The 57,671-nt window shown below is 58.6% G+C and carries 52 protein-coding genes, 1 other RNA gene and 1 riboswitch (2 of these 54 only partly in view); of the genes, 28 read left to right on the top strand and 25 right to left on the bottom strand.

Going from position 1 to position 57,671, the window contains the following annotated elements; translation table 11 throughout:
- Positions 1–382: the 5' portion of an ROK family transcriptional regulator gene (locus J5276_RS14775; RefSeq protein ID WP_038489293.1), read on the bottom strand. It extends 851 nt beyond the left edge of the window; 382 of the gene's 1,233 nt are visible here — the first part of the coding sequence; it begins with the start codon at positions 380–382; the stop codon falls past the left edge of the window.
- A gap of 266 nt (positions 383–648) precedes the next feature.
- Here J5276_RS14775 and J5276_RS14770 point away from each other — a divergent pair, with 266 nt between their 5' ends.
- The 8 genes from J5276_RS14770 to nrdF all read left to right on the top strand — a co-directional run bounded on the left by J5276_RS14770 (position 649) and on the right by nrdF (position 8,796).
- Positions 649–1,671, top strand: a complete 1,023-nt coding sequence (locus J5276_RS14770; protein WP_003514241.1) for a sugar ABC transporter substrate-binding protein — start codon at positions 649–651, stop codon at positions 1,669–1,671.
- Between the two features lie 222 nt (positions 1,672–1,893).
- Positions 1,894–2,976: an ABC transporter permease gene (locus J5276_RS14765; RefSeq protein WP_112154847.1), complete on the top strand. Its 1,083-nt coding sequence runs from the start codon at positions 1,894–1,896 to the stop codon at positions 2,974–2,976.
- Positions 2,976–3,758: an ATP-binding cassette domain-containing protein gene (locus tag J5276_RS14760; protein WP_013635211.1), complete on the top strand. Its 783-nt coding sequence runs from the start codon at positions 2,976–2,978 to the stop codon at positions 3,756–3,758. Before J5276_RS14765 ends, J5276_RS14760 begins: the two co-directional genes overlap by 1 nt.
- The gene (locus tag J5276_RS14755; RefSeq protein WP_112154846.1) at positions 3,755–4,384 is read left to right on the top strand and encodes a nucleoside triphosphate hydrolase; all 630 of its coding nucleotides are present in this window, start codon (positions 3,755–3,757) and stop codon (positions 4,382–4,384) included. The genes J5276_RS14760 and J5276_RS14755 overlap by 4 nt, the downstream gene beginning before the upstream one ends.
- Positions 4,385–4,515: 131 nt before the next feature.
- A riboswitch (cobalamin riboswitch) is annotated at positions 4,516–4,740 on the top strand.
- A gap of 255 nt (positions 4,741–4,995) precedes the next feature.
- The gene (gene nrdH / locus J5276_RS14750) at positions 4,996–5,217 is read left to right on the top strand and encodes a glutaredoxin-like protein NrdH (protein WP_013635213.1); all 222 of its coding nucleotides are present in this window, start codon (positions 4,996–4,998) and stop codon (positions 5,215–5,217) included.
- Between the two features lie 12 nt (positions 5,218–5,229).
- Complete coding sequence (gene nrdI / locus J5276_RS14745) at positions 5,230–5,628, top strand: class Ib ribonucleoside-diphosphate reductase assembly flavoprotein NrdI (protein WP_003514252.1); 399 nt, start codon at positions 5,230–5,232, stop codon at positions 5,626–5,628.
- Positions 5,616–7,805 carry a class 1b ribonucleoside-diphosphate reductase subunit alpha gene (nrdE, locus tag J5276_RS14740; protein ID WP_013635215.1) on the top strand — a complete coding sequence of 730 codons (2,190 nt, stop codon included), beginning with the start codon at positions 5,616–5,618 and terminating at the stop codon, positions 7,803–7,805. The genes nrdI and nrdE overlap by 13 nt, the downstream gene beginning before the upstream one ends.
- Before the next feature lie 16 nt (positions 7,806–7,821).
- Positions 7,822–8,796: a class 1b ribonucleoside-diphosphate reductase subunit beta gene (nrdF, locus tag J5276_RS14735; RefSeq protein WP_003514262.1), complete on the top strand. Its 975-nt coding sequence runs from the start codon at positions 7,822–7,824 to the stop codon at positions 8,794–8,796.
- Between the two features lie 28 nt (positions 8,797–8,824).
- Here the strand turns inward: nrdF and J5276_RS14730 are convergent, their stop codons facing one another.
- Positions 8,825–9,937, bottom strand: coding sequence for an alpha/beta hydrolase (locus J5276_RS14730; RefSeq protein ID WP_003514263.1), 1,113 nt, complete (start codon positions 9,935–9,937; stop codon positions 8,825–8,827).
- A 156-nt stretch (positions 9,938–10,093) separates the two neighbouring features.
- On the opposite strand from J5276_RS14730, the gene recF reads away from it, so the two are divergent.
- Genes recF through J5276_RS14715 form a run of 3 tightly spaced genes read left to right on the top strand, consistent with a single transcriptional unit; the run spans position 10,094 to position 12,484 of the window.
- A complete protein-coding gene (gene recF / locus J5276_RS14725; RefSeq protein ID WP_013635217.1) occupies positions 10,094–11,221 on the top strand; it encodes a DNA replication/repair protein RecF in 1,128 nt (375 codons plus the stop codon).
- 22 nt (positions 11,222–11,243) lie between these two features.
- Positions 11,244–12,011, top strand: coding sequence for a molybdopterin-synthase adenylyltransferase MoeB (locus J5276_RS14720; protein WP_038489312.1), 768 nt, complete (start codon positions 11,244–11,246; stop codon positions 12,009–12,011).
- The gene (locus J5276_RS14715) at positions 12,008–12,484 is read left to right on the top strand and encodes a GNAT family N-acetyltransferase (RefSeq protein WP_111782921.1); all 477 of its coding nucleotides are present in this window, start codon (positions 12,008–12,010) and stop codon (positions 12,482–12,484) included. Before J5276_RS14720 ends, J5276_RS14715 begins: the two co-directional genes overlap by 4 nt.
- Before the next feature lie 79 nt (positions 12,485–12,563).
- Here J5276_RS14715 and J5276_RS14710 read toward each other — a convergent pair whose 3' ends face one another.
- On the bottom strand, positions 12,564–13,568 hold the full coding sequence (locus J5276_RS14710) for a D-glycerate dehydrogenase (protein WP_003514267.1): 1,005 nt from the start codon (positions 13,566–13,568) through the stop codon (positions 12,564–12,566).
- Positions 13,569–13,748: 180 nt separating this feature from the next.
- On the opposite strand from J5276_RS14710, the gene J5276_RS14705 reads away from it, so the two are divergent.
- Positions 13,749–14,282 (top strand): SH3 domain-containing protein, encoded by a 534-nt coding sequence (locus tag J5276_RS14705; protein WP_003514268.1) that lies wholly within the window; start codon positions 13,749–13,751, stop codon positions 14,280–14,282.
- On the opposite strand, the gene J5276_RS14700 is transcribed toward J5276_RS14705, so the two are convergent.
- A complete protein-coding gene (locus J5276_RS14700; RefSeq protein WP_112154845.1) occupies positions 14,275–15,267 on the bottom strand; it encodes an adenosine kinase in 993 nt (330 codons plus the stop codon). The two genes, J5276_RS14705 and J5276_RS14700, sit on opposite strands and share 8 nt — an antisense overlap.
- A gap of 535 nt (positions 15,268–15,802) precedes the next feature.
- On the opposite strand from J5276_RS14700, the gene J5276_RS14695 reads away from it, so the two are divergent.
- On the top strand, positions 15,803–16,747 hold the full coding sequence (locus tag J5276_RS14695; protein ID WP_013635221.1) for an AEC family transporter: 945 nt from the start codon (positions 15,803–15,805) through the stop codon (positions 16,745–16,747).
- A 15-nt stretch (positions 16,748–16,762) separates the two neighbouring features.
- On the opposite strand, the gene J5276_RS14690 is transcribed toward J5276_RS14695, so the two are convergent.
- The 9 genes from J5276_RS14690 to rimP form a co-directional block, all read right to left on the bottom strand.
- Complete coding sequence (locus J5276_RS14690) at positions 16,763–17,779, bottom strand: class I SAM-dependent methyltransferase (protein ID WP_003514275.1); 1,017 nt, start codon at positions 17,777–17,779, stop codon at positions 16,763–16,765.
- Between the two features lie 75 nt (positions 17,780–17,854).
- Positions 17,855–20,002, bottom strand: a complete 2,148-nt coding sequence (gene pnp, locus J5276_RS14685) for a polyribonucleotide nucleotidyltransferase (protein WP_003514278.1) — start codon at positions 20,000–20,002, stop codon at positions 17,855–17,857.
- Positions 20,003–20,271: 269 nt separating this feature from the next.
- Complete coding sequence (gene rpsO / locus J5276_RS14680) at positions 20,272–20,541, bottom strand: 30S ribosomal protein S15 (RefSeq protein ID WP_003514294.1); 270 nt, start codon at positions 20,539–20,541, stop codon at positions 20,272–20,274.
- A gap of 163 nt (positions 20,542–20,704) precedes the next feature.
- Positions 20,705–21,652 (bottom strand): tRNA pseudouridine(55) synthase TruB, encoded by a 948-nt coding sequence (gene truB / locus J5276_RS14675; RefSeq protein ID WP_038489324.1) that lies wholly within the window; start codon positions 21,650–21,652, stop codon positions 20,705–20,707.
- A 3-nt stretch (positions 21,653–21,655) separates the two neighbouring features.
- Entirely contained in the window at positions 21,656–22,072 is a 417-nt protein-coding gene (gene rbfA / locus J5276_RS14670; RefSeq protein ID WP_003507167.1) for a 30S ribosome-binding factor RbfA, read from the bottom strand.
- 75 nt (positions 22,073–22,147) lie between these two features.
- The gene (infB, locus tag J5276_RS14665) at positions 22,148–24,895 is read right to left on the bottom strand and encodes a translation initiation factor IF-2 (RefSeq protein WP_003514296.1); all 2,748 of its coding nucleotides are present in this window, start codon (positions 24,893–24,895) and stop codon (positions 22,148–22,150) included.
- Between the two features lie 102 nt (positions 24,896–24,997).
- Positions 24,998–25,699, bottom strand: a complete 702-nt coding sequence (locus J5276_RS14660) for an RNA-binding protein (RefSeq protein WP_003514297.1) — start codon at positions 25,697–25,699, stop codon at positions 24,998–25,000.
- Complete coding sequence (gene nusA / locus J5276_RS14655) at positions 25,696–27,312, bottom strand: transcription termination factor NusA (protein WP_003514298.1); 1,617 nt, start codon at positions 27,310–27,312, stop codon at positions 25,696–25,698. Before nusA ends, J5276_RS14660 begins: the two co-directional genes overlap by 4 nt.
- A 64-nt stretch (positions 27,313–27,376) precedes the next feature.
- Positions 27,377–27,973: a ribosome maturation factor RimP gene (gene rimP / locus J5276_RS14650; RefSeq protein ID WP_003514299.1), complete on the bottom strand. Its 597-nt coding sequence runs from the start codon at positions 27,971–27,973 to the stop codon at positions 27,377–27,379.
- A 287-nt stretch (positions 27,974–28,260) separates the two neighbouring features.
- Here rimP and J5276_RS14645 point away from each other — a divergent pair, with 287 nt between their 5' ends.
- Complete coding sequence (locus J5276_RS14645; RefSeq protein WP_076843882.1) at positions 28,261–29,889, top strand: MFS transporter; 1,629 nt, start codon at positions 28,261–28,263, stop codon at positions 29,887–29,889.
- 90 nt (positions 29,890–29,979) lie between these two features.
- On the opposite strand, the gene J5276_RS14640 is transcribed toward J5276_RS14645, so the two are convergent.
- Together J5276_RS14640 and recR are read right to left on the bottom strand one after the other, a co-directional pair.
- Positions 29,980–31,218, bottom strand: coding sequence for a lytic murein transglycosylase (locus tag J5276_RS14640; RefSeq protein WP_370647620.1), 1,239 nt, complete (start codon positions 31,216–31,218; stop codon positions 29,980–29,982).
- 123 nt (positions 31,219–31,341) lie between these two features.
- Positions 31,342–31,947, bottom strand: a complete 606-nt coding sequence (gene recR, locus J5276_RS14635; protein WP_003514308.1) for a recombination mediator RecR — start codon at positions 31,945–31,947, stop codon at positions 31,342–31,344.
- Between the two features lie 37 nt (positions 31,948–31,984).
- On the opposite strand from recR, the gene J5276_RS14630 reads away from it, so the two are divergent.
- Positions 31,985–32,620, top strand: coding sequence for an MOSC domain-containing protein (locus tag J5276_RS14630; RefSeq protein WP_065688453.1), 636 nt, complete (start codon positions 31,985–31,987; stop codon positions 32,618–32,620).
- 13 nt (positions 32,621–32,633) lie between these two features.
- On the opposite strand, the gene J5276_RS14625 is transcribed toward J5276_RS14630, so the two are convergent.
- From J5276_RS14625 to ffs, 3 genes are all read right to left on the bottom strand, one after another.
- The gene (locus J5276_RS14625; RefSeq protein ID WP_003514318.1) at positions 32,634–32,957 is read right to left on the bottom strand and encodes a YbaB/EbfC family nucleoid-associated protein; all 324 of its coding nucleotides are present in this window, start codon (positions 32,955–32,957) and stop codon (positions 32,634–32,636) included.
- 27 nt (positions 32,958–32,984) lie between these two features.
- Positions 32,985–34,862 (bottom strand): DNA polymerase III subunit gamma/tau, encoded by a 1,878-nt coding sequence (locus J5276_RS14620; protein ID WP_065688452.1) that lies wholly within the window; start codon positions 34,860–34,862, stop codon positions 32,985–32,987.
- A gap of 162 nt (positions 34,863–35,024) precedes the next feature.
- An RNA gene (ffs, locus tag J5276_RS14615) (signal recognition particle sRNA small type) lies at positions 35,025–35,121 on the bottom strand.
- A gap of 65 nt (positions 35,122–35,186) precedes the next feature.
- On the opposite strand from ffs, the gene J5276_RS14610 reads away from it, so the two are divergent.
- Both J5276_RS14610 and nudC read left to right on the top strand, forming a co-directional pair.
- Entirely contained in the window at positions 35,187–35,615 is a 429-nt protein-coding gene (locus J5276_RS14610) for an HIT family protein (RefSeq protein WP_161986907.1), read from the top strand.
- Positions 35,615–36,577 carry an NAD(+) diphosphatase gene (nudC, locus tag J5276_RS14605; RefSeq protein WP_112154843.1) on the top strand — a complete coding sequence of 321 codons (963 nt, stop codon included), beginning with the start codon at positions 35,615–35,617 and terminating at the stop codon, positions 36,575–36,577. The genes J5276_RS14610 and nudC overlap by 1 nt, the downstream gene beginning before the upstream one ends.
- Before the next feature lie 15 nt (positions 36,578–36,592).
- On the opposite strand, the gene J5276_RS14600 is transcribed toward nudC, so the two are convergent.
- Entirely contained in the window at positions 36,593–37,468 is an 876-nt protein-coding gene (locus tag J5276_RS14600) for a prephenate dehydratase (protein WP_112154873.1), read from the bottom strand.
- Positions 37,469–37,479: 11 nt separating this feature from the next.
- A complete protein-coding gene (locus J5276_RS14595) occupies positions 37,480–38,235 on the bottom strand; it encodes a 3-deoxy-manno-octulosonate cytidylyltransferase (protein ID WP_003514327.1) in 756 nt (251 codons plus the stop codon).
- A gap of 150 nt (positions 38,236–38,385) precedes the next feature.
- Between J5276_RS14595 and J5276_RS14590 the strand changes: the two genes are divergently transcribed.
- Positions 38,386–38,958 (top strand): cytochrome c family protein, encoded by a 573-nt coding sequence (locus tag J5276_RS14590; RefSeq protein WP_003514328.1) that lies wholly within the window; start codon positions 38,386–38,388, stop codon positions 38,956–38,958.
- A gap of 79 nt (positions 38,959–39,037) precedes the next feature.
- Here J5276_RS14590 and J5276_RS14585 read toward each other — a convergent pair whose 3' ends face one another.
- From J5276_RS14585 to J5276_RS14575, 3 genes are all read right to left on the bottom strand, one after another.
- Positions 39,038–39,766: a sugar transferase gene (locus J5276_RS14585; RefSeq protein ID WP_003514330.1), complete on the bottom strand. Its 729-nt coding sequence runs from the start codon at positions 39,764–39,766 to the stop codon at positions 39,038–39,040.
- A gap of 302 nt (positions 39,767–40,068) precedes the next feature.
- A complete protein-coding gene (locus J5276_RS14580) occupies positions 40,069–42,372 on the bottom strand; it encodes a transglycosylase domain-containing protein (protein ID WP_112154842.1) in 2,304 nt (767 codons plus the stop codon).
- 138 nt (positions 42,373–42,510) lie between these two features.
- Positions 42,511–42,969, bottom strand: coding sequence for a YbaK/EbsC family protein (locus J5276_RS14575; RefSeq protein ID WP_019564557.1), 459 nt, complete (start codon positions 42,967–42,969; stop codon positions 42,511–42,513).
- Positions 42,970–43,450: 481 nt separating this feature from the next.
- Between J5276_RS14575 and J5276_RS14570 the strand changes: the two genes are divergently transcribed.
- The gene (locus J5276_RS14570) at positions 43,451–43,660 is read left to right on the top strand and encodes a cold-shock protein (protein ID WP_003514335.1); all 210 of its coding nucleotides are present in this window, start codon (positions 43,451–43,453) and stop codon (positions 43,658–43,660) included.
- Positions 43,661–44,075: 415 nt separating this feature from the next.
- Here the strand turns inward: J5276_RS14570 and J5276_RS14565 are convergent, their stop codons facing one another.
- Positions 44,076–45,467, bottom strand: coding sequence for a dipeptidase (locus J5276_RS14565; protein WP_112154841.1), 1,392 nt, complete (start codon positions 45,465–45,467; stop codon positions 44,076–44,078).
- A gap of 239 nt (positions 45,468–45,706) precedes the next feature.
- A complete protein-coding gene (locus tag J5276_RS14560) occupies positions 45,707–46,141 on the bottom strand; it encodes a MarR family winged helix-turn-helix transcriptional regulator (RefSeq protein ID WP_003514340.1) in 435 nt (144 codons plus the stop codon).
- A 414-nt stretch (positions 46,142–46,555) separates the two neighbouring features.
- Between J5276_RS14560 and polA the strand changes: the two genes are divergently transcribed.
- The 9 genes from polA to J5276_RS14515 form a co-directional block, all read left to right on the top strand.
- The gene (polA, locus tag J5276_RS14555; RefSeq protein WP_112154840.1) at positions 46,556–49,543 is read left to right on the top strand and encodes a DNA polymerase I; all 2,988 of its coding nucleotides are present in this window, start codon (positions 46,556–46,558) and stop codon (positions 49,541–49,543) included.
- 85 nt (positions 49,544–49,628) lie between these two features.
- Positions 49,629–50,348, top strand: a complete 720-nt coding sequence (locus J5276_RS14550; protein WP_174005444.1) for a DUF1868 domain-containing protein — start codon at positions 49,629–49,631, stop codon at positions 50,346–50,348.
- A 193-nt stretch (positions 50,349–50,541) separates the two neighbouring features.
- Entirely contained in the window at positions 50,542–50,727 is a 186-nt protein-coding gene (gene rpmF, locus J5276_RS14545; protein WP_003514347.1) for a 50S ribosomal protein L32, read from the top strand.
- A gap of 134 nt (positions 50,728–50,861) precedes the next feature.
- Positions 50,862–52,715, top strand: coding sequence for a sensor histidine kinase (locus tag J5276_RS14540; RefSeq protein ID WP_083211587.1), 1,854 nt, complete (start codon positions 50,862–50,864; stop codon positions 52,713–52,715).
- Positions 52,712–54,058: a sigma-54 dependent transcriptional regulator gene (locus J5276_RS14535; protein ID WP_019564551.1), complete on the top strand. Its 1,347-nt coding sequence runs from the start codon at positions 52,712–52,714 to the stop codon at positions 54,056–54,058. Before J5276_RS14540 ends, J5276_RS14535 begins: the two co-directional genes overlap by 4 nt.
- Before the next feature lie 197 nt (positions 54,059–54,255).
- Positions 54,256–55,239 carry a tripartite tricarboxylate transporter substrate-binding protein gene (locus J5276_RS14530; protein ID WP_026330668.1) on the top strand — a complete coding sequence of 328 codons (984 nt, stop codon included), beginning with the start codon at positions 54,256–54,258 and terminating at the stop codon, positions 55,237–55,239.
- Between the two features lie 100 nt (positions 55,240–55,339).
- Positions 55,340–55,801 carry a tripartite tricarboxylate transporter TctB family protein gene (locus tag J5276_RS14525; RefSeq protein WP_013635240.1) on the top strand — a complete coding sequence of 154 codons (462 nt, stop codon included), beginning with the start codon at positions 55,340–55,342 and terminating at the stop codon, positions 55,799–55,801.
- Between the two features lie 9 nt (positions 55,802–55,810).
- Positions 55,811–57,316 (top strand): tripartite tricarboxylate transporter permease, encoded by a 1,506-nt coding sequence (locus J5276_RS14520; RefSeq protein ID WP_013635241.1) that lies wholly within the window; start codon positions 55,811–55,813, stop codon positions 57,314–57,316.
- Between the two features lie 153 nt (positions 57,317–57,469).
- On the top strand, positions 57,470–57,671 hold the 5' portion of the coding sequence (locus J5276_RS14515) for a SlyX family protein (RefSeq protein ID WP_013635242.1). 11 nt of this gene lie beyond the right edge of the window; 202 of the gene's 213 nt are visible here — the first part of the coding sequence; its start codon is at positions 57,470–57,472; the stop codon falls past the right edge of the window.

Raw genomic sequence — 57,671 nt, 5'->3', positions numbered from 1 at the left:
TTCTGCGGAGCTTCAGCTTGATCCGGCCGACGAAATCCATCAGCACCAGATCGACGCTGCGACGGCCGATTTTCACGCCAAACGAGAAGACGGCATCGGGATTGAGGCGCATCGGCGTCGAAGGCTGCCCGACTTTGCCGCGCAGTCTTTCGCCACGGATAAGAAGACCGTCACTTTCGAGCGAGCGCATGATGACCGAGACAGTCTGCGCCGAGAGACCGCAAAGCCTGGATATTTCGGCTTTCGACAAGCCGCCGTGGCGGCGCACCAGCGACAGCACAAGCCGCTCGTTATAGGCACGCACCCCGATCTGGTTGGCGCCGCCGCTCATATCCATGTTGGTGGACGGCGCGGGCGGCGCCGTCTCGACAGATTGTCTCATAGTTTCATCCTCCCGCCCGCCATATCCGCCGCGACCGATACATGCAGGCTTTATGGCAATCTTGCTATCGCAACGTTAAACGACGCGGCGATATTCCTCCCTGCCGCTTGTTAGAATGCCATACGGAATTAATAATTCAATCGGATTTATTTATTGACAGCCGTTTCCTTTGGTGGTTCCATCTGTGTCAACGGTCGCTGTTCTCGGAGGAGACGAGATCGTCGGGTAACCGTCACGGTACTCAAACATTCAATGGGAGGATTACAATGAAGACGACTGTTTCCGCTCTTCTGGGCGCGCTTGCGCTCGGCGTTTCTTTCGCGTCCGTCGCGTCCGCCGCCGATACTTCGGTTTGCCTGATTACCAAAACCGACACCAATCCCTTTTTCGTCAAGATGAAGGAAGGCGCAACCGCCAAGGCTAAAGAACTTGGCGTGACGCTGAAGTCCTATGCCGGCAAGATCGATGGCGATTCCGAAAGCCAGGTTGCCGCGATCGAGACATGCATTGCCGATGGCTCCAAGGGTATCCTGATTACCGCATCGGACACCAAGGGCATCGTTCCGGCCGTGCAGAAGGCGCGCGATGCCGGTCTTCTGGTCATCGCCCTCGATACACCTCTCGAACCCGTTGATGCCGCTGACTCCACTTTCGCTACCGACAATCTTCTGGCCGGCGAGCTGATCGGCAAATGGGCTGCTGGCACCCTCGGCGACAAGGCCAAGGACGCGAAAATCGCCTTCCTCAACCTCACGCCTTCCCAGCCAACCGTTGATGTTTTGCGCAACCAAGGCTTCATGAAGGGCTTCGGCATCGACGTGAAGGACATCAATAAGATTGGTGATGAAGACGACAAGCGTATCGTTGGTCATGATGTTACCAACGGTAACGAAGAAGGCGGCCGCTCTGCGATGGAAAATCTGCTGCAGAAGGATCCGACCATCAACGTCGTTCACACCATCAACGAACCTGCAGCTGCCGGTGCTTACGAAGCGCTGAAAGCCGTCGGCCGCGAAAAGGATGTTCTGATCGTTTCCGTCGATGGCGGTTGCCCTGGTGTCAAGAACGTTGCGGAAGGCGTGATCGGCGCAACGTCTCAGCAATACCCGCTGCTGATGGCGGCACTCGGCGTGGAAGCCGTCAAGAAGTTTGCCGATACCGGTGAAAAGCCGAAGCCGACCGCAGGCAAGAACTTCTTCGACACCGGCGTAACGCTGGTAACCGACAAGCCGGTCAAGGGTCTCGATTCGATCGACACCAAGGAAGGCCTGAAGAAGTGCTGGGGCTGATACTTCACCGTTGAAATCGGCGGGGGGCAATTTGCCCCCGCCCTTGAACCGGAATGGTTAAAAGAACGATCTGGGTGATCGGACAGGAACAAACGAGCGCGCCCGGCGTCCGTGGACGCAACTGAGGCACGCTTCTCAACAGTTTGAATCTACGCATTGTCCCCTCTGGAAAATAATCCCGGGTTCGGGGCTGATGCGATGGAGCGATCGGGAGGAAAATCCATGAGCGATCAGCCAGTGCGGGCTCAACCGCATAATGAATTTGAAAAAGTGCTGTCGGGAAGTTCGACCCAGGTCGCTGCTTTCGATACGCACAACAAGAGTTTGCTTGAAAAATTCCAGCACTTTCTGCATTCCAGCCCGGCGGCCGTACCGCTGATCGTTCTGGTGTTGTCGCTGGCTGTCTTCGGCATTACCTTGGGCGGCAAGTTTTTCTCGGCCTTTTCGCTGACCCTTATCCTTCAGCAGGTGGCAATCGTCGGCATCGTCGGCGCGGCACAGTCGCTGGTCATTCTGACTGCGGGTATCGATCTTTCGGTCGGTGCGATCATGGTCCTGTCCTCCGTCGTCATGGGACAGTTTACGTTCCGCTATGGTTTGCCTGCCGAACTCTCGATTATCTGCGGTCTCGCAGTTGGCGCATTTTGTGGCTTTATCAACGGCGTGCTGGTTTCGCGCATGCGGCTTCCGCCCTTCATCGTTACACTGGGCATGTGGCAGATCGTGTTGGCCACCAATTTCCTCTATTCGGCCAACGAAACGATCCGCTCACAGGATATCGTCCAACAGGCGCCCATTCTCCAGTTTTTCGGCAACAATATCCGCATCGGCAGCGCCGTCTTCACCTATGGCGTCATTGCGATGGTTCTGCTGGTTGCCCTGCTCTGGTATGTGCTGAACCGCACCGCCTGGGGTCGACATCTCTATGCAGTGGGTGATGATCCTGACGCAGCCGAACTGGCCGGCGTTAACGTCAAGCGCATGCTGACGACCGTCTACACACTTTCCGGGCTTATCTGTGCCTTCGCGGGCTGGGCTCTCATCGGCCGCATCGGCTCGGTATCGCCGACCGCCGGTCAGTTCGCCAATATCGAATCCATCACCGCAGTGGTCATCGGCGGCATATCGCTGTTTGGCGGACGCGGCTCGATCATGGGCATGATCTTCGGCGCGCTGATCGTCGGTGTCTTCTCTCTCGGCCTGCGACTTATCGGAACAGACCCACAATGGACCTATCTGTTGATCGGCGTCCTTATCATCTTGGCTGTCGCAATCGACCAGTGGATCAGAAAGGTAGCAGGCTGATGGCAAAAGAACCTATCCTCACAGCACGCAATCTCGTTAAACGCTACGGTCGTGTGACTGCGCTCGACAATGCCGATTTTGACCTTTATCCGGGCGAAATCCTCGCTGTCATCGGTGATAACGGTGCTGGAAAATCCTCTCTCATCAAGGCGATTTCCGGTGCGGTGACACCCGATGAAGGGGAGATCAGGCTGGAAGGCAAGCCGGTACAGTTCCGCTCGCCGATCGAGGCGCGCAAGGCTGGTATCGAAACCGTTTATCAGAACCTTGCGCTGTCTCCCGCATTGTCCATAGCCGACAATATGTTTCTCGGCCGTGAAATCCGCAAACCCGGTATTCAGGGAAGCCTGTTCAGGGCACTGGACCGTCCGGCGATGGAAAAGTTTGCCCGTGAGAAACTCTCTGAACTCGGCCTGATGACGATCCAGAACATCAATCAGGCGGTGGAAACCCTCTCCGGCGGCCAGCGCCAGGGTGTTGCGGTGGCGCGTGCAGCCGCCTTCGGCTCCAAGGTCGTCATCCTTGACGAACCGACGGCGGCGCTCGGCGTCAAGGAAAGCCGCCGCGTTCTCGAGCTTATTCTGGATGTGCGCGCGCGAGGGCTACCGATCGTTCTCATCTCGCACAACATGCCGCATGTTTTCGAGGTTGCTGACCGGATTCATATTCATCGGCTGGGCAAGCGTTTGTGCGTCATCAATCCGAAGGACTATACCATGTCCGACGCCGTCGCCTTCATGACGGGCGCCAAGGAAGCGCCAAAGGAAACGCTGGCCGCATGACGCTGAAGCTTGAAACGATCGTCGAAGACGTTCTTCGGCGGGCAGAGGGTAAATCTCGTTTTATCATTGCCATTGCCGGTCCCCCTGGGGCCGGCAAATCCACGCTGGCGGATGCCCTGTGCGGTGCCCTCTTGGCGCGCGGCGAGGCTGCGGCTGTCCTGCCCATGGACGGCTTCCATATGGATAACGGTATTCTCGAAGAACGGGGGCTCTTGCCGCGAAAAGGCGCACCGGAGACCTTCGACGTGCGCGGCTTTCTTGATATCGTCTCCGCAGTTCGTCAGGGCGGGCAGGAAGTTCTTGTCCCGGTTTTTGACCGCTCCCGCGAAATAGCCATTGCCTCCGCTCGCGCCATCGCGCCAGAAACACGCTTCATCCTTGCCGAAGGCAACTATCTGCTGTTGAACGAGGCGCCGTGGACGAAGCTTTCCGGCAGCTTCGATCTTGCCGTCTTCGTAGGCCCATCCGTTGCGGTGCTCGAGGAACGCCTGCGGGATAGATGGCAGGGCTATGGTCTCGATACGACCGAGATTCACGCCAAACTGTTCGAAAATGATCTTCCCAACGGAAAGCGGGTGATTGAGAACTCCCGCCCCGCCGATATTCGCATCGATATCTGGGAATAACCTGCCGCTTCCGTCCGTAGGCGGCATCGAGCATTCACCGTTAAGCCTTTGTTGACCATGTGTTGAATCTTTTTGATCCACAGGGTGGGGCTTTCGCATGTCTAATTATTGACGAAAAAAATTCCTCATATACTATATGTGGTGTTCAAGGTTCTTTCGATTCGCAAGCGTCGGGAGCTAAGACGGGAATTCGGTGCGCGACACCATTATGGTGAAGCAATGCCGAAACTGCCCCCGCAACTGTAAGCGGTGAGCATCGTTCCGATTTGAGCCACTGGCGCTAAAAGCTCCGGGAAGGTGGGAATGGATGTTTTGACCCGCAAGTCAGGAGACCTGCCTTGAGCGAAAACGTCCACGGGCGGGGTGTCCGGAAGGAAGGTGTATGACGCAAATGAATTGCGTGCGCCCTTTTCTGCCCCCTCCAGAACAAGCTTCGGGGTGAAGTCATGCCAGTGCATTTTTATGAGTTTCTACGCTCGTCGGCGTAGACAGAGATCTTACGCGGCCTCACCCGCGCGCCTTGCCAGAATGACAGAACCATCGCCACCCGCTTGTGATTGCAGGCGGGCAATGTTGAGCCGTGCGTAAAAGCGGCTTCGAAAGAGGAAACAATGACCGTCACCGTTTACAGCAAACCCGCCTGCGTCCAGTGCACTGCCACCTATCGTGCGCTTGACCGCATCGGTGTCAGCTACGAGATCGTCGATATCTCCGAAGATGCGGATGCCCTCGATCGCGTTCGCGGCCTTGGTTACATGCAGGTTCCCGTGGTCGTTGCCGGCGAACGCCATTGGGCGGGTTTCCGTCCGGACATGATTGGCTCGATCAGCTGAGGAGGCGATGCGATGGGGCTGATCGTCTATTATTCCAGCCGGTCTGAGAACACTCATCGCTTCCTTCAAAAACTGGGGCGACGATTGCTTCGCCTGCCGCTCGGCGCCGAGGAAGACGTTCCTCACGTGTCGGAGCCCTATGTTCTCGTCACCCCCACCTATGGGGGCGGCGGCATGAAAGGAGCGGTACCGAAACCGGTTATCCGGTTTTTGAACGAGCCCTCAAACCGAAATCTCATTCGCGGCGTCATCGCGGCGGGAAATACGAATTTTGGCGCAGCTTTCGCATCCGCCGGAGATATCGTGTCGCGTAAATGCGCGGTGCCGTTTCTCTACCGCTTCGAGCTTCTTGGCACGGAGGAAGATGTCGCCAACGTCAATCATGGATTGGAACGATTTTGGACACGCTGACCTCGAGCGCGTTGCGCAACACGGATGCCAAACAACAAGTAACCGCTGCGCAGAAACACCTGGACGCGGGACTGGACTATCACGCGCTGAACGCGATGCTGAACCTCTACGATGAAAACGGGAAGATCCAGCTCGACAAGGACCGCCTTGCGGCACGGCAATATTTCCTTCAGCACGTCAACCAGAACACGGTGTTTTTCCATAATCTCAGGGAAAAGCTCGATTATCTCGTGACCGAGGGATATTACGAACAGGAGGTGCTGGACCAGTATTCCTTCAATTTCGTCCGTGACCTCTACGACGAGGCCTATGCCAGAAAGTTCCGTTTTCCGACATTTCTCGGCGCCTTCAAATATTATACGTCCTATACGCTGAAGACCTTCGACGGAAAGCGTTACCTGGAGCGTTATGAGGACCGCGTCTGTATGGTGGCGCTGGCTCTGGCGCGTGGCGACGAGCAACTTGCCCGCGATCTGATGGATGAAATCATTTCCGGCCGCTTCCAGCCGGCAACCCCGACCTTTCTCAACGCCGGCAAGAAAAGCCGCGGTGAGCTGGTTTCGTGTTTTCTGCTGCGTGTGGAAGACAATATGGAAAGCATCGGCCGGTCCATCAATTCAGCATTGCAGCTTTCCAAGCGTGGCGGTGGCGTAGCACTGTCCCTGACCAATATTCGCGAAGCCGGCGCGCCGATCAAACAGATCGAAAACCAGTCCTCCGGCGTGATTCCTGTCATGAAGCTGCTGGAAGATTCGTTCTCCTACGCCAACCAGCTTGGCGCGCGCCAGGGCGCTGGCGCGGTCTATCTGCATGCCCATCACCCCGACATCATGCGTTTCCTCGATACCAAGCGCGAAAACGCCGACGAAAAAATCCGGATCAAAACCCTTTCGCTCGGCGTGGTGATCCCTGATATCACCTTCGAACTCGCGAGAAACAACGAGGATATGTACCTGTTCTCGCCGTATGATGTTGAGCGGGTTTATGGCGTGCCGTTTACCGAGATTTCCGTCAGCGAAAAATATCAGGAAATGGTCGCCGACAGCCGCATCCGCAAGAAGAAGATCAAGGCACGCGAGTTCTTCCAAGTCATCGCAGAAATCCAGTTCGAAAGCGGTTACCCCTATATCATGTTCGAGGATACGGTTAACCGCGCCAATCCGATCGCCGGCCGTATCAGCATGAGCAATCTCTGCTCGGAAATTCTACAGGTCAGCGAGGCGAGCGAATTCAACGACGATCTCTCTTACAGCCATATGGGCAAGGATATTTCCTGCAATCTCGGCTCGCTCAACATTGCTTCAGCAATGGATTCGGCTGATTTCGGCAAGACGATCGAAACCTCCATCCGGGCGCTGACGGCCGTTTCTGACATGAGCCACATCTCGTCTGTCCCTTCCGTGGAAAAGGGCAATGATGCGAGCCACGCCATCGGGCTTGGTCAGATGAACCTGCATGGCTATCTGGCGCGCGAGCGCATCTTCTACGGCTCCGAAGAGGGCATCGATTTCACCAATATCTATTTCTACACGGTGACCTATCACGCCATCCGCGCCAGCAATCGCCTTGCCACGGAAAGGGGCCAGAGCTTCAAGGGCTTTGAAAACTCCAAATATGCCTCGGGCGACTACTTCGATAAATATACCGACCGGGAATGGCTGCCCGCGACGGAAAAGGTCCGCGACCTTTTTGAGAAAGCCGGAATTTCCATTCCGACACAGGAGGACTGGAAAGCGTTGAAGCAGGCCGTCATGGAGACCGGCCTCTATAACCAGAACCTTCAGGCCGTGCCGCCCACAGGCTCGATCTCCTATATCAATCACTCGACCTCCTCGATCCATCCCATCGTCTCGAAGATTGAAATTCGCAAGGAAGGCAAGATCGGCCGTGTTTATTATCCGGCTTCCTACCTTTCGAACGACAATCTCGAATATTATCAGGATGCCTACGAAATCGGTCCGGAAAAGATCATAGATACCTATGCGGCGGCCACCCAGCATGTCGATCAGGGCCTGTCGCTGACACTGTTCTTCCGCGATACGGCAACGACGCGCGATATCAACCGGGCGCAGATCTACGCCTGGAAAAAAGGCATCAAGACCATCTACTACATCCGTTTGCGCCAGATGGCGCTGGAAGGCACGCAGGTTCAGGGCTGCGTATCCTGCACGCTCTGAATTGAGGGACAAGACAATGAACATTGCCGTAAAACCCGCGTCCCGTATTCGCGCGGTCAACTGGAACCGCATCGAGGATGACAAGGATCTCGAAGTCTGGAATCGCCTGACATCGAATTTCTGGCTACCGGAAAAGGTGCCGCTCTCCAACGATATCCCGTCCTGGGGAACGCTGAAGCCGGAAGAGCAGACCCTGACGATCCGCGTCTTCACCGGGCTGACATTGCTGGACACGATCCAGAACGGCGTCGGTTCCGTGCGCCTGATGGCGGATTCGGCGACGCCGCACGAGGAGGCGGTGCTTTCCAACATCTCCTTCATGGAGGCGGTCCACGCCCGCTCCTATTCCTCGATCTTCTCGACGCTCTGCTCCACGCCTGACGTCGATGACGCCTATCGCTGGTCGGAGGAGAACGAATTCCTGCAACGCAAATCCGCGCTCATCATGCGCGAATATGATAGCGGAAATCCGTTGAAAATGAAGGTCGCCAGCGTGTTTCTGGAGAGCTTCCTGTTCTATTCCGGCTTCTACCTGCCAATGTTCTGGTCAAGTCGCGCCAAGCTTACCAACACGGCCGATTTGATCCGTCTCATCATTCGCGATGAGGCCGTGCATGGCTATTACATCGGCTACAAGTTCCAGCGCGCGCTCGAACGTCTGGGCGAAGCGGAAAAACAGGAGATCAAGGATTTCGCCTTCGATCTTTTGCTCGAGCTTTACGACAACGAAGCCAAATATACCCAAGACCTCTATGACGGCGTTGGCCTGACGGAAGACGTCAAGCAGTTCCTGCACTACAACGCCAACAAGGCCTTGATGAATCTGGGTTACGAGGCGCTGTTTCCGCCCGAGGCTTGCCGGGTCAATCCTGCGATCCTCTCGGCGCTGTCTCCCAATGCCGACGAGAACCACGACTTCTTCTCCGGCTCCGGCTCTTCCTATGTCATCGGCAAGGCGGTCGCCACAGAAGACGAAGACTGGGATTTCTGAACCGGTTGTCGCCAAGAACCCGCAAAAGTTATTGCGGGTTCACGACCTGGCTCGCAAGCCGGAAGGGGCTGGATACTGTTGCCCCGATAGCATCGAACACAAAGGCACCCGCGCGACCTATGCCGTTTTCGCCGTTGCCGTTCCGGCTCGCCTCCAGTTGTGGCACCAGCGACGCGAGTGCCGCATAGCGGTCGTGGTTGAGCGGATCCGATGCCTTGAGCTTGGAGATGTCAACGAACTGAACGCCCTCTTTCAGGGCGGCTTCCTGCACTTGAGGATCGGTCACATCCAGCGCGCCGATGCGGGTGACATCGGCTCCCAGGATGGAGGAAGCCTTCAGGGCGCGGTCGTCCTTGGAGACGAGAATGGTGAGCGGCGGATTGAGCCTTCCCACCACCTCGATCTGCTTGCGGAAAACATCGGCGTCGATATCCGGCGCGGCCAGCACTACCTGTAGTTTGGAAAGCACATCGTTCCTGCCTTCGAAGCGCAATTGTCGCAGCGCTTCCATGACCAGCCAGCCGCCCATGCTGTGACCGAACACGACAATGCTTTTTTTCGGTGTTTGCCTGGTAAGGTCGGTCAGCACCGTGGCCAGCGCGTCTCGCGAATAGGTCGCTGATTCCTTGTCGGCCACGTAACCGGTGACGCTCGCCTGGGACGGCCAGGAAAAGACCAGCGGCACACCATCCATATTGGCATCGGCTGCCATTTGTGCCGCACGGAACAAGGCTTCCTGATAGCTGTAATTATAGCCATGCACAAAAAGCGCAATCTGCTTGCCGGAGCGGGTGACGTCGCCAAGATCGGAATTGAAACGCGTTTTCGTCAGCATATCGGCTTTGGTGACGACAAAATCCTTGCTCGGGTTCGGCTTACCTTTGGACCATTCGATATTTCCGCTTTTATGGCTGGGAGGAATGGAAATGTCGAAGCGCGCATAATTCAGCTCAGCCGCCCGCCCAGCGCTAAAGCCCTTTTTGGCCTCGTTGTTTTTCTCCCGCGTGCTCGCCACATAGGCTGTCACGATTTTCGTATCGGTGGTCTTGGTGTTTATGGCCTGCAACACATCCGCCCCCGGCCTGCCCGCGCAGGATGAAAGAAGGCTGAGAGCGAGGAGGAGCGAAAAAATCAGGCGCATGGATGGGGTTACCGATAATGAGGGACCACGCATAAATAACCGGCCGCTCAAAAAGTTGCTACTGGAGACTGGATTGCGGTGTGGTTGCATTATGTTCAATGCGGACGACGCATTCCCCACCTTGCTATCCAGCTATGTTCGTTTTAGGCCGTACAGATGACGAATAAGGTGTCGCTTTTACGGCTGAAACTCACGGACTTCCGCAACTATGCGGCGGCGTCGCTCGCGCTGGATGACCGCCACGTGGTGCTGACGGGTGACAACGGTTCCGGCAAGACCAATCTCCTGGAGGCCGTTTCGTTTTTGTCGCCCGGAAGGGGCCTGCGCCGCGCCACCCTGTCCGATGTCACGCGAGTGGGGGCGGAGGCCGCCGGTTTTTCGATTTTTGCGGATGTCGACGGCATGGACGGCGAGGTCGCCATCGGAACCGGGATCGAGGGTGACGGCGAGGTAGTGTCGCGCCGCCTGAGGCTGAACGGGACATCGGTGAAGTCTGTCGATGAATTGACGGATCATCTGCGGGTGCTGTGGCTGACGCCTGCCATGGATGGGCTTTTTACCGGTTCATCCTCGGATCGCCGGCGTTTTCTCGATCGGTTGGTGCTCTCGCTCGATCCCGCGCATGGGCGGCGGGCAAGCGACTTCGAAAAGGCCATGCGCGGCCGCAACCGTCTGCTTTCGGAAGGCCGTTTCGATCCGGTCTGGCTGGACGGTATTGAGAAGCAGATGGCGGAACTCGGCATTTCGATGGCGCTCGCGCGCTATGAAATGTTGGGTCTTTTGAAGAGCCTCATCGAAGGCCGTTCCGGCAATGCTGCCTTCCCCTCTGCAGCGCTGGCGCTCTCGGGTTTCATGGACGACACGCTCAACCGGCCGGCTGTCGATCTGGAAGACGAGTATAGGCTTACGCTGCGCGAAGGCCGGTATCGAGACGCGGCGGCAGGCCGCACGCTTGATGGACCGCACCGTGTCGATCTGTTCGTGCGCCATGCGGAAAAGAACATGGAGGCAGAGCGTTGCTCGACTGGAGAACAGAAGGCGCTGCTGGTGGGATTGGTGCTTGCGCATGCCCAGCTCACCGCCAACATGACCGGCCATGCGCCGGTTCTGCTGCTCGACGAAATTGCCGCGCATCTGGATGAGGGCAGGCGGGCGGCTCTGTTCGATCTCATTCACGCGCTCGGTGGTCAGAGTTTCATGACCGGAACGGATGCGGCAATGTTCTCCGCCCTTGGCGACAGGGCGCAATTCTTCAATGTCTCCCACGGGGGCATCACGGCATGACGGCGAAAAAATGGAGTGCGACATGGACCCGCTGAGCCCGGACGAAATCGAACGCTACAAGCGCCATATTCTCTTGCCGGAAATCGGCGGTGCCGGGCAGCAGCGTCTGAAGGCCGCGCGGGTGCTGGTAATCGGGGCTGGTGGCCTCGGCGCGCCTGTCCTTCATTATCTTGCTGCAGCCGGTGTTGGCACGCTTGGCCTGATCGATGACGACGTGGTCTCCCTTTCCAATCTCCAGCGGCAGGTGATCCACGATACCGGCACGATCGGTGAGCTGAAAACGGCAAGCGCCCGCGCAGCCATCGCCCGGCTCAACCCGCATGTGCGTACCCTTGTTTTTGAGGAGCGTTTTTCGCAGGTCTGGGCGCACACCCATCTGCCATCCTTCGATCTCCTTATCGACGGTTCTGATAATTTCGACACACGTTATGCCGCTGCCGATGCCGCAGAGGCTGCTAAAAGGCCGCTGGTAACGGGCGCTGTCGGCCGTTTCGATGGTTCGGTAACGGTGCTCAAACCCTATGAGGCGGGTGCCGATGGTAATCTGCTGCCGGGGTATCGCGATCTGTTTCCCGAGCCACCGCCGCAGGGGCTTATTCCGAATTGCGCGGAAACGGGCATCGTCGGCGCTTTGACCGGCGTGATCGGCACGATCATGGCCATGGAGGCCATCAAGGTGATCACCGCTGCCGGCGAGCCATTGGTCGGCCGCCTGCTTCTCTATGACGCCCTGTCGGCCCGCTTCGAAACCGTGCGTTACAAGCGCCGCCATGCTGGAAAAAAAACATGACCGAGATCACAAGGATTAGCGAAGAATTCGAGCGCTGGCAGGAGCTGCTTGCGCTTATCATGTCGTCCTTCGCCTATATGGACGGCGTCATCGACCCACCATCGTCCGCTCACCGTTTGACGCTCGAAAATCTCGCGGAGAAGGCGAGGGCGGAGACCGCTTTCGTGGCGCTGGATGGTGATGAGATTGTTGGCTGCCTGTTTTGCCGGCAGGAACCACCGGCCTACCTTTACGTCGGCAAGCTGTGCGTCTCCCTGAAAGCGCAGGGCAAAGGCATCGGCAAAATGCTTCTGGAACGGGCCGAAGCATTGGCCCGCGAATTGGCGTTACCGGCGCTGCGGCTGGAAACGCGCATCGAGCTTGTCGGCAATCACGCGAAATTCGCCGCCTGGGGTTTCATCAAGACCGCTGAAAACGCCCATCCGGGTTACGACCGCACGACTTCGATTGAAATGACGAAATTCCTCGGCTGAGACGGCCCAATTTTTGATCCGCTTAAAGGCCTGCTTCTCCGTCCCATGTCACGAGCAGACACGGCTTGTCTGAACCGGTTCAGTTCCGCCCCGGCAGCACCCGGTTCGGCGGTCGATGTCCGTCGAAAAGCGTGCGGATGTTGATGATGACCTTGTCACCCATCTCGATGCGTCCCTCGATCGTCGCCGAGCCCATATGCGGAAGCAGCACGACCTTGCCTTCTCTCGCGAGCTTGATGAGCTTGGGATTGATTGCGGGCTCGTTCTCGTAGACATCGAGACCGGCTCCGGCGATCTTTCCGTCGCGCAGGCACTGGATCATTGCCGCCTCATCGATGATATCGCCGCGCGCCGTGTTGACGATGTAGCTTGTCGGCTGCATCAGCGCGAGCCGTCGTGCCGAGATCAGGTGATAGGTCGCAGGTGTGGAGGGGCAATTGACGGAAACAATATCCACCCGCGCCAGCATCTGGTCGAGGCTGTCCCAATAGGTTGCCTCAAGCTCCGCTTCCGTCGCCGGGTTGACGCGTTTGCGGTTGTGATAGTGTATGGAGAGGCCGAAAGCCTTGGCGCGCCGCGCAACTGCCGTACCGATGCGGCCCATGCCGACAATGCCGATGCGTTTGCCGGAAATGCGCCGTCCCAGCATCCAGGTCGGCGACCAGCCCAGCCATTCGTCGGCGCCATTGGCAAGTACGCGCGTGCCTTCGATCAGGCGGCGCGGCACGGCCAGCACCAGCGCCATGGTGATATCGGCGCTGTCTTCGGTCAGCACGTTGGGCGTGTTGGTCACTGTGATGCCCTTTCGGGCGGCCGCGTCCACATCCACATGGTCTATGCCGTTGGAGAAGCTTGCGATCAGCTTCAGTTGCGGCCCTGCTTTCTCGATCATGGCAGCGGTGATGCGGTCAGTGACCGTCGGCACCAGAACGTCGACCCGCTGCATGGCGGCCACAAGCTCTTCCTCGCGGCGCTGCGTATCGTCGATATTCAGTTCGGCATCGAAGAGTTCCCGCATTCTGGTTTCGACGACGTCAGGCAATTTGCGGGTGATATAGACTGTCGGTCTCTTCTTGTGGGTCATCGTTTGCCGCTGCCTTGTTCAGAAGTCATTAACCAGAAAGAGCGATAATTTCTTTCAATCAGGGCGTTTCTACCAGACCCACCGGCGAAGACAAATAAAACTCGCCGAAGCTTGAGGCGTGTGGAAACGAGCCTCCTCGAATTTAATCCGGTTTGCAGAAGGCAGGAAACGGAAATGGGCATGCGCAGTGTGGTTTCTATGGTTTGCATTGCATTGTCTCTGGGCCTCTTTGGTGTGGCGAACGAGGCCATGGCGCAAGGCGCTGCCAAAGGCGCAAGCGGCCTGCCTTTGCCGCGTTTTGTCAGCCTGAAATCCAAGCGCGTCAACATGCGCATCGGACCCAGCACGGATTATGCCGTTTCCTGGATGTATATGAAATCGGGAATGCCGGTTGAAATCATTCAGGAATATGAGAACTGGCGGCGCATCCGCGATGCCGATGGCACGGAAGGCTGGGTTAACCAGGCGCTGCTCTCCGGCGAGCGCACGGCCGTCGCCGCGCCGTGGATGCGCGGCAAGGGCAAGGATGTCTACGTGAACATGCGCCGCGACGCACAGTCGGGCGCCTCCGTCATCGCCCGGCTGGAGCCGGGTGTCGTCTTCAGGATCGGTGAATGCAACGGCGACTGGTGCCGCGCCGAGGCCGGTCAGGCCTCAGGCTGGGTATCGCAGGGTGAAATCTGGGGTGCTTATCCCGGCGAGGCCTTTAAATAAGGCCGTTTTTCTCGCCCAGCGCCTTGAGCGATGACATCGGACGCGGCCCGACCTGCTGAATGACGGCAGCAGCAGCAAGGCAGCCGAGTTTGCCGCAGTCTTCCAGAGACCGATCCTGCGTGTAACCGAACAGGAAGCCGGCGGCGAAAAGATCGCCGGCACCCGTTGTGTCGACCACGTCATATACTGGATAGGCTTCTACCTTCACGCGTTCCGTGCCGCGCAGGATAACGGCACCTTCTTCGCTCATCGTTACCGCTGCGATCTTGCAATCGGCAGCGATTTTCGTCAGCGCCAGCTCGAAATCGTCGGTTTCATAGAGCGAGAGAGCTTCCTGCTTGTTGGCGAAAACGACGTCCACGGTGCCGGAACGCATCAGGTCGAGAAATTCTTCGCGGTATCGGCCTACGCAGAAACTGTCTGAAAGCGTCATGGAGACTTCACGGCCGTTCTCATGCGCAATGCGGGCGCAATCGCGAATGGCATCCTTGGCGCGCGGCGGATCCCACAGGTAACCTTCGAAATAGGTGACCTTCGTGTTCGCCACGACGTCTTCTTCTACATCTTCCGGACCGAGATCGACGCAGGCGCCGAGATAGGTGTTCATCGAGCGCTCACCGTCTTCCGTGACGAAGATCATCGAGCGGGCAGTCGGCGGAAACGTGCCTTCCGGCTTCGTTTCGAAATAGACGCCCTGCGCGCGGATATCGTGCTGGAAGATTTCGCCGAGCTGATCTTCGGCCACCTTGCCGAAATAAGCCGCCCTGCCACCGAAATTCGCCACGCCCGCCGCCGTGTTGCCCGCACTTCCGCCGGAGGCCTCGAGAGCGGGTCCCATCAGCGAATAAAGCAGTTCGGCCCGCTCCGCGTCGATGAGGTTCATCGCGCCCTTGGTGATGGCGTTATCATTGAGGAAGCGATCATCACAACGGGAAATGATGTCGACGATGGCATTGCCGACAGTCAGTACGTCGAATTTCGTCATAGGCCCTATCCGGTTTGCAGGGTGCACATTTTTGAACGGTCTTAAACAATTCTGGCGGCAAGAAAAGCCCAAAGGGAAAATATGCGGTTCTCCACCAGAGACAGAAACGCGTCATGTGCCTGTAATGTGGTTAAGCTATCACTCCGATCAGAGCAAACGGTGCGTGAATACGGACCAGAATGGAAGACATGAGGTCTTCTGGCTCACCCGTTATCTCCGTCACGGATGTACTGACGGCGTATAACGGATATGACAAAAGGCGGGGGAAACCCCGCTTTTTCTTTTGGTCCCCCTTTGCTGCGCCTCTTTCTAGAGTGCCGCAAGCGGGTTTTCATTGTAGACGGTACTCGAAAAACCGACCGCAGCGCCACTTGATCCAGTGAACGGTTTTGAGTGGCTTTCTGCAAAAATACCTGACGGAGCTACGTCGCATATTGAATGAAACATCCGGGTGCAGCGTTTTCGCGATTCCATTCCCTTGGAAAAGGCTCTAAAGCGGAGTATCTCCCGCAAAAGCCGCGAAAGCTCTCCCTCCATGTCTGCCGTTGCCGCGAACGTCGCTCCGATTTTCATTCTTATCCTGATCGGCTGGCTCACCGTCAAGGCCGGCTTGTTCAGAGCTGATGCCGGTGAGATTCTCAGCGATTTCGTGTTCAAGATCGCCGTGCCGACTTTGATCTTCCGCACTCTTGCGGAGGCGAATTTTCATGGCGCATCGCCCTTCCGGCTGTGGCTGACCTATTTCGCCGGCGTGGCCGTAACCTGGACGGTTGGGCATATCGTCACGCGGTACATCTTCAAGCAGGATAGTCGCATCGCCGTCATAGCCGGCATATCCTCGGCCTTCGCCAACAATATCTTCATCGGCCTGCCGCTCGTAGGGCGGTCCATCGGGGATGAGGGGCTGGTCGCCCTCTCCATTCTGCTGGCCATCCATCTGCCGGTCATGATGATTGCCGGTACCATCCTGATGGAGAACGCCACTCATAAGGCGGTGGGCGGCGAAAAGCGCAGCATGGCTTCTGTCTTCAGGCAGGTCGGCCGCAACCTCATCACAAATCCGCTGGTGATCGGACTTTTCATCGGGCTTTCGACCAATGTTTCAGGCGTGACGCTCACGCCCATCCTCAAGACCGTGGTTGATCAGATCGCGTCCATGGCGGGACCGGCAGCGCTCATCTCGCTCGGTATGGCGCTGACGAAATACACCATTCGCGGTAATCTGGGGATTGCCGTCACCATGACGGTTTTCAAACTGCTGCTTCTGCCCGCCTGCGTGTGGGCCATGGGCCATGCTCTCGGCCTCAGCCGGGAATGGACAGCTGCCCTCGTGCTCACCTCGTCGGTGCCGACAGGGGTGAATGCATGGCTGATCGCCAACCGCTTCGGCATCGGCCATAGCGTTGCGGCTTCCACAATCAGCATTTCCACGGCGACCGGTGTTCTTTCCGTGTCGCTATGGGCATGGCTGTTGAGCTGATGATGCTCGAATTGCTTACTTCTGGGCGCTCAGGATCTTGAAGCGCGCGTTGCGGCATACCTCGGCGCTGGTGCGGAATTCCGCCGCCAGAACCGGCTCATAGGGCATGCCGCGATTGGCGACCATCAGCAGCTTTCCACCGTTGCGAAGCGCGCCGGCAGCCGTCTTGATAAAGGCCTGACCGAGAGCGGGTTCTGCCGCCTGTCCTGCCGCGTGGAAAGGCGGGTTCATGATGATGAGGTCGTATTTTTCTTTCGGCGGCTCGTTTGCAAGGTCCTGCCAGAAGAAGCGCGCCGTCAGTCGCGGATTGTTTTCAAGAAGATTGGTCTTGGCGAATTCGAGCGCGTTCCAGTCCGCTTCGAAAAGATCGATACGCGCCGTGCGCGGCGATTTTTCCGCCAGCATGACCGAGAGATAACCCCAGCCTGCGCCGAAATCGGCGGCGTTGCCGTCGAAGTCGGTCGGCAGGCGCGACGCGAGCAGCTCCGAGCCATCGTCCACGCGGTCATGCGAGAACATGCCGGGCATGGCGGTGAAACGGCCAGCAACCGTAACGGAATGTTGCGCGAGTTTCGACACGGCAGATGCAACGTCTTCCGGCCGTTTGAACCAGAGGGCGACGCCGTGGTACTTCGGCGTCGATTCCGCCTCGATGCCAAGCTTTGCCAGCGTCTTGCGCAGCGTCAGAATGCCGTCTTCCTTCGATCCCGCCGCCACGATCAACCCACCCGCCTTAACGCGCGAGAGCGCTTCAGCGACGCGGTTTTCGTTCTCGCCGCGATGTTTGCCGCAAAGCAGCAACGCCGCATCGTAGTCCTCGCCGGAAATATCCGGGGTGACCTCTGCGTTCTGCGCCTGAAGAGCCCGGTAAAGCGGTCGAAAATTCTGAACCGAGACGATGTCAGCGTTAAAACCGTCTAGCCGCGGGCCGGCTTCCGCTCCCAGAAACAGAACGCGCTCGCCCTCTTTCGGCAAGTCGAGCATCTCTGCGGCAAAGGGATGGAAAAGGGTTTTAACAGCATCACGGCTCATTGGAGCGTCCTCAAGATGGAATAGAAAAAAGGCGCGGGCAAAACCCGCGCCTCGATAGGGTCTGGCGAGGCTGCCTTACTCGGCAGCGGCTTCGCCATCTTCCTTCTTCTTGTCTGCGGCAACTTCCTTGCCGGTTGCCTGGTCGACAACCTTCATGGACAGGCGAACCTTGCCACGCTCGTCGAAGCCCATAAGCTTGACCCAGACCTTGTCGCCTTCCTTGACGACGTCGGAGGTCTTGGCGACACGCTCGGAAGCGAGCTGCGAGATGTGAACGAGGCCGTCGCGGGCGCCGAAGAAGTTGACGAAAGCGCCGAAGTCAGCGGTCTTGACGACCGTACCTTCGTAGATCTGGCCGACTTCCGGTTCTGCAACGATCGAATGGATCCACTTGCGGGCCGCTTCGATTTCCTTGCCGGAAGCAGAAGCGATCTTGACGGTGCCGTCGTCTTCGATGTTGATCTTGGCGCCGGTCTTTTCGACGATTTCGCGGATGACCTTGCCGCCCGAACCGATGACTTCACGGATCTTGTCGACCGGAATGTTCATCACTTCGATGCGCGGTGCGAATTCGCCAAGCTGGCCGCGGCTCTCGGTGATGGCATTCGCCATTTCGCCGAGGATGTGCTTGCGGCCACCCTGTGCCTGCTCCAGAGCGATCTTCATGATCTCTTCGGTGATACCGGCGATCTTGATGTCCATCTGCAGCGAGGTGATGCCGTCGGCAGTACCTGCAACCTTGAAGTCCATGTCGCCGAGGTGATCTTCGTCACCCAGGATGTCGGAGAGAACCGCAAAGCGCTCGCCTTCGAGGATAAGGCCCATGGCGATACCGGCAACTGGCTTGGCCAGCGGTACGCCAGCGTCCATCAGTGCAAGCGAGGTGCCGCAAACCGTTGCCATCGACGAAGAGCCGTTGGACTCGGTGATTTCGGAAACGACGCGCAGCGTGTAGGGGAACTGTTCCGCAGTCGGCAGCATCGGACGGATAGCGCGCCATGCGAGCTTGCCGTGACCGATTTCGCGACGGCCCGGGGAACCCATACGGCCCGTTTCACCGACCGAGTAGGGCGGGAAGTTGTAATGCAGAAGGAAACGTTCCTTGTACATGCCGGTCAGGCTGTCGACATACTGTTCGTCTTCGCCGGTGCCGAGCGTCGCAACAACGATCGCCTGGGTTTCACCACGGGTGAACAGCGCCGAGCCGTGCGTACGCGGCAGGATGCCAACTTCCGAAACGATCGGACGAACGGTCGACAGGTCGCGGCCATCGATGCGGCTCTTGGTGTCGAGAACGTTCCAGCGAACGATCTTCGCCTGAAGGTGCTTGAAGACAGCGCCGATTTCTTCAGGGCTATACTTCGCTTCGCCTTCTTCCGGCAGGAAGTGAGCCTTGACCTTCGCCTTTACGGCGTCGACGGCAGCGTAACGGGCAGCCTTTTCGGTGATCTTGTAGGCGGTGCGCAGTTCGGTTTCGGCAAGGCCGAGCATTTCGTTTTCGAGCGCGGAGAAATCTTCCGGTTCGAATTCGCGCGGTTCCTTGGCGGCAACTTCAGCGAGCTTGATGATCGCGTCGATAACCGGCTGGAAGCCGCGATGGCCGAACATGACGGCGCCGAGCATGACGTCTTCGTTGAGTTCCTTGGCTTCCGACTCCACCATCAGGACGGCGTCCTGCGTGCCGGCAACAACCAGATCCAGAACCGATTCATCCATCTCATCAAGATGCGGGTTCAGAACATATTCGCCGTTGATGTAACCAACGCGCGCGCCGCCGACCGGGCCCATGAAAGGGATGCCAGACAGTGTGAGCGCAGCGGATGCGGCAACCATCGACAGAACGTCCGGGTCATTTTCGAGGTCGTGCTGAATGACCGTTACGACAACCTGCGTGTCGTTCTTGTAGCCTTCAGGAAACAGCGGGCGGATCGGGCGGTCGATCAGGCGCGAAACCAGCGTTTCCTTTTCCGACGGACGGCCTTCGCGCTTGAAATAGCCGCCGGGGATCTTGCCGGCTGCGTAGGTCTTTTCCTGGTAGTTCACGGTGAGCGGGAAGAAGTCCTGTCCCGGCTTCGGAGACTTTGCGGAAACCACCGTCGCAAGAACCATCGTCTCGCCGTAGGTTGCGATGACGGCGCCGTCAGCCTGACGGGCAACCTTGCCTGTCTCGAGCTTCAGCGGGCGGCCAGCCCATTCGATTTCCACGGAGTGTTTATTGAACATATCTTGTCCTTGTTTGTGTATGCCCGCCTTGCGAGGGGGCAACGAACGACGCAATCACGGGCAAGACAGCCGGAGGCTTTCAAGGTGCAAGCATCCGGCAATCCTGCCCCATGACAGGTCTGCGGTTGAAAAGGCTGCACCGGCCCATCCGGGGCTGCCTTATCGTCCGGGGCCACATCTATGGCGAACGCCCGGAAATTGAAGATGACCTTCAAAAGGCCAGATATAAAAACCGGCGGGTATCGTTGCGAAACCCGCCGGATAAGGTTTTAGCGGCGAATGCCGAGAGCACCGATCAGCTTGCTGTAACGGGCTTCGTCCTTCTTCTTCAGATAGTCGAGAAGCGAACGGCGGCTCGAAACCAGCGTCAGAAGGCCACGACGGGAGTGGTTGTCCTTCTTGTGGTCCTTGAAGTGACCGGTCAGGTTGTTGATCCGCTCGGTCAGAATAGCGACCTGAACTTCCGGAGAACCGGTGTCGCCTTCGTTCGTTGCATATTCCTTGATGAGGGCGGCTTTGCGCTCTGCAGTAATCGACATCGGACGATCCTTTCTATTTTAAGGAAAAATGGGACGCCTAGAGCCGGGATGTCGTCCAGCTCTGGCCATTCGGCAGCATAGGCAAAGCCCAAGCTGGCGCTGCCTATAAACTATTCCGGGTACAATTGAAAGAGGCGATTGACGGCGCCCCTCAAGGCTCGTCTCAACCGAAAACGCGCTTCGGCCGGAATTCGCCCTCGCCGATCTCGCCGATGGCAATGAGCTTGCCATGCGCAGTGGCATAGGCCTCCGGGTGATTGGCCGGCGCATCACGACCGCGCAGCAGGATCGGATTGCCCATCTTCAGCCGGTGTGCCTGATCATCATTGATGATGAGGTGGGGAAGGGATGAAAGCGCTTCCGCCGTGTCGATCAGAAAAGCATCGAGCGCTTCAAGCCGCTCGTCGCGGTCTTCGATGGCTTCGAGCGCCGTCAAGGTTTCGAGCGGTACCATCATGTCCTCGCCGAATGGCGCGACCATGGTACGGCGCAATTGCGAAATATGACCGAAACAGCCGAGATCCCGGCCCATGTCGCGCGCAAGCGCCCGCACATAGGTACCCTTGCCGCATTCCACTTCGAAATGCGCTGTGCTGGCGTCGGGGCAGGCGAGCAGCGTCAGGCGGTGAATTTCCACCTCGCGCGCGGGAATCTCCACCGTTTCGCCTTCACGCGCCAGATCATAGGCCCGCTCACCGGCAATCTTGATGGCGGAAAACTGCGGCGGCGTCTGCATGATCACGCCGGTATAATTGGGCAGAATATCGCGGATCGCCTGTTCGTCCGGGCGCTGGTCGGAGGAGTTGACAACCTCGCCTTCCAGATCGTCGGTTGCGCGTTCTTCACCCCATGTGACGGTAAACTCGTAGATTTTCCGGCCGTCCATAACGTAAGGAACGGTCTTGGTGGCGTCACCGAGTGCAATCGGCAACATGCCGGACGCCAAGGGGTCTAGCGTTCCGGCGTGACCTGCCTTCTGGGCGTTGAACAGCCATTTGATCTTGGAAACGGCTTCGGTTGAGCCGAAATCGAGCGGCTTGTCGAGAATGAGCCAGCCCGAAATCGGGCGGCCCTTGGGTTTGCGGTTCTGCTGTTTGCGTGGTTTGGACATGCTTCAGTTCTGTTCGTCGTCTTTTTCGTTCGAAGGTCCCAGATCGCGCTGCACCTCCGGTGACCGCAGGAGTGCGTCGATCTTCTGGTAGTTGTCGAAACTCGTATCGTCGCGGAAACGCAGTTCCGGCATGTACTTCATCTGCCGCAGCTGCGGGCCGAGGCGGCCGCGCATGAACTTGGCATGGCGGTTGAGCGCCGTGATGATGTCGGTATGATCCGCAACGCCAAGCGGCGTCACGTAAGCGGTCGCGATCTTGAGATCGGGAGACATGCGCACTTCCGAAATGGAAATGACGGTGCCTTCGATCAGATCGTCGCGGACTTCGCCGCGCTGGAGAATCTGGGTCAGTGCGGCGCGCACCTGTTCGCCAACACGCAGCATGCGTTGCGAAGGGGCCGATGATGTAGCTTTTGCCATGGGTAATGCCTCAAACGGAGCGAGCGCCGGTGAAGCCGGCGCCCGACAGAAAAGTCCTGTTTTGCGGCGAGACGCTTAGAGCGTTCTCGTGATGTGTTCGACGCGGAAGCACTCGATGGTGTCGCCGGCGCGAATGTCTTCGTAATTCTCGAAGGCCATACCGCACTCCTGACCAACAGGCACTTCGTTGACTTCGTCCTTGAAGCGCTTGAGGGTCTTGAGCTTGCCTTCGTGGATGACGACGTTGTCGCGCACCAGACGCACACCCGCACCACGTTCCACCTTGCCCTCGACGACGCGGCAACCCGCGACCTTACCGACCTTGGTGATGTTGAACACCTCGAGAATTTCGGCATTGCCGAGGAAGGTCTCGCGACGTTCCGGCGAAAGCAGACCCGACATCGCCGCCTTCACGTCATCCACCAGATCGTAGATGATGTTGTAGTAGCGGATTTCGATACCGGCGCGTTCGGACGCCGTACGTGCCTGTGCGTTGGCGCGAACGTTGAAGCCGATGATCGCGGCGTTCGATGCCTCGGCAAGCGAGATATCCGATTCCGTGATGGCACCAGCACCAGAGTGAACGACACGAGCGCGGACTTCGTCTGTGCCGAGCTTGTCGAGCGAAGCGATAATGGCTTCGACCGAACCTTGCACGTCCGCCTTGATGACCAGCGGGAATTCCTTCAATCCCGAAGTCTGCAACTGGCTCATCATCTGTTCCAGCGAGCCGCGCTGACCGGTCTGACGGGCAACAGCCTTGTCGCGTGCCAGACGCTGGCGGTATTCGGAGATCTCGCGAGCACGACCTTCGTTTTCGACAACCGCAAAACGGTCACCGGCCGAAGGCGTACCGGAAAGGCCGAGGATTTCGACCGGCATGGCCGGACCGGCTTCCTTGACGTGGTCGCCCTTGTCGTTGACGAGCGCGCGCACACGGCCCCACTGATCGCCGGCAACGATGATCTGGCCGGGCTTCAGTGTACCCTTCTGCACGAGAACGGTCGCGACGGCACCACGTCCACGGTCCAGCTCGGCTTCGATGACCGTGCCTTCCGCAGTGCGGCTTGGATCCGCCTTGAGATCGAGGATTTCCGCCTGAAGCAGGATCGCTTCGAGCAGCTTGTCGAGGTTGAGCTTGTTCTTGGCCGACACTTCGACATCAAGAACTTCACCACCCATCGATTCCACGAACACTTCGTGCTGCAGCAGCTGCTGGCGAACCTTTTCAGGGTTTGCCTCGTGCTTGTCGATCTTGTTGATCGCAACGACGATCGGAACACCGGCCGCCTTCGCATGGTTGATTGACTCGATCGTCTGCGGCATCACGCTGTCGTCGGCTGCAACAACCAGCACGGCGATGTCGGTTGCCTGCGCACCACGGGCACGCATTGCCGTAAAGGCGGCGTGGCCGGGGGTGTCGATGAAGGTGATCTTCTGACCGTTCTTTTCGACCTGATAGGCGCCGATATGCTGGGTGATGCCACCGGCTTCGCCAGCAACGACATTCGCCTGACGGATAGCGTCGAGCAGCGAGGTCTTGCCGTGGTCGACGTGGCCCATGATGGTCACGACCGGCGGACGGGAAACCATCTCGCCTTCATCGTCAGCCTTGTTGAAGAGGCCCTCTTCAACGTCAGATTCGGAAACGCGCTTGACCGTATGGCCGAATTCGACCGCGATCAGTTCCGCCAGATCGGCGTCGATCACGTCGCCCGGCTTCAGCATCTGGCCTTCCTTCATCAGGAACTTGATGACGTCAACGGCGCGCTCGGACATACGCTGCGACAGTTCCTGAATGGTGATGGTTTCCGGCAGGATGACTTCGCGCAGAACCTTTTCGCGGGTTTCCTGCATCTGGCTGCGACGGAATTTCTCCTGGCGGCGGCGCATGGATGCCATCGAGCGGCCACGCGGCGTACCATCTTCTTCCAGATTGGCGGCGGTCACGGTCAGCTTGCCACGACGGCGCTCTTCTTCGGTCTTCAGGCGGGCTGCAGGCTTGGCCGGAACCGGAGCCACGACCTTGCCACGAGCCGGAAGGCTGCTGCCACGACGGACTGCGCCGCGATCGTCCTCGTCGTCGCCACCGGTGCGGCGTCCACGGGGAGCGGCGGCATCGGGCGTGGCGGGAGCGGAACGGGGAGCAACAGGCTGGGGACGGGCGTCAGCGCGTGGCGCCGGCGCAGCGGCCGCAGCCGGCTTTTCGCCGGACAGATCGGATTTCGCTTCCGTAACAGGCTGGCTCGCAGCGATCTTTGCCGCAGCAGCCTCTTCGGCAGCGCGGTTTTCGGCTTCGATCTTTTCAGCGGCGATGCGTTGTTCTTCTTCCACCTTGCGGCGGGCTTCGTCTTCGGCGCGCTGCTTGGCTTCGATAACATCGCGAGCCTGCGCTTCTATCAGCGCACGGCGGCGGGCTTCCATCTCGCCTGCGGACAGGTCGTGCAGAACGTTGCCACGCGGACGGTCAGGCTGGCGCTGCTGCGGTGCGGACGAGCCGGGGCGCTGCTGCGAATGGGAAGAACCCGGACGCTGCTGTTGGTTGCTCGGCTGTTGAATGCGTTGCTGTGGGGCCTGCGGACGCGGTGCCGAAGGGGCAGGCGCTGCCGGCTTCGGCGCCGGAGCTGCCGCCACGACAGGCTGAACCGGCTTCTCGTCTTCGGGACGCAGGGGGCGGCGCTTGCGTGTTTCCACGACAACCGCGTTGGTGCGACCTCGACCCATGTCCTGCCGCACGGTGCCCTGATTCATCCCGCCCGGTTTCAGGGTAAGAGTCTTCTTGGCCGGCGCATTGAGTGTCTTGTCGTCGTTGTTGTCGGTCATTCCGTTCCCGTTCCTACGGACGAGAACCGGATGACATCCATCAGGTCTCGTCGTTCAATTGCTGCATCGGAACGCGGCGGCCGTTCATGTTTGGCAACCGCGTCATTGTACTGTCCGGGCAGCGTCGCGTTCCGCCTCAGGCTGACCGCCAAGGCGGTACTGCTTAAGCATCTTTGCGCGCTTCACTACACCCTCACCCGCCTGCCCCGCAAGCGCGCAAGCATGGATAAAAGCATTCTGGCCCATCAACTCGTCCATTTCGGCTTCGCTAAAGAGCCGGAAGGACGGAATTTCATTGCCGGCATCGCTGCCGAGCTCCCAGGCCTTGCGGGCCTGGTCCAGTTTTCGCACGCCGTCTGCTGCGGCATCAGTTGCGTGGAACACGGCAATCGCATTCCCCGAACGGACGGCGGCATCGACTTTCGTCGCGCCGCTGATGAACTGACCCGCCTTGCGCGCCATGTTCATCATTCCGGCAAGTTGCTGCGACATCAGCCGGTCGAGAAGAGCGAGAAGCTCCGGCCCGGCCTTGACGTCGCGTTTGAGTGCCCGTGCGAAGATCTTCTTCGCGATGGCTTTCTCTATCAGGGCGCGCTCCGGCTTTACCCAGCATCCGCGCCCCGGCAATTGGCGTTTCAGGTCCGGAACGACGTTGCCGTCCGGCCCTGCGACGAAGCGGATCAACTCGTCTGGAGATCCGCTCTGCCTTGTCACAATGCACATACGTCCATTGACGTTGCCTTCCAGCCGCCCGTCCTCATCGGTTTCGGGCAGCTCGTCCGGCTCATGCACCTGCGATGTCATTCCTGTTCGGCGGTATCCGCCTCCTCAGTAGCTTCCGCATCGACTTCCTCTTCGGAAGCCAGATCCTCAGCCGTGATCCAGCCTGCCAGAAGACGGGCCTGCACAACCATGTTCTCAGCTTCGACGCGCGATACGTCGAGCTTGGAGAAGATGCCTTCGAACTTCTTCGTCTCGCCGTCCTTGCGTTCGCTCCAGCCGACCAGATCGTCTGCGGCGCAACCGGCAAAGTCCTCGATGGTCTTGATACCGTCTTCACCAAGGGCAACCATCATCTGCGAGGTCAGGCCTTCGATCTGGCGCAGCTCGTCGGCAACGCCGAGTTCCTTGCGCTTGGCGTCCATTTCGGCTTCCAGGCGTTCCAGATATTCGCGGGCGCGGGTCTGGATTTCATCGGCGGTGTCATCGTCGAAGCCGTCGATCGAGGAAATTTCGCCAAGATCGACATAGGCAAGTTCTTCAACCTGCGCGAAGCCTTCGGAAGCCAGAACCTGACCAACCATCTCGTCAACGTCGAGGGCGTCCATGAAGAGTGCCGTGCGCTCGTTGAATTCCTTCTGGCGACGCTCGGATTCTTCCTGCTCGGTCATGATGTCGATATCCCAGCCGGTCAGCTGCGATGCCAGACGTACGTTCTGGCCGCGGCGGCCGATGGCGAGCGAAAGCTGCTCGTCGGGAACCACAACTTCGATGCGTTCGGATTCTTCATCCAGAACGACCTTGGCCACTTCAGCGGGCTGCAGAGCGTTGACGATGAAGGATGCCGGCTCCTGGCTCCACGGAATGATGTCGATCTTTTCGCCTTGCAATTCGCCGACAACGGCCTGAACGCGCGAACCGCGCATACCGACGCAGGCGCCGACCGGATCGATCGACGAGTCGTTCGAGATGACGGCGATCTTGGCGCGCGAACCGGGGTCACGGGCAACCGACTTGATCTGGATGATGCCGTCGTAGATTTCAGGAACTTCCATGGTGAACAGCTTCACCATGAACTGCGGATGTGTACGCGACAGGAAAATCTGCGGGCCACGCTGCTCGCGGCGAACGTCGTAGACGTAAGCGCGTACACGGTCGCCATAACGCATGTTTTCCCGCGGAATCATCTCGTCGCGACGGATGATGCCTTCGCCACGGCCCAGATCGACGATGACATTGCCGTACTCGACGCGCTTGACGGTGCCGTTGACGATTTCGCCGATGCGATCCTTGAACTCGTCATACTGACGGTCGCGTTCTGCTTCGCGCACCTTCTGAACGATGACCTGCTTGGCGGACTGTGCGGCGATACGGCCGAAATCCATCGGCGGCAGCGGATCGGCGATGAAATCGCCGAGCTTGGCGTCCGGGTTGCGGTCGCGGGCAAGTTCGAGCGGAATCTGGGTCGAATAGTCTTCGGCCGTCTCTACCACTTCCAGAAGACGCTGCAGGCGGATTTCGCCGGTCTTGGAGTTGATGTCGGCGCGAATGTTGGTTTCCGAACCATAGCGCGAGCGGGCGGCTTTCTGGATAGCGTCGGCCATTGCGGCAAGCACGATTTCGCGGTCGATGACCTTTTCGCGCGCCACAGCGTCGGCGATCTGCAGAAGCTCAAGCCGGTTAGCACTCACTGCCATTTTTTTGTCTCCGTAAGTCGCATAATTGCGGGGATCACCCGTTTTCCGGGCTTTTACGTTGGAATTAGTCTTCGTCTGCTTCGTTTTCGTCGTTCTGGTTTGCGGCGGCGGCCTTTGCCGCCTTGTCTGCCCGCAGCGCATCACGAATAAGGTCGTCCGTCAGAATGAGCTTCGCATCTGAAAGCGCGCTGAACGGAATGGTGACTGTCGGTTCGTCGCCATAGGCGATCTGGTCGCGTTCCAGCTTGAAGCCGTCCGCATCCACCTCGACGATCTTGCCGCGAAACCGCTTGCGGTTTTCGACCAGAATGGAGGTTTCGGCCTTCACCAGATGGCCCTGCCAACGGGTGAAATCCGACTTGCGAACCATCGGCCGGTCGATGCCGGGCGAGGAAACTTCGAGATGATACGCCTTATCGACCGGATCTTCCACATCAAGAACCGGTGAAATCGCCATTGACACGGCTTCGCAGCCCTCGACGGTCATGGTGCCGTCTTCCCGCTCGGCCATCACCTGCAGGGTCATGCCGTTCTGGTTGGAGAGCCGCACGCGCACCAGAAGATATCCCATGCCCGTCAAAACAGGCTCGATGATTTCGGCGATGCGCTGGTCGATTCCCGTTTCGGTTATCAGTCGCGGTTCATGTACGGTGTCTGCCATCTGGCCTTCCGGTCTTTAGATTTTCACCGGGCGCTCAGCCCGTGGTTTCCGGTTCGCCTAACGAAAAAGAGCGGAGCCTTGCGGCCCCACTCTTCATCAAGCGATCAAGAATTTCAAAGGTCATATAGACCCATCAGGGCAGGATTGCAAGGTTTTCGCGGGCAGGGCGCTTCAGTCACGGCTGCGGCCACATTTTCACCTTCACCGTGTCGGAAAGGGTGGCATGATTTCCGGCACTGTCTATAGTTGCCGTTTGACAAATCGCAGTTGCATCAAGTGGACTGATCGTGCCTGACCGTAAATCGCCACTCGCGCCTTTAAGGCATTTGACTTACAGACGAATCTGGATCGCGAGCCTTGCCTCGAATTTCGGCGGTCTGATCCAGGCGGTTGGCGCCGCGTGGATGATGACCTCGCTGTCGAGTTCCGAAAACATGATAGCGCTGGTACAGGCCTCCACCTCGCTGCCGATCATGATGTTTTCGCTGATTTCAGGCGCACTGGCCGATAGTTTCGACCGCCGCCGCATCATGATTTCCGCTCAGATCCTGATGCTGACGGCTTCCGTGCTGCTGACGGTTTTTGCCTGGTCCGGCTGGCTCACTCCGTGGTTGCTGCTCTTCTTCACCTTCATGATCGGCTGTGGCACGGCGCTCAACAATCCGTCTTGGCAGGCGTCCGTCGGCGAAATGGTGCCGCGTGAGGATCTGCCCGCCGCCGTGACACTGAACAGCGTGGGCTTCAACATCACCCGCAGCGTCGGTCCTGCGATCGGCGGCATCATCGTCGCTGCCGCTGGCGCTGCGGCTGCGTTTTTCGTGAACGCGCTCAGCTATTTCGCCCTCATCTACGCGCTGGTTCGCTGGCAGCCGCCCAAATATGCCTCAACCTTGCCGCGCGAGCAGCTTCTTGCCGCCATATCGGCCGGGATGCGTTATGTGGCGATGTCGCCGAATATCGGCAAGGTTCTGGTGCGTGGCTTTCTCTTCGGACTTTCCGCCAGCGCCATCCTGGCGCTGATGCCGATCGTTGCCCGCGATCTGGTCGAGGGTGGCCCGTTGACCTACGGCGTCATGCTGGGTGCGTTCGGCGTCGGCGCTATCGGCGGCGCGCTCGTCAGCGCCAGACTTCGCGAGGTTCTGTCCAGCGAATGGATCGTACGTGTCGCCTTTTTGGGCTTCGCCTTCAGTTCCGGCGTGACGGCGGTCAGCACGAACGCGATCGTAACCTCGCTTGTTTTGACTATTGCCGGTGCCTGCTGGGTTCTGGCGCTTTCCCTGTTCAATACCATCGTCCAGCTTTCTGCCCCGCGCTGGGTGGTGGGCCGGGCGCTGTCGCTTTACCAGACGCTGACCTTCGGCGGCATTGCCGTCGGCAGTTGGCTGTGGGGCGAGCTGGCGGAAGATTACGGTATTTCCTATTCGCTTCTCGGTTCGTGCGTGCTGATGCTGCTGGGCGTCGTCGTCGGCCTCAAACTCGCCATGCCCGCTTTTGCTTCACTCAATCTCGATCCGCTCAACCGTTTCGTCGAGCCGCCGCTAAGGCTCGATATCAAGCCGCGCAGCGGGCCGATTGCCATTCTCATAGACTATGAAATTCATGACGAGGATCTCGGCGAATTCCTGCCGTTGATGGCCGAGCGTCGCCGCATCCGTCTGCGCGATGGCGCGCGCAACTGGAACCTGATGCGTGATCTGGAAAATCCAGATATCTGGACGGAAAGCTACCATGTACTGACATGGGTGGAATATGTCCGCCACAACCACCGCCGCACTCAGGCGGATGCGGAAGCCTGGGACCGGCTGCTGGCCCTTCATCGCGGCAAGACACGGCCCCGCGTGCACCGGATGATCGAGCGGCAAACCATTCCGCCGACCGACGATATCTTCCACAAGCCGCATACGGACCAGCATTGAGAGACGATAGGGCTAAGTAGTGGTGACGTCATGCTCGGGACAAGCCCGCGCATGACGGAGGAGAGGTTTTCACACGTCGCCAGTAAGCTGCTATTTCAGCTTCGCTTTCAGCGTAGCATCGGGAAAGCAGGTCGGTGACAGTCCGTTTTTCGCCTGCCAGTCGCCCAGTGACCGGCGTGTCTTGAAGCCGGCCAGCCCGTCCGCCTTGCCGACATCATAGCCCTTGGCGACCAGTGCCTTCTGCATGGCAAGAACGTCGGAGCGCAACATCGATCCGACATTGCCCCATTCGCCCTTGAACGGCCCCGCCCCATGGGAGATGCGGTCGGCGAGATTGCCGATGAACAGCGCGTAGAGATCGGAATTATTGTATTCCTTGATGACGTAGAAATTCGGCGTCACCACGAATTCCGGCCCGTGCCGCCCGGCCGGCACAAGCATCATGCCGTCGGCGGAGAGGTCATTGGATGGAAAGGCCTTTCCGGAAATGCGGGTGATCCCCATCTTCGCCCACGCACTCACCGGCCGGGCAAGATCCGGGCCTTCCTGGGCGCAGGAGACGTTGCCGGGTATAGACACTTCGAAGCCCCAGTCGCGATCCCTTTGCCAGCCTCTCTGCGAAAGATAGTTAGCTATGGATGCCAATGCGTCCGGCACGGAGTTCCAGATATCGCGGTGGCCGTCGCCATCGAAATCAACGGCATATTTGAGATAGCTCGACGGCATGAATTGCGGCTGACCGAGCGCGCCTGCCCAGGACCCCATCATGCGCGAGGCCGCAATATCGCCGCTTTCGACGATCTTCAGCGCATCGATCAGCTCGGTGCGGAACATCTCCTTGCGGGTCGACATATAGGCTTTCGTCGCCAGCACATCGACAACCGAATGCGGCAGTTTCGCACGGCCGAAACCGGATTCGCGGCCCCAGATCGCCACGACGACATCGCCGGGCACGCCATATTTGGCTTCGATCCGGCGAAGGGTGGCGGCATGCGTCGCGGCCAGAGAGCGGCCGGTGGCGGCAAGCCCCTGCAATCTTTTTTCGGAGAAATAAGCGCCGGGCGATGAAAATTCGGCCTGGCTCTGGCTCTGTTCCTTCGGCGGCTTCTGGCCGGGGATGACGAGATCAGGCAGACTCCAGTTGATGGAAAGGCCGCTCAGCGCAGCCTCCAGCGTCTTTTGCGAAATTCCCGCCTTGCGCGCTTCCGGCCAGATTTCCTTTTTCAGCCATGCATTGAAATCGGCATCGTACCGGGCAGCAGCGGCACCTGTCGGCGCGGATTGCGCCAGAGCGTCCGTTGCTGAAAAAACGGAAAGAATGGCGGCCAATGCCTTGAGGCTTTTCCAGGAAAAGTGGAGGCCGGTTTTCCGTCTGGAAATGCGCCAAAACAAAGAATCAAATCGGTTTCGCATTCGGTCTCCTCTTCGAGTGACGGACAGGGAAAGAAGGCGTCAGATCGTTGTGCGAGCGCGCAGCGCCGCCGTCAATGTGCCCTCATCGAGATAGTCCAGCTCGCCGCCAACAGGCACGCCATGCGCAAGCCGGGTGATCTTGATGCCGAGATCGGCCAGGCGGTCGGTGATATAATGGGCTGTTGCCTGTCCCTCCACCGTCGCATTGACGGCGATGATGAGCTCGCGAATACCGCCGGCGCTGACGCGATCGATCAGTCCCTTGATGTTCAGATCTTCCGGCCCGACGCCATCGAGCGGCGACAGCGTGCCACCAAGCACATGATAGGCGGTATTCATGGCGCCTGCTCGCTCCAGCGCCCACAGATCCGACACGTCTTCTACCACGATGATGACCGACTGGTCACGTCTATCATCGGCGCAGACCGTGCAGGGATCGATGGTATCGACATTGCCGCAGCACGAGCAGATCTTCACCTTGTCATAGGCTTCACCCATCGCGTGGCCCAGCGGTCCAAGAAGCTGTTCCTTCTTCTTGATGAGATGCAGCGCCGCCCGCCGCGCCGAGCGAGGCCCAAGCCCCGGTACTTTTGCAAGCAGCTGGATCAGTTTTTCGATTTCGGGACCGGTGACTCGTTTTGCCATGAGCGCTTTCTACTGCATAAATCGGGAAACGGGAATCATGAAGCGCGAAGGGCAGTCCATGAAAATACGGGCAGTGTGCCGGGGCGAGGCGAAGGCCTTGCCGGGAAAGACGGCGAAGACGGGTATTTTCAAACATGCCGTGCAGGGCGCGGTGATGGTCGATGCGCAAGGCATTGTCAGCGACGCTGTCTGCAATCGTAAACATCACGGCGGGCCGGATCAGGCGATCTACGCCATGGGCTCCGCGGATCTCGATTTCTGGTCGCGTACGCTGGGTTTTGTGGTTGAGCCCGGATTTTTCGGCGAAAATCTGGTTCTGGAAGGTGTCGATAGTGCAAAACTGCATGTCGGCGACAGGTTTTCAGCCGAGGAAGTGGTGCTGGAAGTGACCGCCGCCCGCATTCCCTGCGCCACCCTGTCAACCCGGCTCGGCGATCCCGGCTTCGCGCCGCGTTTTCGGCAGGCGGGTCAGCCGGGCGTTTATTGCCGGGTTCTGAAAGGTGGAATGCTCAGCGCCGGTGAAGGCATTGCTTTCGAACCCTATCAGGGAACGAAACTGCCCATACCGGTCATTCTCCAGCGCTTCCGCCCCATGCAGCTTACCAGGGACGAACGTGCCGCATATCTCGGCACCCCGCTTGCGAGCCGGTTCCGCGCCATGCTGGAAGTCTGAATTCGTAAGAATATCAGAACGGCAGCTTCATGCCGGGCGGGATCGGCAGGCCAGCCGTGATTTCCTTGGTCTTTTCAGCGGTGATGGCCTCGGCGCGCTCCTTGGCGTCATTGTGGGCGGCGACGATCAGGTCTTCGAGAATTTCGACGTCGTCTTCCTTGAAGAGAGACGGATCGATCTTCAGGCCCAGCAGGCTGCCCTTGCCATTCAGCTTCACGGTGACGAGACCGCCACCGGACTTGCCTTCGACTTCAAGCGCGGCGATATCCGCCTGCATCTTTTCCATCTTGGCCTGCATTTCCTTGACCTTGCCCATCATGCCCATGATGTCGCGCATGTGCCAAACTCCTGTTTTTGTTATGTATTAAAATTCGATGTCGTCGCCGGGAAGGATGTCGCCCTCGCTCGATTCGGCAACCGAAGGCGGCGGGGCGATCTCGTCCGGCTCGTCCTGCTGGGTGACGCGAATGCGCACGTCGGTGATTTTAGCACCTGGAAACTGTTGAAGAATGGCTGCAACGTCAGGGTCCTGCCTCGCATCCACGAGGCGGGCGTCGCGCGCACTGCCCTCTGCTTCAACCAGCGTCGGCTGACCCTGTTCCTTGCTAAGGCTGACGATCCAGTGGATACCGGTCCACTCTTTCAGCTTCACACCAAGCTCGCCGGGGAGCGATCCGGGTGCGCCATCGCCGAGGCGCATGTCGAGCCGGCCCGGCTCCAGCCGCACCAGCCGCACGAAGTTGCGAACCTTCGCCCGCATGACGGGATCGCGATTTTTCTGGCACAGGTCGGCAATGTCCTGAAGAGAGTTGACGGGAACCTTCGGCTCCGGCCGTTCTTCGGTTTTTGGTGCCGCGACCTGCATTTCCTGCGGGCGGCTGTCAGGCACGGCGCGCAGCATGGTCGAAGGCTGCGAGCTTGCCGGCCTCTGGGCGGAAAGCTCCACAGGTCTTCCTGCGGCCACTGTCTGTCCTGAGGAATAGGCCCGCGCACCTCCGCCATTGCCGCCACCCGAAGGCGCGCCATTGGAATAGCCGCCATCGCTGTTGGAAAGTTCGAGCAGGCGTCGCGCCGCGTCTTCCGGTGCCGGAAGATTGGCGGCGTGCGAAAGGCGGATCAACACCATTTCGGCCGCACCCGCAGGACGTGAGGCATTTTCAGTTTCCGGAATACCCTTGAGCAGCATCTGCCAGATACGCGACAGCGCAGTCACGGCGATTGTCTCGGCAAATTCCGCGCCACGCACGCGTTCGATCTCGGACAGCGAGGGATCTTCCGCCGCATCCGGCACATATTTCATGCGGGTGACGAGGTGAGTGAAATCGGCAAGGTCGTTCAGCACGACGACGGGGTTGGCGCCTGCCTCGTATTGACCGTTGAATTCCGAAAGTGCCGCCGCGACATCGCCTTTGATGATGTGCTGGAAAAGATCGACGATGCGCGCCCGGTCGGCAAGACCCAGCATGCCGCGCACCGCCTCGGCTTCCACGCGTCCGCCGCCATGGGCGATCGCCTGATCGAGCAGGGAAAGACCGTCACGGGCGGAACCCTCAGCCGCGCGGGCAATCATTGAGAGCGCCTGCGGTTCGGCCTCGAAACCTTCCTTGCCGGCAATGGCAGTGAACAGGCCGACGAGATCGGCGGCGCTGATGCGGCGCAGGTCGAAGCGCTGGCACCGCGACAGCACGGTGATCGGAACCTTGCGGATTTCAGTGGTTGCGAAGATGAATTTCACATGCTCCGGCGGCTCTTCCAACGTCTTTAGAAGACCGTTGAAGGCCTGCGTCGAGAGCATGTGCACTTCGTCGATGATATAGACTTTATAGCGCGCCGAAACCGGGCGGTAACGCACCTGCTCGATGATCTCGCGAATGTCGTCAATACCGGTATGGGAGGCGGCGTCCATCTCGATCACGTCGACATGACGGCCTTCCATGATCGCCTGACAATGTTCGCCGGGGATACGCAGGTCGATGGTCGGTTTGTCGATGGTGTCGGTCTTGTAGTTCAGCGCACGGGCAAGAATACGCGCGGTGGTCGTCTTGCCCACACCGCGAACGCCGGTCAGCATATAGGCCTGCGCGATGCGGCCGGTCTCGAACGCATTCGTCAGCGTGCGGACCATCGGCTCCTGGCCGACCATCAGATCGGAAAAATCCTTCGGACGATATTTGCGTGCCAGTACCCGGTAGCCGGTCCCGCCCTGGGATTCGCTTGATGTGGTGGGTAAGGTGTCGCTCATCGCCTCGCCAGTTTATTTTGCCAGTTTGTCCTAGAGCGCCGTGCGTCCCATTGGACGCATCAGGCACGCTCTATTCCTCTAAAGTCTGCACATCATGCCGATACGCAGGGGCCGCTTTCAGGCTGAACCGGCCCGGCGAAAGCTGAGCGGAATTTAAAAAGGGTGGGAGGCTGGCACGGCGACCCGTGCCTGGCTCGTTAGGGCTGCTTCCTTCCGGACCTGACCCGGTTGGCGAGTGGCTCGTCCACCACCAACCTCCCGGGGCCACATATCGGCAATATCGAAAGCAAATGCAAGCCAAGCCTTCAAAAAACTGCTATCACAATGAAAACAAACATGGAGGACGCCTTGGAGACATTCCGGCTGGACGACAGGCTGGCGCGCGACAGTGCGCTTGTAATGCGTTTGGGACTATGCGAGCTGCGTTTGCAGAACGACAGCCGCTGGCCTTGGCTGGTGCTGGTGCCACAGAGAGGCGGCGCCAGCGAGCTGTTCGATCTTACTCCGCTCGATCAGGCCGTGCTGACGTTCGAGACCAACCTCGTCGCCTCCGCGCTGAAGGACGTTACCGGGGCCACCAAGATCAATGTCGGCGCGCTGGGCAATATCGTCCGGCAACTTCACGTCCATATTATCGCCCGCAACGAAGGCGACACCTGCTGGCCCGGCCCAATCTGGGGTCACGGGACGCCAGTGCCATATGGCCCGGGCGAAAAGGAATCCTTGATGAAAAAAATATCCGGCGCGCTCTGATGATATCAATGACTATTTTCGAAACCACTGCTCCCCATCCCGAAGCAAGCCTGCTGACAGCCTTTTCCAACAACGCCCTCAACCGATTCGCCGAAAAGCGGACGGAAGACTGCGTTGCCGATGCGCTGAAAGTCGATGGCACCCATATTTTTGCCTTCTCCGGCAACCGGCTTGTCCTGAAACATGACGAGCAGGTCATAGATCCCCTGTTTTCCGCCTATGAGCTGGCGGAATTGCAGCCGGATTTCGACAATGCCGTTCTGCTTGGATACCGCGAAACCGGCGAACCGAGAATTGCGGTGCCGGTGGCCGTCACGGAAGACACGCTCGAGAGCCACTACAAGCTGGCCGATGCCCGCACCCTTTATCGCGATCATCTTCTCGATGAGGAATTGTTGAGCGAGGTTGCCCAGGCTGTCAGCCTTACGCACTGGAATGCCGACAACCGCTTCTGCGGACGGTGCGGCGGCACGATGGAATTGCGTATCGGCGGCTACAAGCGCATATGCGCCGCCTGCAATCACACTATTTTTCCCCGAACCGATCCCGTTGTCATCATGATGACGATCGATATCGAGCGCGATCTTTGCCTGCTCGGACGCGGCGCGCATTTTGCGCCGGGCATGTATTCCTGCCTCGCCGGTTTCGTGGAGCCGGGCGAAACGATCGAGCAGGCCGTGCGCCGCGAGACGCATGAAGAATCCGGCGTCGAAATCGGCCGCGTGCGCTATCACGCTTCCCAGCCCTGGCCGATGCCGCACACGCTGATGATCGGCTGTTATGCCGAGGCTCTCTCGTTCGATATTTCCCGCGATGAGATCGAGCTGGAGGATTGCCGCTGGTTCACGCGGGCGGAGGTTGCCACGATGCTGGAGGCTGCTGCGGGCGAGGGCTTTTCCGCGCCTCCGGGCGGTGCCATCGCGCACCGGCTGATGCGCGACTGGGTGGAATGGACGAAATGAAGATTTGCGGCAGGCTCAGCTCTGGTTGAGCTTGCCGCGCATCGCATGGCCCTTGTAGACGCCGAGAATTCGGACCTTCTCGGAAAAGAAGCGCAGCTCGTCCAGCGCGTGCCGCACCGGCTCGTCATCAGGATGGCCTTCGATATCGGCATAGAACTGCGTTGCCACGAACCTTCCGCCGAGCTGGTAGCTTTCCAGCTTCGTCATGTTGATGCCATTCGTCGCGAAACCGCCCATTGCCTTATAAAGCGCCGCCGGAATGTTGCGGACATTGAACACGAAGGTCGTGACGATGGTTTCATCTGGTGCTTCGCCTTCGGACTGGCGTTTGGCCCAGTTCTCATCGCGCGAAAGAATTACGAAACGGGTGATGTTGTTTTCTGAATCCTCGACATTTTCAGCCATAATATCAAGGCCGTAGAGACCGGCGGCAAGACGCGGTGCAAGCGCTGCCATGCTGCGATCACCCTTTTCAGAAACCAGTCTCGCCGCTCCGGCCGTATCGCCGGCAACGACTGGCTTCCAGCCGTTGGAACGGATGATCTTGCGGCACTGGCCAAGCGCGTGGATGTGGCTGTGAACGGTGCGGATCTCGTCTTTCTTCACGCCCGGTATAACCATCAGCTGGAAGCGGATCGGCATGAAATATTCACCGATGATGTGAAGGCGCGATTCCGGCAGCAGATGATGGATATCGGCAACGCGACCGGCCAGCGTGTTCTCGATCGGGATCATGCCGAGATCGGCTTCGCCGTTTTCGACGGCATTGAAAGCATCCTCGAATGTCGGGCACGGCAAAGGCTCCATATCCGGGAACATGTCGCGGCATGCCATGTCGGAATTCGCGCCAAATTCGCCCTGAAAGGCAATGCGGTTTGTGCTCAAGGTCATGGAATTATCCATCAGAGGGTTCGGTTTGCGAGAATAGTGCGGGCTTTTTCGAGATCGTGCGGCGTATCAACGCCAAGCGGCACGGAGTGAACGATTTCGGCATCAATACGCATGCCCGCTTCCAGCGCGCGCAATTGTTCCAGCCTTTCGCGCTTCTCGAGTGGCGAAGGCTGAAGCCTCACGAACGTTTCGAGGGCGGCGCGGCGATAGGTATAAAGGCCGATGTGATGATAAAGCGGTCCGTCGCCATAGGGCGCTGTCGCGCGGGTAAAATAAAGCGCGCGCAATCGCGTCTCGGAAAGCGGGCTGCCAACCACTTTCACCACGTTCGGATTGGTCTTTTCTTCCTCGTCGGTGATCTCCACCGTCAGTGTGGCAATGTCGACGGCGGCATTTTCCAACGGGCGCAACGAGGCGCGGATCGTTTCAGCTTCGATGGTCGGAAGGTCGCCCTGAACATTGATGACATATTCGGCGTTGCCATAGGGGTCGGCCTTCTGCAGCGCCTCGAAAATGCGGTCCGAACCGGATTGGTGATCATCTCGCGTCATCATTACGTCGAAACCGGCATTTTTTACGGCTGAAAATACCTGTTCGTCATCGACTGCAACGACGATGCGCGTCGCGCCAGCTTCACGCGCCCTGAGTGCAACCTGCACAATCATCGGTTTGCCGCCAATATCCGCGAGAGGCTTGCCCGGAAGCCGTGTCGATGCCATCCGCGCCGGTATAAGGACGACAGCTTTCTCGAATTCCCGATTCTTCATCCGACACCCTTCAAATCCCAACCGAAAAGTGTCAAAACGTCACGGAGTGGGGAATATTATTCAAGTTGCGCAGGCTGTGCAAAAGCCATAGCTTTTGAATAATTTCAAGATGCCCGGTTATATGGAGCGGATGCGAGGGAGCGCATATAGATGAATTCTTATGTAAATATGGGCGTTGGGGCGTTGCTGGGCACGGTTTTCGTTCTGATGTCGGTGTCAATTGCGTCTGAGGGCATTTTTCATGCGCCCACCCCGGAAAAGGAAGGTTACGCCATCGTCGCGGAAGCGAGCGGCGGCGAGGCTGCAGGCGAACCCGCTGCAGCGGCAACCCCGATCGCGAAATTGCTCGCCAGCGCGGATGCTGCCAAGGGTGAGGCGGTCTTCAAGAAGTGTACGAGCTGTCATACCGGAGAGAGTGGTGGTGCAAACAAGGTCGGCCCCAATCTCTTCGATATCGTCAACCGGCCGATCGCCAGCCATGCGGGTTTCAGCTACTCCGCAGCAATGAAGGATTTCTCCAAGGGCGGTTCCGTGCACTGGGATTACGATCATCTCAGCTACTTCATCGAAGCTCCCAAGAAACACGTTCCCGGCACGGCCATGGGCTTTGCGGGTGTGAAGAAGGAGACGGAACGCGCCGATCTCATCGCTTATCTGCGCACGCTGTCGGCAAACCCGGCGCCGCTGCCGGATCCGGCTGCGGCTCCCGTGCCGATAAACTGACGGAATATGGTGATTTCATAAGAAAAGCCCGGCATTGCTGCCGGGCTTTTTTGATTCTATCTGTCTGATTTCTGAAAGATCAGAAACCCTTGCCGCCGCGCAATTCGGAAATGACCGTTCCGATCATGATCTTGATATCCAGCCAGACGGAAAAATTGTCGACGTAATAAAGATCGGACACGATGCGGGCACGCGCCTTGTCACTGCGATCCGTCGGGCCGCGCAAACCCCGCATCTGGGCAAGACCGGTAATGCCTGGCCGCATCCGGTGCCGCAGGTGGTAGTGGGGAACAAGTTCCTCATAAAGACGGCCGGCGGCCAGCATGCCGATGGCATGGCAGCGCGGACCCACCAGCGACATGTCGCCTTTCAAGACGTTGATGAGCTGTGGCAGCTCGTCGACATTTGTGCGGCGAAGCACGGCGCCGATCCGGGTTATCCTCGGATCGTTCTTTACCGTTTGCGCCACGCCGGTGGCATCGCCCAGTTCGGTCCGCATCGAGCGAAATTTATAGACCCTTATCTTTCGCCCGTTCATCCCCCAACGGACTTGTGAGAACAGGACCGGCCCTTTGCTGTCGAGTTTGACCAGCGCCGCGACGGTCAACAATACGGGAGCGAGTGCGACAAGGGCGATGGACGCCCCTGCAATGTCGATCGTTCTTTTGAGCACAAACTGGCTGCGCAGGAACACCGACGTGTTGGTTTCTGAAATGGAAGGTTGTGTTTCCGCCGCGTCGAAAGTGACAGCCGCAGGATAAGGGGCGCCGTAAAACACGGCATGCGATGAGCTTTTAGTACCCAGCATAATATGAAGCCCTGAAAAGTTATTTTGAAACAAGAAAATTAATTTATATGAACGATTAATAATTCATTTACCGTAAAAAGTCATCCGAAATGTAATCGTTTTTGCGCAAATAGCAATCTACGGTTAACGTGGATGCACGCATATGTTGCAAACACAAGCGCGGTCTCCGCTCTTGGCTGCGTTGGTTGCCCATTCGGTGTAATCAAGTCTTTGGAAAATTGAGTATTTGCGGGAAAGGCGACAGGATCGTTGCCTGCCCATCGCTTGCCGGGTAACCGGCGAGCCGATTACCCAAAAGGCAATTAATTTCCCATCAGAATATCAAGAAGGGTCGTCTGCTTCGGCCCGGAAGTTGCCGGCGCCCGGCCGCCGATATCGGCTGGCGGCACAGGTCCATTGTCGGCTGAATAGCCGGGTTCGATATCGCGGGAAGGGATGTTTCCAGGCGGCATGGGAACGCCCGGCTGACCAGCGTTTGGCGAAACGGGCGCTTCGGGATAGGCTCGAGTGTTTGTCGTTCCGCCGCCGCCGAGAGCATTGGAAATGATGTCGCCGATGGAGGAAGGCGCGCTCTCGGGCGCCGGTTGCTGTATTTCCCCAAGCGGCGGCACGCCGCCTGCGCCGAGACCGAAGAGCGGCGAGGGCGAGAGCCCGGAATGGGCGGCGGTCATGAAATCTTTCCAGGCCTTCGCAGGCAAGCCGCCGCCGGTGACCTTTTTCATCGATGTGCCGTCGTCATTGCCGAACCAGACGCCCGTTGTCAGATTGCTTGTGTAGCCGACAAAAAGCGCGTCGCGGAAAGACTGTGTCGTACCGGATTTTCCCGCTGCCTGCCAACCCTGAAGGCGAGCGGCTTTCCCTGTTCCTTCGGTGATGACGCGCGACAACATGCCGTTCATCGTCGCGGCGATCTCCTCGCTCAGCACGCGCGGCGGGTTGTCGTATCTGTTTTCATAAAGCACCTTGCCGTCAGCATCGGAGATGCGTTTGACGATATGCGGCGTCGCCTTGTAGCCGCCATTCATGAAGGGAGCGTAGGAGGCGGTCAGCTCCATCAGTGACACTTCCGAGGTGCCGAGTGCGATGGAGGCGTTGTTCTGAAGCTCCGATTCGATACCCATGCGATGCGCCACCTGCGTCACCCGCTCAGGACCGACTTCCATCACCAGCTGCGCGGCGATCGTGTTCAGAGAATTGGCAAGCGCAGTGGCAAGCGTCACTTCGCCACGATATTTCTTCTCGTAATTTTCCGGTGTCCAGTTTCCGATGCGGACCGGCCCGTCATTGCGAATGGTACTGGGGGTCAGACCCGATTCGAGCGCGGCGACGTATACGAAGGGTTTGAACGCCGATCCGGGTTGCCGTTTCGCCTTGGCGGCCCGGTTGAACTGGCTTTCGGCATAATCCGCCCCGCCGACCACGGCCCGGATTGCGCCTGTGCCATCGATGGAAACGAGAGCCGCTTGCGAAGCGCCCTGCTTTTTACCATCACCCTGCAGAACATGGGTCAGTGCTTTTTCGGCGTCGCGTTCAAGATTGGGGTCGATGGTCGTATCGACGACGATGTCCTGCTTGACGTCGCCAATCAGGCCACGAACTTCCTCCATCACCATATCGGCAGCGTAATGTTCGGCACCGGACCAGAAACGTTTGGCCTTGGTCGGCGGCTGCGACATCGCGGTCTTGATCTCGTCATCGGTGATGAACCCGACATCGCGCATGGATCTCAGAACGACCTGCGCCCGCTCCTCCGCTGCCTGCGGGTCGCGCGCCGGTGAAAGGCGCGAGGGGGCCTTGAGAAGTCCGGCAAGCGTTGCCGCCTCGCCAAGATTGACGTCGCGCGCGGATTTGTTGAAGTAGCGTCTGGAAGCGGCTTCGACGCCAAAGGCGTTGGAACCGAAATAAACGCGGTTGAGATACATCGCGAGGATCTGGTCCTTGGTGTATTTATGCTCCAGCCAGAAGGCCAGCAGCACTTCCTGTACCTTGCGCTCCAGCGTCCGGTCCTGTGAGAGGAACAGGTTTTTTGCCAGCTGCTGCGTCAGCGTCGAGCCGCCCTGCACTGTTCGTCCCGTCATCACATTGGTCACGATGGCGCGGGCCAGGCCGAGCGGATCCACACCGAAATGGGAATAGAACCGCCGGTCTTCGATCGCAATGACCGCTTGTGGAAGATAGGGCGACATGTCTTCAAGCGCGAGAGCCTCGCCACCCGTGGTGCCGCGATTGGCAAGCACGCTGCCGTTCACCGAAACGATCTTCACATTCGGAGGGCGTTCGGGAATGGTCCAGCTGCTGGCACTCGGCATGCGCGCGCCGTAATAGAGGACAAGACCGGCAACGCCGATACCGCCCCAGATGCCGAGCACGATGCACCAGTAAACGAGGGACCGGATAAAGCCTGTTGCGCCACCGCCGGAACTGCGTGTGCGCTTTTCCCTTTTTTGCGGTTTGGCGCGGCCGGATGTGGACTTCGGTTTTCTGGCGGGCTGCTTTGCGGCTCCGCCAATGCGCTCGCTGGCATCAAGACGCAGATCGTCACCGGATTCGTGGAAATCCCCGAAGGAAGGCTCTACCCGATCGCGTGATTTACCCTTGCCTGCCATCCAGCCGAAGTCGCTCCTTATATTCGCGAAACCATTCGCACTTCAGGCTTCTATGCCTGCGCGATCCTTAATCCAGGATGAAGAGTTTAAATGCGGCAATTTAAGGCGGGGTTAAGTCCTCGCCGGATCAAATCGGCGTCATTGGCAGACGTCGACCCATTCCGCTCCCGTCAGTCGCGCCATCATGTCAGGCGAAATCCTCACCGCCGCATTGGTGGCACCCGCTGCCGGAACCACCTCGGGATAGTTTTTCAGGGATATGTCACAAAACACCGGAAGGGGCGAAGGCAATCCGAAAGGACACACGCCGCCGACGGGATGGCTGGTCACCGCAACGACTTCTTCCGCCCCCAGCATGCGCGGCTTGGCGCCGAAGTGATCGCGGAATTTACGATTGTCTAGCCGCTTCGTGCCGGCGGCAACGACGAGAAGAATTGTGTCGCCCGCCTTCAGGCAGATCGTTTTGGCAATCTGGTCGGGATCGACGCCGTGCGCTTCGGCAGCCAAAGCGACTGTCGCCGAACTCGTTTCCGTTTCGATAACGGTCACTTCGGGGGAATTCTCGGTAAAAAAGGCTCTGACGGATTCGATGGTCATGCGTATTTATTAGGCGGTATGCCAAGAGGCTTCAAGGTGTCGCGAAATAGCTATGCATTTTATGCAATGCTGCGCTGCGATGAAACGTCTGTTTTTTGAGCGGAGATCCTGTATCTTCAAATCATCGAAGCGACGCACTCCTCCTCCCAGCGTCGCCCGATTGGACTGACAATACTCCTCCTCCCAATTGTCAGTCAGTTTCAAGAACCCGGCGCACCTCCTCCCGCGCCGGGTTTTTGCTGTTTAAGGCCTTGTTTCCGGCGACTTTCATTTGCCGACGCTTCACAAAAATCGCCGGGCTTTTTCAAAGAAACTTGACTTTCAGGCCCTTCCAACCTAGGTGTTCGCGCATCGATATTTGTTTGACGACCAGAGCTTCGGCGCCTTTTCTAAGGTGCACACGACGATCTTTCCTTCAAATTCGACCCAAGACCGCACTGCGCGCAGTGCAAATACAATTTGCCAACGGAAGGAAATCGTTATGGCGACTGGTACAGTAAAGTGGTTCAACGCAACCAAGGGCTACGGCTTCATTCAGCCTGACGACGGTTCGCAGGACGTATTCGTTCACATCTCCGCCGTTGAGCGCGCTGGTATGACCTCCCTCAACGACGGTCAGAAGCTCTCCTACGAGCTGACGCAGGACCGCCGCTCGGGCAAGATGTCTGCAGGCGAGCTCGTCGCTTCCTGATAAGCGGCTTGGCCTGAACGGGTCATTCGCATGAATATGAAAGGCCGGATTTTTCCGGCCTTTTTCTTTTGGAAGGTGTACCGGGTCCGGCCGCTCTTGAAAAAGCTGGAGTGCATACCAATATAGGGTTCAACAGTGCTCCGCACGGAATTGTCAGGCTGGTGCTTTTAAAGTGCCGCTGTTGTTGCGTTAACCAAAGATTAACCAAAGCAGCCGATCCTGATCGTGAAAAGCAGCGTCGACTTTGTTGGCGCGCTCTGGAGCATCGGACCGTTTGAACGCTTTGACCACGGATGTACTGGCACTGACGAAAAACGGATGGAAAGGTCGGGCTTGCCCGGCCTTTTTGTTTTGAACCACCAAAATATAAGAGAACGGGGAGGCATCGGGTAACCGGCGCCTCCTTTCTTTTTGACTACTTCGCGGCCAGGGCGTCGAGAATGCGGATCCAGGAGCGGATGCCCTTGTGGAACGACTGCAGGTCATATTTTTCATTCGGCGAATGAATGCGGTCATCGGTAAGGCCGAAACCGACGAGCAGCGAATCCATGCCCAGCATCTTCTGGAAATCGCCGACGATGGGGATCGAGCCCCCCATGCCGATCACGACGGCAGGTTTGGGCCACTCTTCCGAAAGCGCGTTTTTCGCCTTCGTTAGCACTGGCGAATCATAGGAAAGCTGGATAGCCGGCGATGCACCATGCTCGTGAAATTCCACCGAGCAATCGGATGGCATTTTGGAGCGGACATAGTTCCGGAAGCTCTCGCGAACCGCTTTCGGGTCTTGCTCTCCGACGAGACGGAAGGACACTTTAGCCGAGGCCTTTGCGGCGATAACCGTCTTGAAGCCGTCGCCGGTATAGCCGCCGATGATGCCGTTGACTTCCGCCGTTGGCCGCGCCCAGGTCTGCTCCAGCACGGAGCGGCCCTTTTCGCCCGATGGAATCGAGAGGCCGACTTCGCCGAGGAAGGCTTCGGCGGTGCGGCCCAACGTTTCCCAGGAAGCCTTGATGTTGGCGGGGGTTTCTTCCACGCCGTCATAGAAGCCGGCAAGTGTCACGCGGCCGGTCTCGTCATGCAGGCCGGCGAGAATATCGGTCAGGATGTGAATAGGATTTGCGGCCGCACCACCGAAAAGGCCCGAATGCAGGTCGCGGTCGGCCGCCGTGATTGTGATTTCCTCGCCGACCAGGCCGCGAAGGGCGGCGGCGATGGCGGGCGTATCGCGGTCCCACATGCTGGTATCGCATACCAGTGCATAATCGGCCTTCAGCTCATCGGCATTGGCGTCAAGGAACGGCTTCAGCGAGGGCGAACCGGATTCTTCCTCGCCCTCGAAAAGAATGGTGACGCGCACGGGCAGACTGCCATTGACTGCCTTATAGGCCCGGCAGGCTTCCACGAAGGTCATCAGCTGACCCTTGTCGTCAGCCGTTCCACGCCCGGTGATCACCTGCCGGCCGCCGCCGATATCTTTCACGGCCGGTTCGAACGGATCGTTTTCCCAAAGATTGAGCGGATCGACCGGCTGCACGTCGTAATGGCCGTAGAAAAGCACATGCGGCGCGTCTTTTGTCGCGGCGTCGTGATGCGCCACCACCATTGGATGACCGGCCGTATCGCGAACGGAAGCCGCAAAGCCCAGTGATTCAAGCGTTCTGACCAGCCATTCCGCCGCCTTGCGGCACTCCGCCTTGTAAGCGGGGTCCGTGGAAATGGACGGGATGCGCACCAGTTCGAACAATCGCTCGAGGCTGGAGGTGAGGTTGTCGTCGGCCGTGGAAAGAATGGGGGAAACGTCTGTCATCGCTGATCCTGTCATGTCTGTCGTAACCCGGCGATGGACGAAACATCCTGGTATCGCGCGTCGCGTGGGAACAAGGGGCTGACGTGTCGTTGAATCGGCAAGCGCGCAGCCGCCGGAACGATAGAGCAGTTCAGGAAAAGTGCGAAGTGATTTTCCGTCCTAAACTGCGCGGAAACAAAACCTTGGAGGCTGCAGGCGATAGAAGCCAGGAGCAAAGAAAGCGTTTCGAGTTGTAAATGCTATTTCGCTTTTTTGGCGCGGTCGATCGCCCGGCGCATATATTCCAGCAGAAGCTGCTTTTCGAAACGGCGGAAATCCGCCAGCAGCGTATCTTCCGTGGCTTCGGAAGCGGCAATGGCGTTCGCCTCGAGATCCCTGCCGCGCTGGGTAAGTTCGATGATCTGCGCGCGGCGGTCGCTTGGGTGGGATTTGCGCACGATCAGCCCGTCGCGCTCCATGCGGGACAGCGTATTGGCAAGCGTCGCCTGCTCCACGTCGATTCTATCCAGCAATTGCCGTTGCGTCAGTCCCTCCTCATGCCACAGTTCGATGAGGATGGGGAATTGTCCAGGAGAAAACCCCAGCGCGGCAGCTCTCTTCTGGAGCGCCATGGTGAATTCCCTCGCCATTTTTGCGGCGAGATAGATCGCCGATTCGTCCCGGGAAAAACCCATTCATCAATCCGTCTGGCATCTGGTCGGCGCAATCGCGCGATTTCGATAGTGGGATATATATCGCACGGTATGTTTATGCCAGTCAGAAACCCGGCACAAATAAAAACCGCCATGGCCGGGAGGGGACGGCCATGGCGGTCATATAAGAGGACAAAGGCCCGGAGAGGGGGGAAAGGCCTTTGTCCGGTCTGATGCGGCGGGGGACGAGCCTACAATCAGACTACGGCGTGATCAGGCGCCGTCCCCTAAGAAATGTGTGTGCAAATGCGGCTTTTCAAGGGAAAATCTATTACAAATTCGTAAGGTTCACGCGAATTTCGCCGGTGCCTCCAGCGGCTTAGCCCCGTGCGCTTTGCGGTGCGTTGTTTGAACTTTCTGTGGACGTCAAAACGGCCCCGCGCTATCCATATCGCCATGAAAAAAGGCGATCATCTCTTCCTCGTTGACGGCTCCGGTTTCATTTTCCGGGCGTTCCATGCCATTCCCCCGCTGAACCGCAAGTCGGATGGGCTGCCGGTCAACGCCGTTTCCGGCTTCTGCAACATGTTGTGGAAGCTCCTGAAGGATGCGCGCAATACCGATGTCGGCGTCACGCCCACGCATTTTGCCGTGATTTTCGACTATTCGTCGAAAACCTTCCGCAACGAGCTGTACGATCTATACAAGGCCAACCGCACCGCACCGCCGGAAGATCTGGTGCCGCAGTTTGGCCTGATCCGCGAGGCGACACGGGCCTTCAACCTTCCCTGCATTGAGACGGAAGGCTTCGAGGCGGATGACATCATCGCCACTTACGCCCGTCAGGCGGAGGCGATTGGCGCCGATGTCACCATCATTTCTTCCGACAAGGATCTGATGCAGCTCGTCACGGCCAATGTGCATATGTACGACGCCATGAAGGACAAGCAGATCGGCGTTCCCGATGTCGTCGAAAAATGGGGTGTAGCCCCGGAAAAGATGATCGACCTTCAGGCGATGACCGGCGATTCCACCGATAATGTTCCTGGTATTCCTGGTATCGGGCCGAAGACGGCCGCGCAATTGCTGGAAGAATACGGCGATCTCGACACGCTGCTGGCGCGGGCAGGAGAAATCAAGCAGCAGAAACGCCGCGAGAATATCATCGCCAATGCCGATCTTGCCCGCCTTTCCAGACAGCTCGTGGCGCTCAGAACCGATGTGCCGCTGGAGCAGTCTCTGGAAGAACTGGTGCTCGAACCGCAGAACGGCCCGAAACTCATCGCTTTCCTGAAGGCGATGGAGTTCACGACGCTGACGCGCCGGGTAGCTGAAGCCACCGATAGCGATGCCTCGGCCATCGAAGCCGCCAATGTGCCGGTGCAATGGGGCGCTGATGCCCATGGACCAGACCTCGATGCCACGCCTGCAGTTGCCGCAGCTGATGACAAGACCGCTGCGCCAGCGTCAACCACCGCTCCGGCACGGAAGGTGACAGGGGAGGGCAGTGCGCCCACCGATCTCGCCACGGCACGGCAGACGGTTTTCTCCGCCGCCAAGATCGATACGACCGCCTATACGACGATCAGGGATTTGGCGGAGCTGGATCGTTGGGTTGCCGCTGCCCGCGAAACAGGTGTCGTCGCCTTCGACACGGAGACGACCTCGCTCGACCCCATGCAGGCGGAACTCGTCGGTTTCTCGCTGGCGATTGCCGATAACGGCAAGGATGCCTCAGGCACCGATATCCGCGCTGCCTATGTGCCATTGACGCACAAGACCGGCTCCGGTGGCGATCTTTTCAGCGATGGCATCAGGCTTGCTGAAGGACAGGTGCCGTTTGCCGAGGCGCTGGCACGTTTAAAGGATCTTCTTGAGGACGAAGCCGTTCTGAAAATCGCGCAGAACCTCAAATATGACTACCTGCTGATGAAGCGCCACGGCGTCGTCATGCAGAGTTTCGACGATACCATGCTGATTTCCTACGTTCTTGAGGCGGGAAAAACCACGCATGGCATGGATACGCTTTCCGAACGCTGGCTCGGCCACACGCCGATCGCCTACAAGGACGTGGCGGGATCGGGCAAGTCGAGCATCACCTTCGACTTCGTCGATATTGACAAGGCGACCGCTTACGCCGCCGAAGACGCGGATGTCACCCTGCGGCTGTGGATGGTGCTGAAGCCCCGGCTTGCCGCAGAGCGGCTGACCAGTGTGTATGAGCGGCTGGAGCGCCCTCTGGTGCCTGTACTGGCGCATATGGAGGAGCGTGGCATCACCGTGGACCGACAGATCCTGTCGCGTCTCTCCGGTGAACTCGCCCAGAAGGCGGCTGCTTTCGAAGAGGAAGTCTACCAACTGGCAGGCGAGCGTTTCAACATCGGATCGCCGAAGCAGCTCGGCGATATCCTGTTCGGCCGGATGGGCCTGCCTGGCGGCTCCAAGACCAAGACGGGCCAATGGTCCACATCGGCGCAGGTTCTCGAAGATCTGGCGGCGGAAGGTGCCGAATTACCGCGAAAGATCGTCGACTGGCGGCAGCTGACCAAGCTGAAATCGACCTATACGGATGCGCTTCCCGGATATGTCCATCCGCAGACGAAACGGGTACACACGTCCTACGCGCTGGCCTCCACCACCACGGGGCGCCTGTCGTCCTCGGAGCCGAACCTTCAGAACATTCCGGTGCGCACGGCGGAAGGCCGCAAGATCCGCACGGCCTTCATCTCCACCCCCGGACACAAGCTTCTTTCCGCCGATTACAGCCAGATCGAGCTACGTGTGCTTGCCCATGTCGCCGACATTCCGCAGCTTCGCAGCGCATTCGAAAACGGCATCGACATTCATGCGATGACCGCATCGGAAATGTTCGGGGTGCCGGTGGAAGGCATGCCGTCTGAAGTGCGCCGACGTGCCAAGGCCATCAACTTCGGCATCATCTACGGTATTTCCGCTTTCGGCCTTGCCAACCAGCTCAGCATCGCGCGCTCCGAAGCGGGCGAATATATCAAGAAATATTTCGAGCGTTTTCCTGGCATTCGCGATTACATGGAAGCGACCAAGGCTTTCGCCCGCGAGAACGGCTATGTCGAGACGATTTTCGGCCGCCGTGCGCATTATCCGGAAATCCGCTCCTCCAACCCTTCCATGAAGGCCTTCAACGAGCGTGCAGCCATCAACGCACCAATCCAGGGGTCTGCAGCCGATATCATTCGCCGTGCGATGGTCCGTATGGAGCCGGTGCTGGAGGCGGAAAAGCTTTCCGCCCGCATGCTGCTGCAGGTACATGACGAACTCATCTTCGAAGTCGAGGAAGGGGAAATCGAAAAGACACTGCCCATCGTCGTCTCGGTGATGGAAAATGCAGCCATGCCGGCTATTTCCATGAGGGTTCCGCTCAAGGTGGATGCCCGCGCGGCCGACAACTGGGACGAGGCGCATTGACGGGAATTGACCGGCCATTGACCGATTGGTGTCATTGGTTTGTTGCGTGCGCAGATTAGGGGAAACGTCTCAAAAGGAGTTCCCCATGCACGCCCCGCTCGTTTCAAAAGATCTGGAATCTTTTTCCGCTGCCAGCCACGATCAGCCGCCGCGCCATTTGGGTCGCCGCTATAATACGGATGGTGAATTCCTGCTCGAGCCGGGCAATACCGTGGTTTGCCATCTCGTTGAAGGGTCGAAAACCGAAAGCGCAATCATCGGGACACGCCAGCGTTTTCTGGATATGCCCGAGGCATCGCAGCTGGCCTTCACGCCGGTTTCCAGCCTGCATATGACGGTATTTCAGGGCATTATCGAATATCGCCGTGCATTTCCCTACTGGCCGGCAGACATGCCACTCGATACGCCCATCGACACGATGACGGAGTATTATTGTGATCGTCTGGCGGATTTTCCGGGCCTGCCTGGTTTCAATATGCAGGTGACTGGTCTCAAGCCGACGGGGCTGGTGCTGAAGGGGGCCACCGCCGAAGACGACCGGATCATTGCGCTGTGGCGGGATACATTTGCCGGAGCTTTCGGTTATCGGCATCCCGATCACAACACCTACCAATTCCATATTACGCTGGCTTATGTCACGCGCTGGTTCGATCCGGAGTGCCTGCCGCGATGGCAGGCGATGCTGGATGAAGAGCTGGAAAAACTGCGTGCGGCAGCGCCGATAATCGAGATGCGCGCTCCAGCTTTCTGTGAATTCAGGGACATGAACCACTTTAGGGAACTCGTGGTTTTTGATAGGAAGTGAAGCATGATTTGCAAAGGCCTGCCGCCCGTCCGTCGCAGCAAACCGGCTTAATCGGAAAAAATGCGCGTCAGGGCTGGTCAAAGCCCGTTTGGGCATGTATAAGCGCGCCAAATTTCCGATATCGAGACACCCGACATTCGGCCTTTGGTTATGGCCGGTTACGTTGTTTCGCCGCTAAAGTGGAGTAACAAAAATGGCTGTACCAAAAAGAAAAACAAGCCCGTCCAAGCGCGGCATGCGCCGCTCGGCTGACGGTCTCAAGGCTTCGACCTACGTTGAAGACAAGAACTCCGGCGAACTGCGCCGTCCGCACCATATCGATCTGAAGACCGGTATGTATCGCGGTCGTCAGGTTCTGACGCCGAAGGAAAGCGCATAAGCTTTCTGAAATAATCTTTACGGAAAACCGGCCCTCGTGGCCGGTTTTTTGTTTTCAGGTCGTTTAGCTGCTTTTTTCGGTTACTTGGAAAATCCGATCACTCCTCCTACACTCTGTTCGGGAGAGCAGGTCTGATGCCTGCAACGGGGAGGGGCGCTTCGGTGAAATATCGCTGGATTTTATTGACGCTGCTCAGCCTCGGCCTCGGTTACGGCGCCGTGACCAAGGGCAGCGGCATCATTGCGGAAAGCTATTTCGGCGAAGTCTCCGATCAGGGCCGCACCACCCTCAGGCTGGCCGTCTCGGCTCTTGGCGGGCTTTTGAGCCGTTTCGAGCCGCTGCCCGCCCTGATCGCCGATCACGACGACATTGAGGAGCTTGTCGCGCATCCGCAGGATGAGGCGATGCGCCAGCGCGCCAATATCTATCTCAAATCCATCAATACATTGCTGGAATCCTCCGACATCTACATCATCACGCTGGACGGAGTGACCATCGCCGCCAGTAACTATGATGGACCCACGAGCTTCGTCGGTGAGAATTTCAGCTACCGTCCCTATTTTCAGGATGCCGCCAAGGGCTTCCCGTCGCGTTTCTTTGCGCTAGGCACCACCTCCCACAAGCGCGGTTATTATTTTTCCGCGCCTATTCTCTTCAACGAGGAGATCAAGGGCGTCATCGTCTTCAAGGTCGACATTGAAGGCATAGAGGCGTCGTTCGGCGATGGTGAAAACCGAATTCTCGTATCGGACCCGGAAGGCATCATCTTCATGACCGGAACGCCGCAGTGGCTTTATTCCGGCCTGATGCCGCTGACACCGGAAAGGCTTGCGCGCACGGCGGCATCCCGCCGTTACGCCAATGCCGACCTGAAGGAACTGCCGCTGAAAAACGGCAATTTCGGCTCTCATCAGTTGATGACGATCAGTCAGAACGACGGTGACAGGGAATATCTCGTCCTGTCGCAGCCGATGCCCGACGCGGGTTGGACGGTCAGCGTGCTGATGGATACCGGCTCACTCAGGACGCAGGTCAAGACGGCGATGATCGCGATCATCCTCTGCCTGTGTCTTGCCGCTGCCGTGGTCGCCGCCATGCTGCAAAGACGGCGGCGCCTGCGTGAACGCCTGACCCACCAGGCCGAAGCTCAGGCGGAGCTGGAGCGGCGGGTGGAGGAGCGCACAGCCGATCTCGCGCGGGTGAACCGTGAGATCGAACACGAAATCGCCGAGCGCCGCCAGACGGAGAAACAATTGCGCAAGATGCAGAATGACCTGGTTCAGGCGGGCAAGCTTGCAGCGCTCGGACAAATGTCGGCAGCACTTTCGCACGAGTTCAACCAGCCGCTCGCAGCCGCCAAGAATTATGCGGAAAACGCCTCTCTTCTCGTGGAACGTGGACGTCTGGAAGAGGTGACGGAAAACCTCAGGCGTATTTCGGGCCTTATCGATCGCATGGCTTCTATCAGCAGGCATCTGAGAAATTTTGCCCGCAAACCCAATGAGAAAATGGCTGCGGTCGCGCTGGATGCCGTCCTTCGCGATACGCTGGAAATTGTTGGAGCACGGCTGAAGGCCGCCGATGCGGTGCTGGATGTTGATCTTGGTCCGGTGCCGCTTGCGGTGAAGGCCGGGCCGGTGCGGCTGCAGCAGGTGCTGGTCAACATCATCTCCAATGCCGCCGATGCGGTGGAAGGGCGCGAGGATCGTCGCATCGCTTTGAAAGCCGTGCTGCACGGTCAGACGGTGTCGATTTTCATTCGTGACCGAGGTCCGGGCGTTCCTCCGGCGATTTCGGAGCGCATCTTCGATCCCTTCTTCACCACCAAGGGCGTGGGCCGTGGCCTGGGTCTCGGCCTTTCCATCACCTACAACATCATCAAGGATTTTGGCGGCCAGCTGCGTGTCAGAAACCATGAAGACGGCGGCGCGGAATTCGAGATCGAATTACCGGCAGCAGCCTATCGTGTGGAGGTGGCGGCGGAATGACGATGTCGCGGGTTCTGTTGATTGATGACGAGGAGGAACTGCGTTTTTCCACCGCGCAGGCGCTGGAACTTTCCGGTTTTGCGGTCACCATGCTGGCAAGCGCCGAACATGCGCTTGAACTCATCGGCTACAGCTTCGATGGCGTCGTGGTCAGCGATATCAGGATGCCCGGCATGGATGGCATGACACTGCTGCAGAAGGTGCGGGAACTTGACCCGGAAATACCTGTCATCCTGATGACGGGCCATGGCGATGTGCAGCTTGCCGTCAATGCCATGCGCAACGGTGCTTATGATTTCATCGAAAAGCCCTTCACCCCGCAATATCTCGCCGGCATCATAAAAAGAGCCAACGACCGGCGGGCGCTGGTGCTGGAAAATCGCCGCCTGAAGGCGGTGGCGGGCAAGCATGACGATCTCGAAACGCGTCTGCCCGGCAGAACCCAGGTCATGGTCGATCTGCGATACCGCATTCGCGCCATCGGTGCGACCGATGCCGATACGCTCATTGTCGGCGATACCGGTGCGGGCAAGGAAGTGGTGGCGCGCGCACTTCACGATATCAGCGCCAGAGCCAACCGGCCCTTTGTCGCCATCAATTGTGCCGCCCTTCCGCAAACGCTGATCGAAAGCGAGCTGTTCGGCCACGAGGCTGGCGCTTTTCCCGGCGCGCTGCGCCCGCGCTACGGCAAGTTCGAGCATGCCCGCGGCGGCACCATATTGCTGGACGAGATCGGCTCCATGCCCTTTGAATTGCAGGGCCGGTTCCTGCGCGTGTTGCAGGAACGGGTGATCACCCGTCTTGGCTCCAATGAAACAGTCGAGCTCGACGTCCGCTTCATCGCCACCAGCAAGGTCGATCTGGAGCAGGAAGTCGCGGCAGGGCGGTTCCGTGCCGATCTTCTTTACCGCCTGAACGTGGCGACGATTCTCGTGCCGTCCCTCTCGCAGCGCAGTGCCGACATACCGCTGCTTTTCCTCCATCTGGTGCGGGAGGCTGCTGCCCGTTACGGTCGGGAAGATACGGACGTTCCGCAGCATCTGCTCTCAGTCATTTCCCTGCGTGAGTGGCCGGGCAATGTCCGGGAATTGCGCAATGCGGCGGACCGTTTCGTTCTCGGTCTGGAAAGCGATGTCTCCGAAACCTCGCTGCCATTTGAGGGCGATGGCAAGGCGGCGCTTGCCGCAAGGGTCGCCGCTTATGAAAAAAGCCTTATTGCGCGCGCGATCGCCGCCCACGGCGGAAATCTGAAATCCGTCTATGAGAGCCTCGGCATTTCACGCAAAACGCTTTACGAAAAAATGCAGAAATACGAGCTGCACCGGCACATGACCGAGGTGTGATGGGTGGATTTCCACCCATGGATGAGCCCGTATGGGTAGAAATCCACCCATTGCTGCCCATGATGGCGATAAAAGCGCGCCTTGCCGCAAGACCGCCGTTGCTGAACGGCAATCCCGGATCGCAAATGGCTCACCCCGGTCGCCATGGAGGAGCATGCGCGGCTGAAGTGGCGAACATTTTCATCCGGGAGGAATCGATGAAAATACTGAAGACAGTTACCGGCCTCGCTGCCGCCGCTGCCGTTTCCCTTTTTGCGCTTTCTGCATCCGCTCAGAACTACCCCGAGCGCAACATCACCATGGTCGTGCCCTTTGCCGCCGGCGGCCCGACAGATACGGTCGCGCGTCTTGTCGCTGAATCCATGTCGAAGGATCTCGGCCAGCAGATCATCGTCGAGAATGTTGGCGGCGCTGGTGGCACGCTGGGCGCTGGCCGCGTGGCGGCGTCGGATCCGGACGGTTACACCGTTCTGCTGCATCACATCGGCATGGCGACGAGCGCCACGCTTTATCGCAAGCTCGCCTATGACACCCTGAACGCTTTCGAATATGTCGGTCTGGTCACGGAAGTGCCGATGACCATTCTGTCGCGCAAGACGCTCGAAACCAAGGATCTCAAGGGTCTGATCGACTACGCCAAGGCGAACAAGGACAAGGTCACCGTTGCCAATGCCGGCATCGGTGCTGCTTCGCATCTGTGCGGCATGTTGTTCATGAGCGCTATCGAGACACCGCTGGTCACTGTTCCCTACAAGGGCACAGGCCCGGCCATGACCGACCTGCTCGGCGGACAGGTCGATATCATGTGCGACCAGACCACAAACACCACCAAGCAAATCCAGGGCGGGACCGTTAAAGCCTATGCCGTAACCTCGGCCAAACGGCTCGACGTGCTGCCGGACGTACCGACAGTTGCCGAATCGGGCCTGCCGAAGCTTGAGGTGGGTATCTGGCACGGTATCTACACGCCGAAGGGTACACCGGCTGAGATCAACGAAAAGCTCTCCAAGTCGCTGCAGGTCGCGCTGAAGGACAAGAACGTGGCGGCCCGTTTTGCCGAACTTGGCACCACACCTTCCCCGGAAGCCGATGCGACGCCCGCAGCGCTCAAGACCAAGCTTGAAAGCGAAATCGCCCGCTGGAAGCCTGTGATCGAGGGCGCCGGCCAATATGCCGACTGATGGCTGAAGCAATTGCCGGCGGCACCCTGCCGCCGGCTTCTTGCCGTCAATTTAACGCGCGGAACGGTGTGTAGCCGGCCGCAGTGGAGGGGCATCTTTCATGAAGTCGTTTTTCATTGACCCTGCCGAGGCAGCCTGTGGGGCAATTTTCATCGGTTTTGGCGCTTTTTTCGCGTTGCAGTCTTTCGGGCTGGATATCGGAACCGCCTTCCGCATGGGGCCGGGTTATTTTCCGCTTGTTCTGGCAATCGTGCTGATCCTGCTTGGCGCGGTAATATTCATTCGCGCCACCCGTGTGCAGGGCGATGCCCTCGGTGCAATCGCCTGGCGGGGGATTTTTTTCATCCTGCCCGCGCCGATCTTTTTCGGTTTCACGGTCCGGGGGCTTGGTTTCGTACCGGCGCTTTTTTTCAGCGCCCTTATCGCAGCCTTCGCCTCGCACAAGATGAGCCCGCTCATGGCCGTCATTATTTCCGCCGCCATCACGGTCTTTTCCGTTGCTGTGTTCAATTATGGTCTCGGCCTGCCATTCCAGCGCTTCGGCCCCTGGCTTAAATTTTGAGGTGCCGTAATGGAATTGCTTGATAATCTTGCTCTCGGTTTCGTCACGGCCACGTCGCTGGCAAACCTGTTTTTCTGCCTGATTGGCGTGCTGCTCGGCACGCTGATTGGCGTGCTGCCGGGCATCGGCGCAACCGCAACCATCGCCATGCTGTTGCCGATCACCTTTCAGCTTGAGCCCGTCTCATCGCTCATCATGCTCGCAGGCATCTATTACGGCGCGCAATATGGCGGCTCCACCACGGCGATCCTCATCAACATGCCGGGGGAATCCTCATCCGCCGTTACCGCCATTGACGGCTACCAGATGGCGCGCAAGGGCAAGGCGGGTGCCGCACTTGCAATTGCCGCCATCGGCTCGTTTTTCGCCGGCACGGTTTCCACCTTTCTCGTGGCAGTCTTTGCACCGCCGTTGACGGCGATTGCGCTGGAATTCGGCGCGGCGGAATATTTCTCGCTGATGGTCGTCGGCCTTGTCTCATCCATCGCGCTTGCCCATGGTTCCATCGTCAAGGCGCTGGCCATGGTCGTGCTTGGCCTGCTGCTCGGTCTGGTCGGTACGGATATCTACAGCGGCGCGCCACGCTTCACTCTCGGCATCCGTGAATATGCCGATGGGCTGAATTTCGTTGCGGTGGCGGTGGGCGTATTCGGTATCGCCGAAATCCTGCGCAATCTCGAAAACGAGCGCACGCGCTCGGTGCTGATCGCCAAGGTCAGCAGCCTGATGCCGTCGAAGGAAGACTTCAAGGCCATGGTCGGCCCGGTGCTGCGCGGTACGGTCATCGGTTCGGCACTGGGCATCCTGCCAGGCGGCGGTGCAATTCTCGCTGCCTTCGCATCCTACACCGTCGAGAAACGCGTCTCCAAGCATCCTGAGGAGTTTGGACACGGTGCCGTCGCCGGTGTTGCCGGTCCGGAATCCGCCAATAATGCCGGTGCCCAGACATCGTTCATCCCGCTTCTGACGCTCGGTATTCCCGCAAACCCAGTGATGGCGCTGATGATCGGTGCGATGATCATTCAGGGCATCGTGCCCGGTCCGAACGTTGCGACCGAGCAGCCGGCGCTGTTCTGGGGCATCATCGCCTCGATGTGGATTGGCAATCTGATGCTCGTCATCCTCAACCTGCCCCTGATCGGGCTTTGGGTGAAGCTGCTGACGGTGCCTTATTACGTGCTTTTCCCCATCATCATGGCCTTCTGCGCCATCGGGGTTTACAGCGTCAATTCCAACGTCTTCGATCTCTACGCCGTCGCCTTCTTCGGCTTCATTGGTTATGTGCTCGTGAAGCTGCGCTGCGAGCCGGCGCCGCTGCTGCTGGGCTTCGTGCTTGGGCCGCTGCTGGAGGAAAACCTGCGACGCGCCATGATCTTGTCACGTGGCGATCCGACGACCTTCGTCACCCGACCGATCAGCGCTACCCTGCTGTTTATTGCTCTGGCCGTGCTGATCATCGTCTTCCTGCCCAGCGTGAAGAAAAAGCGCGAAGAGGTTTTCGTAGAAGAAGACTGAGCAGGTCTCGAAATATTCGGAACGCCGGTGATGGAAATGTCGCCGGCGTTTCTGCGTTGATGGGATCGCTGTGAGGAATCCGGTTCACCGAAGCGGCATATGGTTGACTTGAAGCGTTTTAGGGCCAAGGAAGGGCGGGAAAGAGAGGTCGATATGACGTCGGAAACCGAAAAACGGATCATTGCGCTTGAGGAAACGATCGCGCATCAGGCCAAGACTATAGAGGAACTGTCCGACCAGCTGACGGAACAGTGGAAGGTGGTGGAACAGACCCGCGCCAAGCTCGACCGGTTGACGGAAAGGTTCCTGAGCCTCGAGGAGCAGTCGCTGGACGCGCCCGCAATTACCCGGCCGC

It is taken from the genome of Agrobacterium sp. S7/73, assembly GCF_019355535.1.
GTDB lineage: Bacteria > Pseudomonadota > Alphaproteobacteria > Rhizobiales > Rhizobiaceae > Agrobacterium > Agrobacterium tumefaciens.
The sequence above is the reverse complement of the archived record's forward strand: the minus strand, read 5'-3'. Positions and strand labels throughout refer to the sequence as shown.

Coding starts and splice junctions, on each gene's coding strand:
- J5276_RS14570 (WP_003514335.1), top strand. CDS start 43,451: ATGGCGACTGGTACAGTAAAGTGGTTCAACGCAACCAAGGGCTACGGC.
- J5276_RS14560 (WP_003514340.1), bottom strand. CDS start 46,141: ATGGGTTTTTCCCGGGACGAATCGGCGATCTATCTCGCCGCAAAAATG.
- J5276_RS14690 (WP_003514275.1), bottom strand. CDS start 17,779: ATGAGCCGTGATGCTGTTAAAACCCTTTTCCATCCCTTTGCCGCAGAG.
- J5276_RS14710 (WP_003514267.1), bottom strand. CDS start 13,568: ATGACCCACAAGAAGAGACCGACAGTCTATATCACCCGCAAATTGCCT.
- rpmF (WP_003514347.1), top strand. CDS start 50,542: ATGGCTGTACCAAAAAGAAAAACAAGCCCGTCCAAGCGCGGCATGCGC.
- J5276_RS14525 (WP_013635240.1), top strand. CDS start 55,340: ATGAAGTCGTTTTTCATTGACCCTGCCGAGGCAGCCTGTGGGGCAATT.
- J5276_RS14550 (WP_174005444.1), top strand. CDS start 49,629: ATGCACGCCCCGCTCGTTTCAAAAGATCTGGAATCTTTTTCCGCTGCC.
- J5276_RS14585 (WP_003514330.1), bottom strand. CDS start 39,766: ATGCTGGGTACTAAAAGCTCATCGCATGCCGTGTTTTACGGCGCCCCT.
- J5276_RS14610 (WP_161986907.1), top strand. CDS start 35,187: ATGAAAACAAACATGGAGGACGCCTTGGAGACATTCCGGCTGGACGAC.
- J5276_RS14530 (WP_026330668.1), top strand. CDS start 54,256: ATGAAAATACTGAAGACAGTTACCGGCCTCGCTGCCGCCGCTGCCGTT.
- J5276_RS14590 (WP_003514328.1), top strand. CDS start 38,386: ATGAATTCTTATGTAAATATGGGCGTTGGGGCGTTGCTGGGCACGGTT.
- J5276_RS14770 (WP_003514241.1), top strand. CDS start 649: ATGAAGACGACTGTTTCCGCTCTTCTGGGCGCGCTTGCGCTCGGCGTT.
- J5276_RS14595 (WP_003514327.1), bottom strand. CDS start 38,235: ATGAAGAATCGGGAATTCGAGAAAGCTGTCGTCCTTATACCGGCGCGG.
- infB (WP_003514296.1), bottom strand. CDS start 24,895: ATGACCGACAACAACGACGACAAGACACTCAATGCGCCGGCCAAGAAG.
- recR (WP_003514308.1), bottom strand. CDS start 31,947: ATGGCAAAACGAGTCACCGGTCCCGAAATCGAAAAACTGATCCAGCTG.
- J5276_RS14755 (WP_112154846.1), top strand. CDS start 3,755: ATGACGCTGAAGCTTGAAACGATCGTCGAAGACGTTCTTCGGCGGGCA.
- nudC (WP_112154843.1), top strand. CDS start 35,615: ATGATATCAATGACTATTTTCGAAACCACTGCTCCCCATCCCGAAGCA.
- J5276_RS14600 (WP_112154873.1), bottom strand. CDS start 37,468: ATGACCTTGAGCACAAACCGCATTGCCTTTCAGGGCGAATTTGGCGCG.
- rbfA (WP_003507167.1), bottom strand. CDS start 22,072: ATGGCAAAAGCTACATCATCGGCCCCTTCGCAACGCATGCTGCGTGTT.
- J5276_RS14730 (WP_003514263.1), bottom strand. CDS start 9,937: ATGCGCCTGATTTTTTCGCTCCTCCTCGCTCTCAGCCTTCTTTCATCC.
- J5276_RS14765 (WP_112154847.1), top strand. CDS start 1,894: ATGAGCGATCAGCCAGTGCGGGCTCAACCGCATAATGAATTTGAAAAA.
- J5276_RS14565 (WP_112154841.1), bottom strand. CDS start 45,467: ATGACAGACGTTTCCCCCATTCTTTCCACGGCCGACGACAACCTCACC.
- J5276_RS14715 (WP_111782921.1), top strand. CDS start 12,008: ATGACCGAGATCACAAGGATTAGCGAAGAATTCGAGCGCTGGCAGGAG.
- J5276_RS14760 (WP_013635211.1), top strand. CDS start 2,976: ATGGCAAAAGAACCTATCCTCACAGCACGCAATCTCGTTAAACGCTAC.
- nusA (WP_003514298.1), bottom strand. CDS start 27,312: ATGGCAGTGAGTGCTAACCGGCTTGAGCTTCTGCAGATCGCCGACGCT.
- J5276_RS14540 (WP_083211587.1), top strand. CDS start 50,862: ATGCCTGCAACGGGGAGGGGCGCTTCGGTGAAATATCGCTGGATTTTA.
- J5276_RS14660 (WP_003514297.1), bottom strand. CDS start 25,699: ATGACATCGCAGGTGCATGAGCCGGACGAGCTGCCCGAAACCGATGAG.
- nrdF (WP_003514262.1), top strand. CDS start 7,822: ATGAACATTGCCGTAAAACCCGCGTCCCGTATTCGCGCGGTCAACTGG.
- J5276_RS14535 (WP_019564551.1), top strand. CDS start 52,712: ATGACGATGTCGCGGGTTCTGTTGATTGATGACGAGGAGGAACTGCGT.
- J5276_RS14625 (WP_003514318.1), bottom strand. CDS start 32,957: ATGCGCGACATCATGGGCATGATGGGCAAGGTCAAGGAAATGCAGGCC.
- J5276_RS14620 (WP_065688452.1), bottom strand. CDS start 34,862: ATGAGCGACACCTTACCCACCACATCAAGCGAATCCCAGGGCGGGACC.
- J5276_RS14695 (WP_013635221.1), top strand. CDS start 15,803: ATGTCTGCCGTTGCCGCGAACGTCGCTCCGATTTTCATTCTTATCCTG.
- truB (WP_038489324.1), bottom strand. CDS start 21,652: ATGTCCAAACCACGCAAACAGCAGAACCGCAAACCCAAGGGCCGCCCG.
- J5276_RS14720 (WP_038489312.1), top strand. CDS start 11,244: ATGGACCCGCTGAGCCCGGACGAAATCGAACGCTACAAGCGCCATATT.
- J5276_RS14575 (WP_019564557.1), bottom strand. CDS start 42,969: ATGACCATCGAATCCGTCAGAGCCTTTTTTACCGAGAATTCCCCCGAA.
- nrdI (WP_003514252.1), top strand. CDS start 5,230: ATGGGGCTGATCGTCTATTATTCCAGCCGGTCTGAGAACACTCATCGC.
- nrdH (WP_013635213.1), top strand. CDS start 4,996: ATGACCGTCACCGTTTACAGCAAACCCGCCTGCGTCCAGTGCACTGCC.
- pnp (WP_003514278.1), bottom strand. CDS start 20,002: ATGTTCAATAAACACTCCGTGGAAATCGAATGGGCTGGCCGCCCGCTG.
- J5276_RS14700 (WP_112154845.1), bottom strand. CDS start 15,267: ATGACGAAATTCGACGTACTGACTGTCGGCAATGCCATCGTCGACATC.
- rimP (WP_003514299.1), bottom strand. CDS start 27,973: ATGGCAGACACCGTACATGAACCGCGACTGATAACCGAAACGGGAATC.
- recF (WP_013635217.1), top strand. CDS start 10,094: ATGACGAATAAGGTGTCGCTTTTACGGCTGAAACTCACGGACTTCCGC.
- polA (WP_112154840.1), top strand. CDS start 46,556: ATGAAAAAAGGCGATCATCTCTTCCTCGTTGACGGCTCCGGTTTCATT.
- J5276_RS14580 (WP_112154842.1), bottom strand. CDS start 42,372: ATGGCAGGCAAGGGTAAATCACGCGATCGGGTAGAGCCTTCCTTCGGG.
- J5276_RS14630 (WP_065688453.1), top strand. CDS start 31,985: ATGAAGCGCGAAGGGCAGTCCATGAAAATACGGGCAGTGTGCCGGGGC.
- rpsO (WP_003514294.1), bottom strand. CDS start 20,541: ATGTCGATTACTGCAGAGCGCAAAGCCGCCCTCATCAAGGAATATGCA.
- J5276_RS14705 (WP_003514268.1), top strand. CDS start 13,749: ATGCGCAGTGTGGTTTCTATGGTTTGCATTGCATTGTCTCTGGGCCTC.
- J5276_RS14520 (WP_013635241.1), top strand. CDS start 55,811: ATGGAATTGCTTGATAATCTTGCTCTCGGTTTCGTCACGGCCACGTCG.